This window comes from Mucilaginibacter kameinonensis (assembly GCF_003675385.1).
GTDB lineage: Bacteria > Bacteroidota > Bacteroidia > Sphingobacteriales > Sphingobacteriaceae > Mucilaginibacter > Mucilaginibacter kameinonensis.
In genome coordinates this window covers 115,343-173,013 of the sequence record NZ_RCWZ01000003.1, presented here as the reverse complement: position 1 = coordinate 173,013, position 57,671 = coordinate 115,343, and the positions used below count along the sequence as shown (strand labels likewise).

Annotated in this window: 47 protein-coding genes and 1 tRNA gene (2 of these 48 running past the window's edge); 37 read left to right on the top strand and 11 right to left on the bottom strand. The window is 42.9% G+C overall.

What is annotated here, in order from left to right; translation table 11 throughout:
• Together EAH55_RS13795 and EAH55_RS13790 are read left to right on the top strand one after the other, a co-directional pair.
• Positions 1-43, top strand: the final stretch of a protein-coding gene (locus EAH55_RS13795; protein WP_121810177.1) for an FAD:protein FMN transferase. 962 nt of this gene lie to the left of the window's left edge; the window shows 43 of its 1,005 coding nt (coding positions 963-1,005); the start codon falls outside the window, past its left edge; the stop codon is at positions 41-43.
• A 12-nt stretch (positions 44-55) separates the two neighbouring features.
• Complete coding sequence (locus tag EAH55_RS13790) at positions 56-1,255, top strand: Gfo/Idh/MocA family protein (RefSeq protein ID WP_121810176.1); 1,200 nt, start codon at positions 56-58, stop codon at positions 1,253-1,255.
• Positions 1,256-1,303: 48 nt separating this feature from the next.
• Here EAH55_RS13790 and EAH55_RS13785 read toward each other — a convergent pair whose 3' ends face one another.
• Positions 1,304-2,107, bottom strand: a complete 804-nt coding sequence (locus tag EAH55_RS13785; RefSeq protein WP_121810175.1) for a TPR end-of-group domain-containing protein — start codon at positions 2,105-2,107, stop codon at positions 1,304-1,306.
• Positions 2,108-2,310: 203 nt separating this feature from the next.
• Between EAH55_RS13785 and EAH55_RS13780 the strand changes: the two genes are divergently transcribed.
• From EAH55_RS13780 to EAH55_RS13680, 21 genes are all read left to right on the top strand, one after another.
• On the top strand, positions 2,311-2,691 hold the full coding sequence (locus EAH55_RS13780; RefSeq protein ID WP_112570412.1) for a DoxX family membrane protein: 381 nt from the start codon (positions 2,311-2,313) through the stop codon (positions 2,689-2,691).
• Positions 2,692-2,745: 54 nt separating this feature from the next.
• Positions 2,746-3,066 (top strand): ArsR/SmtB family transcription factor, encoded by a 321-nt coding sequence (locus EAH55_RS13775; protein WP_121810174.1) that lies wholly within the window; start codon positions 2,746-2,748, stop codon positions 3,064-3,066.
• Complete coding sequence (locus tag EAH55_RS13770) at positions 3,063-3,566, top strand: SRPBCC family protein (RefSeq protein ID WP_114938119.1); 504 nt, start codon at positions 3,063-3,065, stop codon at positions 3,564-3,566. Before EAH55_RS13775 ends, EAH55_RS13770 begins: the two co-directional genes overlap by 4 nt.
• Positions 3,567-3,570: 4 nt before the next feature.
• Positions 3,571-3,984: an SRPBCC family protein gene (locus tag EAH55_RS13765; RefSeq protein ID WP_121810173.1), complete on the top strand. Its 414-nt coding sequence runs from the start codon at positions 3,571-3,573 to the stop codon at positions 3,982-3,984.
• A gap of 261 nt (positions 3,985-4,245) precedes the next feature.
• Positions 4,246-6,585, top strand: a complete 2,340-nt coding sequence (locus EAH55_RS13760) for a GH92 family glycosyl hydrolase (RefSeq protein ID WP_121810172.1) — start codon at positions 4,246-4,248, stop codon at positions 6,583-6,585.
• A 126-nt stretch (positions 6,586-6,711) separates the two neighbouring features.
• Positions 6,712-8,406, top strand: a complete 1,695-nt coding sequence (locus EAH55_RS13755; RefSeq protein ID WP_121810171.1) for an RICIN domain-containing protein — start codon at positions 6,712-6,714, stop codon at positions 8,404-8,406.
• Between the two features lie 42 nt (positions 8,407-8,448).
• A complete protein-coding gene (locus EAH55_RS13750) occupies positions 8,449-9,834 on the top strand; it encodes an SGNH/GDSL hydrolase family protein (protein ID WP_121810170.1) in 1,386 nt (461 codons plus the stop codon).
• A 15-nt stretch (positions 9,835-9,849) separates the two neighbouring features.
• Positions 9,850-10,680, top strand: coding sequence for an alpha/beta hydrolase (locus tag EAH55_RS13745; protein ID WP_121810169.1), 831 nt, complete (start codon positions 9,850-9,852; stop codon positions 10,678-10,680).
• 284 nt (positions 10,681-10,964) lie between these two features.
• Positions 10,965-12,716, top strand: coding sequence for a RagB/SusD family nutrient uptake outer membrane protein (locus EAH55_RS13740; protein ID WP_121810168.1), 1,752 nt, complete (start codon positions 10,965-10,967; stop codon positions 12,714-12,716).
• 27 nt (positions 12,717-12,743) lie between these two features.
• Positions 12,744-13,187: a DUF5004 domain-containing protein gene (locus tag EAH55_RS13735; protein ID WP_121810167.1), complete on the top strand. Its 444-nt coding sequence runs from the start codon at positions 12,744-12,746 to the stop codon at positions 13,185-13,187.
• A 25-nt stretch (positions 13,188-13,212) separates the two neighbouring features.
• Positions 13,213-14,220 (top strand): DUF4961 domain-containing protein, encoded by a 1,008-nt coding sequence (locus EAH55_RS13730; protein ID WP_121810166.1) that lies wholly within the window; start codon positions 13,213-13,215, stop codon positions 14,218-14,220.
• A 95-nt stretch (positions 14,221-14,315) separates the two neighbouring features.
• Positions 14,316-17,414: a SusC/RagA family TonB-linked outer membrane protein gene (locus EAH55_RS13725; protein WP_121810900.1), complete on the top strand. Its 3,099-nt coding sequence runs from the start codon at positions 14,316-14,318 to the stop codon at positions 17,412-17,414.
• Positions 17,415-17,442: 28 nt separating this feature from the next.
• Positions 17,443-19,149 (top strand): RagB/SusD family nutrient uptake outer membrane protein, encoded by a 1,707-nt coding sequence (locus EAH55_RS13720; RefSeq protein WP_121810165.1) that lies wholly within the window; start codon positions 17,443-17,445, stop codon positions 19,147-19,149.
• A 40-nt stretch (positions 19,150-19,189) separates the two neighbouring features.
• The gene (locus EAH55_RS13715) at positions 19,190-22,282 is read left to right on the top strand and encodes a SusC/RagA family TonB-linked outer membrane protein (RefSeq protein WP_121810164.1); all 3,093 of its coding nucleotides are present in this window, start codon (positions 19,190-19,192) and stop codon (positions 22,280-22,282) included.
• Between the two features lie 84 nt (positions 22,283-22,366).
• Entirely contained in the window at positions 22,367-23,542 is a 1,176-nt protein-coding gene (locus EAH55_RS13710; RefSeq protein ID WP_121810163.1) for a prolipoprotein diacylglyceryl transferase, read from the top strand.
• An 8-nt stretch (positions 23,543-23,550) separates the two neighbouring features.
• A complete protein-coding gene (locus tag EAH55_RS13705; RefSeq protein ID WP_121810162.1) occupies positions 23,551-24,741 on the top strand; it encodes a DUF4185 domain-containing protein in 1,191 nt (396 codons plus the stop codon).
• A 141-nt stretch (positions 24,742-24,882) separates the two neighbouring features.
• Positions 24,883-27,159 carry a GH92 family glycosyl hydrolase gene (locus EAH55_RS13700; RefSeq protein WP_121810161.1) on the top strand — a complete coding sequence of 759 codons (2,277 nt, stop codon included), beginning with the start codon at positions 24,883-24,885 and terminating at the stop codon, positions 27,157-27,159.
• Between the two features lie 140 nt (positions 27,160-27,299).
• A complete protein-coding gene (locus EAH55_RS13695; RefSeq protein WP_121810160.1) occupies positions 27,300-30,269 on the top strand; it encodes a discoidin domain-containing protein in 2,970 nt (989 codons plus the stop codon).
• 65 nt (positions 30,270-30,334) lie between these two features.
• Entirely contained in the window at positions 30,335-31,570 is a 1,236-nt protein-coding gene (gene fucP, locus EAH55_RS13690; RefSeq protein ID WP_112570445.1) for an L-fucose:H+ symporter permease, read from the top strand.
• 110 nt (positions 31,571-31,680) lie between these two features.
• Entirely contained in the window at positions 31,681-32,703 is a 1,023-nt protein-coding gene (locus EAH55_RS13685; RefSeq protein ID WP_112570447.1) for a LacI family DNA-binding transcriptional regulator, read from the top strand.
• 108 nt (positions 32,704-32,811) lie between these two features.
• Positions 32,812-33,423: an MCP four helix bundle domain-containing protein gene (locus tag EAH55_RS13680; protein ID WP_121810159.1), complete on the top strand. Its 612-nt coding sequence runs from the start codon at positions 32,812-32,814 to the stop codon at positions 33,421-33,423.
• A gap of 128 nt (positions 33,424-33,551) precedes the next feature.
• On the opposite strand, the gene EAH55_RS13675 is transcribed toward EAH55_RS13680, so the two are convergent.
• Positions 33,552-35,915, bottom strand: coding sequence for an alpha-L-rhamnosidase-related protein (locus EAH55_RS13675; protein WP_121810158.1), 2,364 nt, complete (start codon positions 35,913-35,915; stop codon positions 33,552-33,554).
• Between the two features lie 277 nt (positions 35,916-36,192).
• Here EAH55_RS13675 and EAH55_RS13670 point away from each other — a divergent pair, with 277 nt between their 5' ends.
• Positions 36,193-37,638, top strand: a complete 1,446-nt coding sequence (locus tag EAH55_RS13670; RefSeq protein ID WP_121810157.1) for a TlpA family protein disulfide reductase — start codon at positions 36,193-36,195, stop codon at positions 37,636-37,638.
• Between the two features lie 5 nt (positions 37,639-37,643).
• Here the strand turns inward: EAH55_RS13670 and EAH55_RS13665 are convergent, their stop codons facing one another.
• Positions 37,644-38,240, bottom strand: coding sequence for a TetR/AcrR family transcriptional regulator (locus tag EAH55_RS13665; protein WP_121810156.1), 597 nt, complete (start codon positions 38,238-38,240; stop codon positions 37,644-37,646).
• 355 nt (positions 38,241-38,595) lie between these two features.
• Between EAH55_RS13665 and EAH55_RS13660 the strand changes: the two genes are divergently transcribed.
• Complete coding sequence (locus EAH55_RS13660; protein WP_121810155.1) at positions 38,596-39,834, top strand: MFS transporter; 1,239 nt, start codon at positions 38,596-38,598, stop codon at positions 39,832-39,834.
• A gap of 65 nt (positions 39,835-39,899) precedes the next feature.
• On the opposite strand, the gene EAH55_RS13655 is transcribed toward EAH55_RS13660, so the two are convergent.
• The 6 genes from EAH55_RS13655 to EAH55_RS13630 form a co-directional block, all read right to left on the bottom strand.
• Positions 39,900-41,279, bottom strand: a complete 1,380-nt coding sequence (locus EAH55_RS13655) for an MFS transporter (RefSeq protein WP_121810154.1) — start codon at positions 41,277-41,279, stop codon at positions 39,900-39,902.
• A 154-nt stretch (positions 41,280-41,433) separates the two neighbouring features.
• Positions 41,434-41,766, bottom strand: coding sequence for a DUF2185 domain-containing protein (locus EAH55_RS13650; RefSeq protein WP_121810153.1), 333 nt, complete (start codon positions 41,764-41,766; stop codon positions 41,434-41,436).
• A 55-nt stretch (positions 41,767-41,821) separates the two neighbouring features.
• Positions 41,822-42,322 carry an SRPBCC family protein gene (locus tag EAH55_RS13645; RefSeq protein ID WP_121810152.1) on the bottom strand — a complete coding sequence of 167 codons (501 nt, stop codon included), beginning with the start codon at positions 42,320-42,322 and terminating at the stop codon, positions 41,822-41,824.
• A 24-nt stretch (positions 42,323-42,346) separates the two neighbouring features.
• Complete coding sequence (locus EAH55_RS13640; protein ID WP_121810151.1) at positions 42,347-42,835, bottom strand: VOC family protein; 489 nt, start codon at positions 42,833-42,835, stop codon at positions 42,347-42,349.
• Between the two features lie 121 nt (positions 42,836-42,956).
• A complete protein-coding gene (locus EAH55_RS13635; protein ID WP_121810150.1) occupies positions 42,957-43,376 on the bottom strand; it encodes a VOC family protein in 420 nt (139 codons plus the stop codon).
• Positions 43,377-43,382: 6 nt separating this feature from the next.
• Complete coding sequence (locus tag EAH55_RS13630) at positions 43,383-43,712, bottom strand: ArsR/SmtB family transcription factor (protein WP_121810149.1); 330 nt, start codon at positions 43,710-43,712, stop codon at positions 43,383-43,385.
• A 317-nt stretch (positions 43,713-44,029) separates the two neighbouring features.
• Here EAH55_RS13630 and kdsA point away from each other — a divergent pair, with 317 nt between their 5' ends.
• From kdsA to EAH55_RS13605, 5 genes are all read left to right on the top strand, one after another.
• Positions 44,030-44,806, top strand: a complete 777-nt coding sequence (kdsA, locus tag EAH55_RS13625) for a 3-deoxy-8-phosphooctulonate synthase (protein ID WP_114938094.1) — start codon at positions 44,030-44,032, stop codon at positions 44,804-44,806.
• A 23-nt stretch (positions 44,807-44,829) separates the two neighbouring features.
• The gene (locus EAH55_RS13620) at positions 44,830-45,765 is read left to right on the top strand and encodes a KpsF/GutQ family sugar-phosphate isomerase (RefSeq protein WP_121810148.1); all 936 of its coding nucleotides are present in this window, start codon (positions 44,830-44,832) and stop codon (positions 45,763-45,765) included.
• A 109-nt stretch (positions 45,766-45,874) separates the two neighbouring features.
• Complete coding sequence (locus EAH55_RS13615) at positions 45,875-47,206, top strand: nucleotide sugar dehydrogenase (RefSeq protein ID WP_121810147.1); 1,332 nt, start codon at positions 45,875-45,877, stop codon at positions 47,204-47,206.
• Positions 47,207-47,414: 208 nt separating this feature from the next.
• Positions 47,415-48,818, top strand: a complete 1,404-nt coding sequence (locus tag EAH55_RS13610) for an undecaprenyl-phosphate glucose phosphotransferase (RefSeq protein WP_121810146.1) — start codon at positions 47,415-47,417, stop codon at positions 48,816-48,818.
• 343 nt (positions 48,819-49,161) lie between these two features.
• Positions 49,162-49,243: transfer RNA gene (locus tag EAH55_RS13605), tRNA-Leu, on the top strand.
• A gap of 42 nt (positions 49,244-49,285) precedes the next feature.
• Here the strand turns inward: EAH55_RS13605 and EAH55_RS13600 are convergent.
• Positions 49,286-49,738 (bottom strand): hypothetical protein, encoded by a 453-nt coding sequence (locus tag EAH55_RS13600; RefSeq protein ID WP_121810145.1) that lies wholly within the window; start codon positions 49,736-49,738, stop codon positions 49,286-49,288.
• A gap of 281 nt (positions 49,739-50,019) precedes the next feature.
• Between EAH55_RS13600 and EAH55_RS13595 the strand changes: the two genes are divergently transcribed.
• From EAH55_RS13595 to EAH55_RS13575, 5 genes are all read left to right on the top strand, one after another.
• A complete protein-coding gene (locus tag EAH55_RS13595) occupies positions 50,020-50,490 on the top strand; it encodes a (2Fe-2S)-binding protein (protein ID WP_121810144.1) in 471 nt (156 codons plus the stop codon).
• Positions 50,487-51,095 carry a c-type cytochrome gene (locus EAH55_RS13590; protein WP_121810143.1) on the top strand — a complete coding sequence of 203 codons (609 nt, stop codon included), beginning with the start codon at positions 50,487-50,489 and terminating at the stop codon, positions 51,093-51,095. The genes EAH55_RS13595 and EAH55_RS13590 overlap by 4 nt, the downstream gene beginning before the upstream one ends.
• A 27-nt stretch (positions 51,096-51,122) precedes the next feature.
• Positions 51,123-53,279 carry a xanthine dehydrogenase family protein molybdopterin-binding subunit gene (locus tag EAH55_RS13585; protein WP_121810142.1) on the top strand — a complete coding sequence of 719 codons (2,157 nt, stop codon included), beginning with the start codon at positions 51,123-51,125 and terminating at the stop codon, positions 53,277-53,279.
• 18 nt (positions 53,280-53,297) lie between these two features.
• Positions 53,298-54,407, top strand: coding sequence for an XdhC family protein (locus EAH55_RS13580; RefSeq protein WP_121810141.1), 1,110 nt, complete (start codon positions 53,298-53,300; stop codon positions 54,405-54,407).
• Between the two features lie 182 nt (positions 54,408-54,589).
• Positions 54,590-56,329: a thiamine pyrophosphate-dependent enzyme gene (locus tag EAH55_RS13575; protein WP_121810899.1), complete on the top strand. Its 1,740-nt coding sequence runs from the start codon at positions 54,590-54,592 to the stop codon at positions 56,327-56,329.
• A 64-nt stretch (positions 56,330-56,393) separates the two neighbouring features.
• Here EAH55_RS13575 and EAH55_RS13570 read toward each other — a convergent pair whose 3' ends face one another.
• Positions 56,394-56,888, bottom strand: a complete 495-nt coding sequence (locus EAH55_RS13570; protein WP_121810140.1) for a hypothetical protein — start codon at positions 56,886-56,888, stop codon at positions 56,394-56,396.
• 75 nt (positions 56,889-56,963) lie between these two features.
• On the opposite strand from EAH55_RS13570, the gene EAH55_RS13565 reads away from it, so the two are divergent.
• Positions 56,964-57,491, top strand: coding sequence for a hypothetical protein (locus EAH55_RS13565; protein ID WP_121810139.1), 528 nt, complete (start codon positions 56,964-56,966; stop codon positions 57,489-57,491).
• 69 nt (positions 57,492-57,560) lie between these two features.
• A protein-coding gene (locus EAH55_RS13560; RefSeq protein WP_121810138.1) for an MFS transporter crosses the window boundary here: on the top strand, positions 57,561-57,671 show its 5' portion. It continues 1,218 nt past the right edge of the window; only the first 111 of its 1,329 coding nucleotides appear in the window; it begins with the start codon at positions 57,561-57,563; its stop codon lies beyond the right edge, outside the window.

The window sequence follows — 57,671 nt, the reverse complement described above, 5'->3', positions numbered from 1 at the left end:
TGTAGCGGATACGGTTACTGCTTATTTTAAAGGATATAAATAACAAACTGAATAAATGGAGAGAAGAACTTTTTTGAAAAATACAGGTTTGCTGACGGGCGGGATACTGCTCAATCATAATTTAAGCGCGATGGAGCCCGTGAATGATCCTGTTAAAATAGCAGTGATCGGTTGTGGCGACCGCGGTACCGGCATCATGAATATTCTTAACAGTATGCCTGATAAGTACCGTATTACTGCTTTATGCGATGTGCTCGACTTCAGATTGACGGCAGCACAAAAGCTGGCAAAAACAGACGCCGTAAAAACATATACAGACTATCGTAAACTAATTGATGATAAACAGGTAGAGGCCATTATTGTTGCTGTACCGTTGTACCTGCACTACCAGGTGGCTGCCGATGTTATTCGCTCAGGCAAGCATTTATACCTCGAAAAAACAATGACCTATAATATTGAGCAGGCGGTTGAACTTGTTAATCTCATGCATGGGCGTACCGGCCAGGTTTTGCAGGTTGGGCATCAGTACCGCTACTCGCCATTATATTACCGGGTTAAGGAGATGATCAATAAAGGCTACCTGGGTAAGGTAACACAGGTTGATTGCCGCTGGGACCGCAACGGAAACTGGCGTCGCCCGGTGCCTGATCCGTCCCTTGAGCGGGCTATTAACTGGCGTATGTATAAGGAATATTCGGGCGGGTTAATGGCCGAACTGCTTTCGCACCAGATTGATTTTATTAACTGGGTTTTTGATACCCATCCGCAGGAGTTTTTTGCAACCGGCGGCATCGATGTTTTCAAAGATGGCCGTGAAACTTATGATAACGTACAGTTGATGCTCCGCTATCCGGATCTGGGCCTGATCGGTAATTTCGGTGCGATGTGTGGTAACGCGCACGACGGGTACCTGTTTAAAATAAAAGGTACGCTTGGTACCGTATCCCTACTAACCGATCAGGGGATGTTTTACCCCGAGAAAAAGTTGCTGACTGAAAAAGGAACAGTAGACGGCGTAACAGGCGCGACACGTATTGTATGGAACAGGGACGGAGGTACACCTATTTTGCCCGAAGCCACTAAAGATGGTACCTGGTACGCATTCAATGATTTTTATCAGAAAATACAGCGTAAAGAACTGCCGGACAGTAATGTATTTACCGGAGCACGTACCGCTATTAGCGTGCATCTGGGTAATCAGGCTTTATACAGCCAAAAGATTTGTAACTGGGATAGCAGTTATAAAATTGGATAAGTTAAACGCTCCGATATTGCAGATATCGGGGCGTTTTGTTTTAAGGGTTTATGCTATCAATGATAGAAACCTTGGATCTTGCTGCAAGTTTTGAAGTTCAGGGAAGCTTCTTGCATCTTGTTTCAAATCAGGATCAAGTTGGAAAGTTGTAGTTAGGTTGTTTAAACAGAGTTCAGTGTTTCCCAACAGGTTTTGAATTATTGCTGTCTGGTAGTAGTTCCATGCAAAAGGTAATTCTACATTAAGTGCCTCAAAAATATCGAGAGCTTCATTAAAACGCATTTTTGCCTTTAGATAAAGCGCCTTTCTGTATTTGATATTATATGCATCTTGTGGATTGATGGTCACTAATGAATCAAATATTTTTAAAACATGGCTCTGTGGGTTATCAATGTCTGCCAGTTGACTGATGACTTGCACCAATTCTATATCAAAAGGATCTTCTACGTAAGCATTGTAAACTAATTCAAATGCTTTTTCTCTGTAACCATTATTAATTAAAGTTTGGGCTTGGCTAACTAAACTATTAAACCGATCTTTTTTACTTTTAAGATCATTCCAACGTTTAAGTGTTTCTATAACTTTATTTGCCTGTTTTTCGCTCAAATGAAAATCTTCCATTTGCATAAGATATTTGTACGCCGAAGAATAATCCTGCTTGTTCTCATTGTATTTCCATAAAGCAACAGCTAATACTTCCTGTTGAAATTGCCTGGTATTAAACGTTTCATCACTGATTGAGCTACGTTCTTGAGTTGATTTTGGGCCTCTACGTAAAGGGTTTTCTTCGTTTATGGGTTGATTTTCCCGCGCATTTTGGATAGTCTTTTTAAAGAAATTTAATATTCCCATAAGTGTTTAGGCTTGTGTTTTAAAATATATGGAGTAAATCTATACAGAAACTACCTTAAATCAAACCGATAAAACTCGCTGGTATACTAAAACATTCGTTGACGCATTCAAACCGGAAATTTTTTAAAAATAAATTTGCGAAACTGATTGGTTGCGTATATATTTGCAACCAATCAGTTTCATAAACTTAAAATAAACCAATCATGAAAAGTAAAATCCAATTTGTTTTATGCCTGTTAACCGGGCTTATGTTTATTAACGCCGGCCTGAATAAATTCCTGAACTACATGCCGATGCCTAAAGATATGCCCGAAAAAATGATGAAAGTTATGCAGGCATATATGGAAATAGGCTGGCTCATGCCACTGGTAGGGGCTGCGGAGGTTGTGGGTGGCTTGTTATTGATTATCCCAAGAACAAGGGCGCTTGGCGCGGTTGTGCTTGTACCTATTTTAACCGGTATTTTATTATCCAATATTAGTGTGGCTCCGTCTGGTTTGCCTATTGTATTGGTATTGATAGCGATTGTTGCCTGGGTAATCATCGACAATTGGGAAAAATACCTGCCAATGATCAGGAAATAAGTTTTTCAAATAAACCGGTTAATCTTATTTAACCGGTATGTGATTAGCACTTCAATGAGAAGAGACATTTTTCAAGCCGTTGCCGACCCTACCCGTAGGGCTATTATTGCCTTGATTGCATTACAGGCCATGACGCCTAATGCCATTGCCGAGCATTTTGATACTACACGCCAGGCAATTTCAAAGCACCTGAAGGTTTTAACCGAATGCGAACTCGTGAAACAGGAGCACCAGGGTCGGGAGATTTATTATCTATTGGAGATTGACAAAATGAAAGAAATAGACAAATGGCTGGAGCAATTCCGGAAAATCTGGGAAACGCGCTTCCTGCAACTCGATAACCTTTTATCAACCTTAAAAAGACAACAAAAATGAAAAGCAATTTGTATTTCGACTTCGTTGCCGACAAAGTAAAAAACACATTAACTATTAAACGTGAGTTTTTGGCCGACAGGCAATTGGTTTGGGATTGCTACACCAAACAAGAACTGCTTGACCAATGGTTTGCGCCAGCGCCATTAACAACCAAAACAAAGTCGATGGATTTTAGTGAGGGTGGTCACTGGCACTATGCAATGGTTGATCCAAACGGAACAGAATATTGGGGCTGGACAGGCTATCAAAAAATTAAACCCATTGATTACTATACCGCATTGGATGCTTTCTGTAACGCCGAAGGCGAAATAAACGAGGATCTGCCCAGGGCCGAGTGGCTTGTGAATTTTACCGATAGGGGAGAAAACGCTTTGGTAGAAACAGTTGTTACCTATAAGTCGCTTTCTGATCTGGAAACTGTGATCCAGATGGGTATGGAACAGGGCATGATGGCAACACTCGAAAAACTTGACCAACTATTACTAACCTTAAAAAAATAATAAAATGAGCAATAAAATCACAGTTACCACTACGGTAAATGCAGACGTAAAAAAAGCCTGGGACTACTACACCAATCCGGAGCATATTACAAAATGGAACTTTGCCGATCCTTCATGGCAATGCCCATCGGCATCTAACGATATGCGGGTTGGCGGCAAATATTCGGCAAGGATGGAGGCTAAAGACGGAAGTTTCGGTTTCGATTTTGAAGCTACTTATGATGAAGTTATTGACGGCGAAAAGTTTACCTACACTATGCCAAACGGGAGACAAGCTTCTGTAGCTTTTAAAGCAAACGGCAATCAAACTGAAGTTGAGGTAACATTTGATCCGGAAGACCAAAATCCGCTTGAAATGCAAAAAAATGGCTGGCAGGCTATACTCAACAACTTTAAAAAGTATACCGAAGAAAACTAAAAACGGTTACAGCAATATTGAACAGCGACTGTCTCGAAAAGGCAGGCGCTGTTTTAGTAAAAATAAAAATCAACTAAAATTTGCTAAATCGATTTTATTATATAATTTGGTCGTGTAATAACCAATTAATAATACCGGTCAATTTTTTAAACGCTGAATGATTATCTGTCATAAAAAACTTACGCCGATTAGAGTTTTTTTCGATAATAAATCACAGTTTCGGGCTGCCAGATTTTAAACAATAAAACCGGTACTACCATTATGAGCATAACTACTCTACCTGTATTAAAAAAATATTTAGTCGCTGTATTTGCTGTGGGTTTATCTCTCGGGGTAGCTACAGAACTGAAGGCCCAGAATGCGGCTTCGTATGTTAACCCGTTTATTGGTGCCAGTACCAGTGCCGATGGTGCGGGTGTTTATCATGGTTTAGGTAAAACTTTTCCGGGTGTTGCTACGCCTTACGGATTAGTACAGTTAAGCCCTAACACCATAACAGGGGGCGACAATGGTTCTGGTTACAGTTATGAGCATACAAGTATCGAAGGTTTTGCCTTTACCCAAATGAGCGGCATTGGCTGGTATGGCGATCTGGGGAACTTTTTAGTAATGCCGACTACCGGCGCACTCAAAACAAGTGCAGGTAAACCGGGCACTACAGGAGTGGGGTACCGTTCTGCTTACGATAAAAAAAGTGAAAAGGCATCTGCCGGATATTATAGCGTTCAGCTGACAGACTACAATATCAAAGCCGAGGCCACTGCAGCTCCTCACAGCGGTATGCTGCGTTTTACATTCCCTCAAAATAAACAATCGCGCATCCAAATTGATCTGGCCCGGAGGGTAGGGGGAACATCAACATTACAGTATGTAAAAGTAGTTGATGACCATACTATTGAAGGTTTTATGAAATGTACGCCTGATGGTGGTGGCTGGGGTAATGGCGATGGCAAGGCTGATTACACCGTATATTTCTATACGCAGTTCAGCAAGCCGCTGAAGAATTACGGCGTTTGGAGTGCCGATATTCCTGATGACTGGGGCCGGAAACTGGACGATGTAACCAGCGATAAATATCAGGGACGTGTTGCTAAAGCAGAAGTATTAAAAGGTTTAAAAGAAAAACAAGGCAAGCATCTTGGTTTTTATACCGAGTTTGCAACAAACGCCAATGAGCAGGTGATACTCAAATCGGGTATTTCATTTGTAAGCATAGCCGGCGCTAAAGCCAATCTGCAGGCTGAAATAAAGGACTGGAATTTCGATGCCGTACACCAACATACTGTTAACCTATGGAATAACGCCTTATCAAAAGTAAGCATCCAGGGCGGCACTCCAGAGCAAAAAACGGTGTTTTATACAGCATTATATCATACAATGATTGATCCGCGCATTGTAAGTGATGTTACCGGGCAATACATGGGCGGCGACGGTAAGGTACATCATACCGCAACATTTAAAAAGCGAACTATTTTTAGTGGCTGGGACGTTTTCAGGAGCCAGATGCCTTTGCAAACCATTATTAACCCATCACTGGTTAATGATCTGGTTAATTCTCTGGTTACCCTTGCTAACGAAAAAAATAAGGATTACCTCGAGCGCTGGGAGTTGTTGAATGCTTACAGCGGCTGCATGCTCGGTAATCCGGCGGTAGCCGTTATGGCCGATGCGTATGCCAAAGGTATTCGTAACTATAACATACCCGATGCCTATAAATTAGCCGTGAGCACCGTTGAAAAATTTGGCAATGGCGATAAAGGCTTTACTCCGGGTGGCGGCGGCATCAGCTATACGCTTGAGTATGCTTATAGCGATTGGTGTGTTGCGCAGCTTGCAAAAGCGCTCAACAAAACACAGGATGTAAAGAAATATGGCGAAAGGGCAGAAGCCTTTAAAAACATCTTTGATGCGGACAAAGGTTGGTTCCGCCCGAAAGATAGTACCGGTAACTGGCTGCCATGGCCTGCAGAGGGGCGTATTAAACAGTGGTATGGCTGCGTCGAGAGTAATCCTTATCAGCAAGGCTGGTTTGTACCCCAGGATGTTAACGGCATGGCAAAGTTGATGGGCGGCCGCGATAAAGTGATAGCCGATTTGGACAATCTTTTTGAAAAAACGCCCGATAACATGATGTGGAACGATTACTACAACCACTCCAACGAGCCTGTGCACCATGTTCCATTTTTATATAACAGGTTGGGCGCTCCGTGGCTTACCCAGAAATGGACTCGCGAGATCTGTAGCCGGGCATATAAAAACTCTGTAGAAGGCCTGGTAGGTAATGAAGATGTTGGGCAGATGTCGGCATGGTATGTATTGGCAGCCAGTGGCTTGCATCCTGTTTGTCCGGGCGATACCAGGCAGGAGATCACCAGTCCGGTATTTAATAAAGTAACCTTGAGGCTCGATCCTAAATACGCTAAGGGAAAAACGTTCACCATTATCGCCAACAATAATTCGGCGAAAAACATTTACATACAAGGGGCAAAGCTTAACGGTAAAACCTATAACAAGTGCTATATCGACTATAAGGATATTGCTGCCGGAGGCACACTCGAGTTAAGCATGGGGGCAACGCCAAATAAAAACTGGGGGATTTAATAGTTTAAAAAAAGAAAGGTAAAGGTGCGGGTGATTTTTATGTTTAATTGCTAAATCGATTTTATAAATAATTGATTTTACAACGCTAACCAAACATCAAACCAAATTATAAACCAAACCAAAATTATGAAAACAAACCTTTTTACCTCAGCTCTTGCAGCTATGGCCTTGCTGGCATCATGCAGCAAACAGGCTGCTGTTAAGTACCCCAAACCTTTTGTGCGTACGGATTCGGTTCAATTGGCCAGCGGATCGCCGGTAAGCGCTTATGGTACCTTTTTTATCACCAATGTTTTAAGCGGAAAAGCTATTGAAATTAATGGTAGTGGTATGCTTAATGATGGCACTGGTGCGCAGCAAAACCAATATTCAGGCAGCGGTACAGCCACAGCGCCTAATCAAAAATGGATAATTGTACAACAAGGCAGCGGTGCTATAACCAGCACCACTAAGTTCAAGATCATGAATGTTGCCAGTGGCAAGTACCTGGAGGTGCCTTTGGCTACAACTAACCCGGGTACAGGATTATGGCAGGATAAAGCTAATACCAATAACGCACAGCAGTGGTATATTCAATTGGTAAGCACCGGGATATATAAAATTATTAACGTAGGTAATGGCCTGGCAGTTACCAACCATGGTTCATCAACTACAAATGGTACTCCCATAACACAGGAAACTTTTGTTTCCGGTAATACGGCACAAACCTGGCAACTTAACGGGCTTATTGCCGAAGCCTACCGTGATGATGACGTAGTAAACTTTTTTCACCGTACCAATGGCACTGTAGCATTTGATGAGGGAAAAAGTGTTCCGCTTACTTATGGTGCCAATAACGGAAAAGTGCTTTGGATAACCGAAGATGCTTATGAATCATCACAGCTTCAAAGTAACGGGCAGTTATACTGCCAATTTTTTAAATATCATAATTCGGCTTTGTTGCAGCCGGCCAGCCACAGCTGGGACCAATCCCTTACGCCAAATATCACCACTAATAACTCACCGGTTAGCAATATGGAGATCATCGAAAGCCCCGGCGATCATAATTCAACTTATCGCTGGCCCGGAGCAGGTATTGAGGCTGGCAGCCATGTTTACTTATACACGTTTGAATCTGCCAACGGATCTACACCTGAAAATCAGGTACTTTATGATCTTACGCAAAATACCGCAGGGTTAAACTGGGGCACAGCGGCCCGTATCACGCCCGCAGGCATGTCTGGACAAACAGAAACAGGTTTTTCAAACGGCATGGTGAAAAATGCAAGCAATGATTCTGTATATGTTTACGGAAGCAAAAGTGTTTACTTCAATACATCAAACGTGTTTTTGGCCCGGTTTCCTGTAAGTAATCCGGCTAACTGGTCGTTTTGGACGGGCTCTTCATGGTCATCAACCCGCACAACGGCCTCTGCTGCAGCTATAACTGTGGGTGCAAGCAACACTACTCAGCAAAATGTGATCATATCAAAAGTGAATAACAAATACGTGATGATGCAGATGGACCTGGGTTATTTTTGTGATCCGGCGAGTCATAATATTTATATTTCAACAGCCGATAGCCCTAAAGGGCCTTTTACCGCGCCAAAAATGGTTTTTACCATCAATGACGTTTACCAGGGGCATTTGGCTAAGTATTATACTCCGGCCATTCACCCGGAATTTGTTAACGGACATAATGAGCTGCTTGTTACCTACTGTCTTAATTATAATGGCGAAGGTGGCAGCTGCAGTACAACCACCTGCGTAAACAATAACCAGGATCCTAACTTTTACCAGGTGAAAGCTGTTAGGATTCCGTATAGTTTAGTGGGACTATAGTTTGAATTTATTTTTTGCTGAACACATTATAATTAACAGTTAATGAAAAAGTTGATTTTATTATTAGTACTGATAACAGCGCGGGGAGCAGTATTTGCCCAAAATATAGCGCCGTTTCATGCCGGAGACCGGGTGGCCTTTGTTGGCAACAGCATTACCGATGGGGGCCACTACCATTCATACATCTGGCTGTATTACATGACCCGGTTCCCCAACATGCGGATTACCTGTTATAATGCGGGCATCGGGGGCGATGTAGTAGGGCAGATCAACGATCGTTTTGAGGATGATGTGTTCAGCAAAAAGCCTAATGTGATAACCCTAACCTGGGGTATGAATGATACCGGTTATTTTGAATGGTACCGTGCAGATGCGCAGGAGTTTATGGATAAAAAAATCCAGGGCTCATACGATAATTATGCGCTGCTGGAAAACAAACTGAAACAACGCCCTGATATCCGTAAGATCTTTATTTTGGGTTCGCCTTATGATGAAACCAGTAAGTTCACTACCAAGAACATCTACCCTAAAAAAAGCGCCGCGTTTTCGAAAGTGATCGATTTTCAGCGGGATGCTGCTAAAAAGAATAACTGGGGCTATGTTGATTTTTTCCACCCCATGACCGAGATCAACCTGCGTGAACAGGCTAAAGATTCAACATTTAGTTTAACCCCTAATGATAGGGTACATCCCGATAACGATGGGCACCTGGTAATGGCTTACCTGTTTTTAAAAGCGCAGGGATTTAGCAATAAGGTAGTAGCCGATGTAGCTGTTGATGCTAAGAGCAAAAAAGCTACCAAAGCTGTTAATTGCAAGATAACCAATGTTGTATCTGCTGCTGATTCGGTATCGTTCAATTATCTTGCAAATTCATTGCCTTATCCTATAGATACTATTCCACGTGGCTGGGGGAACCGCAAAAAGCAGGCTGATGCCCTTAAGGTTGTGCCATTTATCAAAGAAATGAACCAGGAATTGCTTGCAATCAAAGGATTAAAAACAGCCAATTACGATGTACTTATTGATGGCGAAAAAATGGGCAACTGGTCGGCAGAGCAGTTAGGTGCGGGCATTAACCTGGCCGAGATCACTACCACGCCACAATATCAGCAGGCTATCCAGATCAGGGAGTTAAACGAGGAGCGCTGGGATATTGAAAGGCGTATCCGTATGTATGTTTGGATGCAGTTTGACTTTTTGAAAGGCAAAGGCTTGTTATTTCATGATACTAACGCGGCTATGGATACCATAAGCAAGTATGCTAAAAAAGACATTTTTGTTAACGGCAATAAAGATAACTATACCCGTGCCCGGTACAAAAGTCTGCGCGATGCATGGCAAAGGGAAATGGATGTACTTACCGACCAGATCTATGCTATAAACAAACCGCAAAATCATCGCATTACTGTAATCGCCTCAAAATAAAATCACTATATACAGATGAACTTTAAAAAACTATTATTTATTCCGTTATTTACCTGCCTTGCGGTCTGCAGCTTCAAAGCTAACGCTGCGACGGTTGATACGGTGCTGACCCACAGCGCCGTTATGAACAAGGATATCAAGGCGGTAGTGATTAAGCCCGCCGATTATTCAAACACAAAAAAGTTCCCGGTATTGTACCTGCTGCACGGTTTTAGCGGTAACTACAGCGATTGGATCAAAAAAGTACCGGCAGTTGCCGGTTTGGCCGATACCTATCATTTTATTATAGTTTGTGCCGATGGCGATTTTGCCGGATGGTATTTTGATAGCCCGGCTGTTAAGGAATCGCAATATGAAACCTACGTGGGTACCGAGCTGGTAAACTGGGTTGATAAACATTACTCAACCATAACCGACCGGAAGGGAAGGGCCATAACCGGTTTAAGTATGGGCGGTCATGGCGCTTTGTATTTAGCTTTTAAACACTTAGATAAATTTGGTGCTGCAGGAAGCATGAGCGGCGCGGTTGATATCAGGCCTTTTCCGGATAGCTTTGGCATTGAGCGGGTGCTTGGCAAATACAGCGAACATCCCGACAGATGGGAGCAAAACAGTGTTGTTAATCTGATATACCTGTTAAAACCAAACTCGCTTGCCATTACATTTGACGTAGGTTATGACGATTTTCTTTATCAGGCGAACCAGGAATTGCATAAAAAACTACTGGAGCGCAAGGTGCCTCATGATTATACGGTAAGGCCGGGAGCACACACCTGGGAATATTGGGGCAATTCTATCAATTACCAGGCCCTTTTTTTTAGCCGCTTTTTTAACGGTATTAAATAGAGGAGATAATAACCTTACAATTACAACATTTTCAACCGATTGCTAATGTTGTAATTGTTAAAATCAAGGCAAAGAAGTTACGATTTTGGAAAATATTATAAAATCGAATAAAAAATTTGCTAAATCGTTTTTATGAACTATATTAGTATCAGATTTCAACATCTGAATTATAAACCAATTAACAAACAGTTTTTAAACTTTAGCTCCCGGGGTTAATAATATGAGATTGCTAAAACGATTTTATATTTCCCTCGTCGTTGCTTGATGTTAACTAACCCTATAGTATGAAAAAACTTTACTTCAAGGTTCTTGCTTATTCGGTTTTGGGGGGCTTTATGTTTTTTACCTCATGTAAAAAGGATGGTTTCCTGGGGCAAACTCAAACATCAAACTTAACCGAAGGCACGGTATTCACCGATAGTGCCAATACCGTATCATTTTTAGCCAATATCTATAGTAATGTAGGTTTCAGTGCCGCGGCAGGCAGGTTTACGTACGGGCCGATACTTTCGCCTACACCCAATGGCGGTATCGATGCTGCTTCTGACGAGGCTGAAGTATCGGCATCAGCCGGTTCAACAGCTTTAGCGTTTGAAACCGGTACCATTAATGCCGCTGTAGTTACCGATGATGCGTATAAAACCTGCTATACCAATATCCGGTCGGTAAACCAGTTACTCAAAAATCTGCCCAAAGCGCCTATCAACAATTTTGTTAAAACCCAAATGAAGGCCGAAGCCCGGTTTTTACGTGCCTGGTATTATTCCATACTGGTAAAACACTATGGCGGCGTACATTTATTGGGCGATAGTATTTATACCTACACAGATAAGATCCCGGCGGCCCGCAACACTTACGCGGATTGCGTAAAGTATATTTTAGCCGAATGTGACACAGCGGCTCAAAATTTGCCGACTGTACAATCGGGGGTAAGTTACGGTCGTGCTTCAAAAGGTGCTTGCCTTGCCTTAAAATCACGTGTGTTATTATATGCCGCGAGCCCGCTGTTTAATGGCCAGTCTATAGGCGAAGGTAAGTCAGTTGGTTTGGCAGGGTATCCGGATAGCGACCCGGAACGCTGGCACCTGGCAGAACAGGCAGCCGAAGCAGTTATATCCACCGGAGCTTATAGCTTGAATATAGATAACGCGACCGCTCCCGGTTTTGGCTTCCAGAAGTTGTTTACCAAGCGTGTAAATACCGAGTATATTTTTCAGCTAATGCGCCCGACCGACAATGTCGATCTGGAAACATTGTGGCAGCCACCAAGCCGTACAGGTAAAAACGGTGCATTTCCATTACAAGGCTTAGTGGATGCTTTCCCAATGAGCAATGGTAAACTGATTACCGATCCAGCATCGGGCTACAATCCCAATGATCCGTATGCCAATCGCGATCCCCGCTTAGATTACAGTATTATTCATGACCAAACGCCTTTACAAATCAGGCTGGCTTCGGGCACATCACCTATCAACATCTTTGTAGGTAAATATAACGGAAATACAACCGGGCCCGATGCTGTGCATGTTGGTACCACAACCGGTTATTATACCAATAAGATGCTTGATCCGGCGGCAGTTGCAAATGATTTTGAACACCGTACCGGTCGCTGCCTGCCGCTGATCCGCTATGCGGAGATATTGCTGAATTACGCCGAAGCAGCAAATGAATATGAAGGGCCTACAGGATCCGTTTATTCAGCGGTTGAAGCCATTCGTCAAAGGGCCGGTTTAAATCCGTATCAACTGCCGACAGGCCTAAGCCAGGTTGAAATGCGTGCGGTAATTCAAAATGAACGCCGTATTGAATTGGCTTTTGAAGAGCACCGTTTCTGGGATGTGCGCCGCTGGAAGATTGCTGATCAAACAGATAACATCTTAACTAAAGGAATGGAAGTTGACCGTGATGGCGCTTCTGTTTCATATAAACAGTTTGATGTGCGCAAACGCAATTTTCGCAAAGCAATGTACCTGTGGCCTTTCCCGCAGAGCGAAGTAGCTAAATCGCCCGAATTGATCCAGAACCCAGGATATTAATTACCCGACAGCATAAATAATATTGATATGAAATATAATTACAAAGCAAAACGGATTTACCTGGTGCTTGTGGCCGTCATTATGCTGGCAGTATCATCATGTAAAACCGAAAAAATAGTGCCCGGCAGCGAGGCACCAAAAGATATCGCTGGTAACTGGCGGGTGATCAAAGCTACCCGTAACGGCACCGATTTAACCTCAATTATTGATTTTGGCCAGTTTCGCATCAATTTCACCGATAAAGGTTACACACTGGTAAACAAGCTGCCCTTCCTGGTGAGCAAGGATGGGGCTTTCGCGCTGGATGATCCGCAGTATCCATTTAAGATCACCTTTACTGCTACGGGCGACAAGCCGATTTCAACCGCTTTTACCTATCCTATAGTTAACGGCAAAAGGCAACTCAGTATAACCTTCAGTCCGGGTTGCACCAACAACACCTATGTATACGTGCTTGAAAAAGCCAATTAATTAAACCCAAAGCAACAGATAAATTATGAGATCATATTTACTACATATAAAAGGTAAAAATTTATGGAAGCTGTGCGCTTTGGTAGTACTGTGTATTGCTTTAGCCTGCTGCGGTGAACAGATCACCAGTGTTGATCAGCCAGCCACAGCTACCGTGGGCTCAATAGTGCCCATAACAGTGCATTGTGATATTCCCACAGCCGGTGACGGGGGGCCTGACTACCTGATCTTCGGATTCCTGGTACCTAAAGGGTGGAAAGCTGCGCAGAACACCACCATAACTTATACCAGTAAGCAGGGCAACGGAACGATGTCCCTGATACCCAATAGTACCTTACCTAAAAACGGCGGCGGGCTAACCTGGCCTGCCTATATGAAAAAAATGTTTAGCAATGGTGGCAACCTTATCGATGATGTGGAATGGGTAGCTTATCAAACAGATAAGGCATACAGCCATACCGGTGGGGTAGAGTTCATTGTAGATCTGAACATCAAAACAAAAGTAGGTGCCGATAACAATAACATGATGGTAAAACTGGGCTATACCATAACGGATAGTGGTAATGGTTTTACAAGCGATGGCAACGGTACTTATTACAGCGTACTAACTGGCGCCAACTGTTTTGAAGTAACTGGTGGAAGCGGCGACCTCGTTGACTTTTGTAATCCGCAATTGACCACTATCGATCCACCAAAATCATTGGATAACGATTTTGTGACGCTGACTTTTGACGGGACAGTTACAGATACGCATTTAAAAGGCGAAAGTGAAGTTTACCTGTGCGCGACTGCTTATACCGCTGATGGTAAAACCATTAATGTTTGTGAGCAAACAACTAAAACCATGCTCAAGCAAACTACAGCCACGAGTAAAAAATATCAGCTTACATTTTGGCCACGATCATTCTTTAACGTAGGGGATACGCAAACCATTACCAGAATGGAGTACTTCCTGACCGATAAAACGGGTAAAACTAAAGTTGGCTATGGTAATACAGATGCCCCGTTCACCTACACATTTAAGTGCGGTTAACCGATAGATAAACAAAACAGCAAATGCATTGAACCAATGTGTATTTGCTAAAACGATATTTAAACCTATTGCCAACAATTTTAAACCTGAAAAATATGGCTTATTGCTACATAAAGAGATGCTTAACAGGTATTACACTGTTGTTATTGCTGCTGGCCACGGCCGGTTACGCGGTTGCGCAGCAGGATACTACCGCCGTGGCGCCTGCACGCCCCGGTCAGGCCAGTGGTATCGTACTTGATGAGTACGGCAACCCGTTACAGGGTGTTAAGGTAACCAACAAAGGGAAAAACATTACCCAAACTACCGGTAAGGACGGTACATTCGCTATTAATGCTATTAAAGGCGATATATTGTCATTTACCGCCGCGAATTATAATGCCCGCCAGATTGCTGTGAAAAACACTGCCGGTATCAGGGTAAGACTTTTAGATACTTATATCCAAAAGCCCAAAACTACCAGTGTACTTTACGATACCGTTAGTACAGCAAAAAGTGTAGGTGCCGTATCAACTATTTATACCAATCAACTTACTACAACGCCTTCTACTTTATACACTTACGCATTACCCGGACAATTGCCAGGCTTGTATACCCAGCAATACAGCGGGTTTGCCGCTCCTCAAACAGGTGTACAGACTGTAAACGATTTTATTGGAGCTGTGGTGCAGCACAACAATTATTCGGCTAATGACAATAGCGAGTTTGGTCTTTTTTTAAGGGGACAAGCGCCGATAACTATCATTGATGGCGTTCAGCGGGAGATAGCCTCGCTTGATCCTGAAAGTATCGAATCGGTTTCGGTTTTGAAAGACGCGCTTTCAAATATCATGTTGGGTATCAATAGCTCCCGAGGAACATTACTGATTACCACTAAACGCGGGCAGGTAGGTGCGCCCCATATTTCATTTACGGCGCAAACCGGTATTCAGCAACCTTTAGGGTTGCCAAATCCACTGCCGGCATATCAGTACGCTTATTTATATAACGAAGCCTTACAGAATGATGGTAAGCCCGCTCTTTATAGTGCTGCCGATTTTGACGCTTACCGTAACCATACAGATCCTATCAGGCATCCGGATGTCAACTGGTTCAACACCATATTGCGCGATAACTCACCCATGACCAGCTATAAACTCAACGTTAACGGAGGTACACAGGTAGCGCGGTATAGTGTCTCATTAAACTATTTGGATCAAGCCGGGATGTTCCGCCAGGATCCGTCTGTTGCCTATAATACCAATAATGATCTTAACAGATATATCATCAATTCTGATCTGGCGGTTAACGTAACAAAAAAGTTTACTGTCGATCTGCAACTGTTTGGTCGTGTTCAGCAAAGCACGCAGCCAGGCGCAGGATACGGCAATATACTGAGCACACTTTATAGTTTGCCCAATAATGCTTATGCCTTACGTAATCCTAATGGCTCATTTGCAGGTACAACTACTTACACTAATAACCTGCTTTCGCAAACCGAGTTTTCAGGCTATCAGCGTACCAACAGTAATGATGTACTTGCCAACCTCGATCTGAATTATAATCTGAATAGCATCACGCCGGGTTTATCCGCTAAAGCAAAGGGTAACCTTGCTTTTTCGTCGCAAAGCTTCTTAAACCGCTCGCTGCAAAACAATGCTTATTCGTTTAATGCGGATAGTTCTTACTCGGCAGTAGGTTCATCAATCGCGCAGAGCAATTCATATAGTACTGTATCAAGCGCCCGCTACTCATTTGCGCAGGCGTCGGTTAATTACGACAGAACTTTCGGTAGAAGCAACGTTACCGGTATGGCCTTGTATGATGTTCGTTCGGTAGTATTGAACTATGACCTTTCGCAGGTAACCACAAACCGCGCTTTAAAAGCAGGTTACAATTACGATGGCAAGTACTTTATTGAGGCGGCAGCCAACAGCAGCGGATACAACCGTTATCCGCCAGGAAATCAATATGGTTTGTTTTATGCGGGTGGTATTGGCTGGCAAATGGGCAAAGAATCCTTCATCAAAGATAACTTTAGCTGGATAAACTCATGGAAATGGCGCGCCACCTATGGTAAAACCGGTAATAACAATGTAGACAATTACGGTTATTATAATTTTTTACAAACCTACGGCGCTACTAACGGCTATTCATACAGCACGGGTACCTCAAAAAGCCCGGTACAGGGGTTTTATGAAAATACGCTTGCTAACCCCTACATCCGTTGGGAAAAAGCCCGCAAGCTGGATGTAGGCACAGATATCTCTTTGTTTAATGATCACTTCAATATCACTGCTGATGTTTACCGCGACAGGTATTATGATTTACTGCAAGTTAGAGGAAATAGTATAGCCTTGTTAGGTACAGCTTACCCTTATGAAAACCTGGGCATCAATCTTTATAAAGGTGCGGAGCTCACGTTAACTTATCAGAACCATATCCAAAACTTCAATTACTTTATTTCGGGCAACGCGTCGATCCAGTCGTCAAAAATTATTTTTAGCGATGAGGAACCATATCCATATCCCTGGCTGAAACATACCGGACGTTCAACTACCGCAATTTATGGTTATACCGCAATCGGCTATTTTAAAGATGCCCAGGATGCAGCCACCAGTGCTACAACTACCGGCTACACAGCACAAGCGGGCGATGTAAAATATAAAGACCTTAACGGCGATCATATCATTAATCAGTTTGATGTTTCGGCCATTGGTGGTAACCGCCCGCTGGTTTATTATGGGTTATCAAGTGGCTTTAACTACAAAGGCTTTAGTTTGAGCTTCCTGTTACAGGGTGTAGCCAACCGCGAGTTGATGTTCAATAATTCGCAGGTGAATGGCTTTGCCGGTGTTGGTTTCCTGGGGCTTACCTATAGCGGACAGGCCTACGAAACCATTTTAGGCAGATGGACGCCTGAAACCGCTGCTACAGCTACCGCACCAAGGTTATCGCTGGGCAACGCCAACAACACAGCCAACTCAACCCTGTACTTACGCAAAGGAAATTATGTGAGGCTAAAAAATGCAGAGGTGGGCTATAACCTGCCTTATGAATGGGCACGCAAGCTCAGATTATCAGGTCTTCGGGTATTTGTAAACGGCGAAAACCTGTATACACTGTATGGCTACAAAGATTTTGATCCGGAGGTATATGGCACAGCTTACCCGATTCAAAGGGTGATAAATGCCGGTGTTAACATTAAGCTTTGATTTTGGCCATCATTAAAATATGACGATCATGAAGAATTTCAACAAAATAATTTTAGCGGCCGCCGGCATCATCACCGTAATGGCCGGGTGTAAAAAATATGAGCAATTCCCGGTTGATAAAGTGACCATTAACTACGTATTTGATAAAAAAGATTCGCTGGGAACCAATGCTCAAATGTTCCTGTACGGGATTTACGCGTCATTACAAAATGGCCATAGCAGGATAGGAGGCGATTACCTTGATGCCGCGAGTGATGATGCCATATCATCGGCTGCGGGTGCATCAAATGAAGTTACAGTACTGTCAACGGCGACTTACAACTCTTACACTGTTCCTACAGATGAAAATCTTTGGGCCTACTACTATGCCGGTATCCGCAAGGCAAATGAGTTTGTGAACAATATAGATGTGGTGCCGGTAATGGCTAAATACAATGGCTACTCCATGAAATATGTATGGAAAGACGAAGCCCGTTTTTTAAGGGCGCTGTATTACTTTGAGTTGGTTAAACGTTACGGTGGCGTACCATTATTGGGTAATAAGGTATTTACTATAACCGATGATGTATCCCTGCCCCGCAATTCTTTTGCCGATTGTATCAAATACATTGTAAGCGAATGCGATGCCATTAAGGATACACTGATGGCCGCCCCGCTGAGCAACCCCAATGCCGATTACCATCGCCCAACAAAAGGTGCGGCTATGGCTTTAAAAGCAAAGGTGTTACTATATGCTGCAAGTCCGCTGTTTAACGGGCAAAATATTGATGCTTCCAATCCGGTAACAGGTTACACAGATTTTAGTGCAGATAGATGGGCACAGGCCGCCGCTGCCGAAAAAGCTGTAATGGATTTGAATGTTTATTCATTGCTGCCCAGCTTTAAAGATGTGTTCCTGACTCAGAACAGTTCGGAAAATATATTTATCCGCCAAACGGATAATTCATCATCAATAGAAACCACCAACGGACCGATAGGCTTTACGGGTGCAGTAGGCAAGGGGCAAACAAGCCCAACGCAGCAATTGGTTGATGCTTTTCCAATGAAAAATGGCTTGCCTATCACAGATCCTGCATCTGGCTATAATCCAGACAACCCATATGTAAGTCGCGATCCCCGCTTAACCTACACGGTGCTTTACAACGGTACAAGGTGGCTGAACTCCGATCTGCAATTGTTTGAGGGTGGTATCAGCAAGCCTAATGGCTCATTACAGCAAACCAAAACAGGCTATTACATGCGCAAGTTCATGGGCAATTTTGAAAATACAAATGCCTATGCAGCGCACGTGATCGACTGGCAGATCTTACGTTATGCCGATGTGGTTTTAGGTTACGCCGAAGCACTTAACGAATCGGCGGGGGCTACTGCCGATGTTTATAACGCTGTGATCAGCATCAGGAAGCGTGCAGGTATTGATGCAGGGACCGGCAATTATGGGCTTAAACCGGGCATGACCAAAGATGAAATGCGCGCCATCATTCAAAATGAGCGCCGTTTGGAAATGGCTTTTGAAGAGAATCGCTACTTTGATATCCGCCGCTGGAAAATTGCCGGTACGGTAATGAACCAGCCGCAAAAAGGGATGAGCATTGTGAAGATAGGTTCAAGCCTTACTTACAACGTAGTAAACGCGCTCACCACCAAATTTGAAACGCCAAAGATGTATCTGTACCCGATACCTTATGATGAGGTTTTGAAGAACCCTAATATGAAACAAAATCCAGGATGGTAATCTCAAAACCGATTCAGTTAAACCAAAAAAATTAAGCTTTATGAGAAAAATAATACTTTTCTTCCAGATATTAATGATCCTGCTCCCGGCAGTGTCATTTGCGCAAAGCCGAACCGTAACAGGTACCGTGCGCGATATTACCGGGGTATTACCAGGGGTATCGGTTATTGAAAAGGGTGTTGCCAACAACGGCGCCATTACAGATCAGAGCGGTAAATTCAGGCTTGTTCTTAAAGGAAAATCAAACACCATCATAGTCCGTTTTATCGGTTATATCCCGCGAGAACTTAGGGTTTCGGAATCGGGCAGGATGGATATCATCTTGCAAACCAACACCAACGGTTTAGATGAGGTTGCGGTTGTGGCTTACGGAACAAGAAAACGTATCACCAATACGGGCGCTGTAAGTTCAATTTCCGCCAGTGAAATCCGTACGGTTCCAACGGCCAACGTACAAAATGCTTTAACCGGTAAATTGCCGGGTTTCTTCTCGCAACAGTCTTCGGGCCAACCAGGTAAGGATGCGTCAGATTTCTATATCCGTGGTGTAAGTTCGTTGAACCCATCAGGTAACCAGCCATTGATTATTGTGGATGATATTGAATACAGTTATGACCAGCTGCAACAGATCAACGTAAATGAAATAGAAAGTATCTCCATTTTGAAAGATGCCTCAACTACTGCTATTTACGGTATTAAAGGTGCTAATGGGGTATTGGTGGTCACCACACGTCGTGGAAAGGCCGGTACACCCAAAGTGAACCTGCGTGTTGAAAGCGGAATTCAGCAGCCAACCAAAACACCTCAGTTTTTAGATTCATATAATACAGCCGTACTCATCAACGAGGCACAGCATAATGACGGCATCCCGCTTAGCTTTACCCAGCAAGATCTCGACCTGTTTAAAAACGGATCTGATCCTTATGGACATCCTAATGTGGATTGGTATAATAAGATCTTCAAAAAATACACCTATCAAACCAATGCTAACCTCGACATTTCGGGCGGTACTACCGGAGTGAAATACTTTATCTCCGGAGGGGCGTTAAATCAGAACGGTTTGGTGCGCGACTTTGCCGACCCGCAAAGTTTGGTAAATACTAACTATTATTTCAAACGTTATAATTTCCGCTCAAACCTCGATTTGAAAGCCAATAAAACGCTTGATCTGCGATTGGATATTACCACCCGATTTTCTGACCTGAACCAGCCTTACAACGAGAATGCAGTTAGTGAAGTGTACAATTTTACCAAAGAAACTCCTTTTACCGCGCCATACCTTAACCCTAACGGCAGTTACTCATATGCGTACTCATCTTTTAATCCCGACCACCTGCCAACGCTTAACGCAAGGCTGGCTACGGGAGGTTATCAGCATTCGCGCCGTACCGATTTTAACGTGCTTTTTGGTGCTACGCAAAGGTTAGATGATCTAACTAATGGTCTTTCGGTAACAGGCCGTGTAGCATATTCCAGTATAGAGCAGTTTACCAAGCAGATATTTAACGGCGGGATCCCTGCCTATCATTACGACCCTACAACTAACCAATATTCTTTAAGGCCGGGTGCTACCTATGTATATCAAACTTACGCCTTAACAGGTAGTACAGATATCAGTACTAATAATTATAACCTCCAGCTTTACGCCAATTACGATAGGACATTCCGCGGTTCGCACCATTTTTCGGGATTGCTATTGTTTAATCAAACCTCACAAACTTATTTTACCTATCCGCTGCTGGATGGAGCCCAGGTTGGTGTTCCGCAAAAATTCCGTGGTGTATCGGGCAAAGTTGGATATGATTTTAAGCAGAAATTCCTGTTTGATTTTAACGTAGCCTACAACGGTACAGATCGCTTTGCCGCAAATCACCGCTTTGGTATTTTTCCGGCTGTGAGCTTTGGTTACAACATTGCAAAAGAGTCGTTTTTTGAAAAAGCTATGCCGGTTTTCAGTCTGCTAAAACTGAGGGGAAGCTACGGTTTGGTCGGTTCGGATGCCGCACCGGGTAACCGTTATGTATACAACCAGGTATATAACCAGGGGGGAGGTTACAACTTTGGCGAAACTGCGCAGGGCTACAATACCATATCTGAAGGTTCATTAGGCAACCCGACCGTGGTTTGGGAACGCGCCAAAAAGATCGATATCGGATTAGATGCTAACTTGTTTAATGATAAAATCTCCATCACCGCCGATTATTTCCATGATATTCGTTACAATCAGCTGATTACCCCGGGTAGCGTACCTGAAATATTGGGCGTCGGTTTGCCTGCAGTAAATATCGGTAGAACCCGTAACCAGGGCCTTGATGGGCAGATCAGTTATCATAGCACTCTTGGTAAAGTACAATACAATGTGGGTTTCGTGTTTTCGTATGCCAAAAACAAGATACTGTATGAGGATGAGGCTACACCGGCTTACCCATGGCTGGCGCAAACAGGGCATTCCATCGGTCAGCAATATGGTTACCATTTTACGGGATATTATACTGCTGCTGATATTGCCGCGATTAATTCGGGGAGTAAATCGGTTCCGGTACCTGATAACGGAATCCCGCTGCAGCCGGGCGATCTGAAATACCAGGACTTAAATGGCGACGGTGTCATCAACGTATTTGATAAAAGGCCTATCGGAAACCCCAACTTACCAAATACCATTCTTGGCCTATCATTACAGGCTGTTTACAAAGGTTTCAGCATGAGCGTGCTTTTGCAGGGATCATTCAACTACAGTTTTGCTGTTATCGGTACGGGTATCGAGCCATTCCAGAGCCAGTTTCAACCCATACACCAGGAACGATGGACGCCCGAAAATCCGGTTAACGCGGCTTTCCCGAGGTTAACTACTAATCCAACTTCGGTAAATAGTCCTACAGCTTATTTCTCTGATTACTGGCTGTTGAACGCGCACTATGTTCGTTTAAAAACGGTTGATATCGGTTACCAGCTGCCAACTAAACTGTTGCCGTTCAAGATCAATAACGCCCGTATCTACATGAGCGCGTACAATTTGCTCACGTTTGATAACTACAAGAAATACCAGCAAGACCCGGAGATTGCTACCAATACCGCAGGCGACGCGTACATTAACCAGCGTGTAATTAACCTGGGTATCCAGGCAGGCTTTTAATAACCAATACATAAACCACAAAAGAGGCCGGTGCCCGGGCATCGGTTCTCTTTTTGTTTTGGCAGATAAACTTTAATTTAGGATATGTTTCCAACCATCGGCGATCTGATATTTTACCTCTTCCATATCCGGGTTGGGTTTCCTATCCAAACGCTTGGTTTTTTTATGGCGCTTGCCTTTTTATTTGCCTACATAGTTTTTACCTCCGAATTTAAACGCTATGAAGCTAATGGGAAAATCAGCGCGTTTAAGCGAAAGGTGATTGTAGGAAAGCCTGCTTCGGCCACCGAAATGATCATTAATTTTTTGCCGGGTTTTTTATTCGGATTTAAGCTTTTTGGCGCCGTTTTTAACTACGCTATTTTCGCAGCAAATCCCAGGGCGTACATTCTCTCATTTCAGGGAAACCTGACTGCCGGAATCCTGATCGGCGGCGCTTTTGCTTTCTGGATCTATAACGACCGGAAGAAATTCGCGCTCCCTAAGCCGCAAACAACCGAATACACGGTACATCCTTATCAATTAATGGGACTCATCGTTTTTAGCGTTGGTTTTTTCGGCTTTATTGGGGCTAAGTTGTTTGATATTGTGGAGCATTTCGGCAGGTTAAGATATGATCCGCTGGGTACTATATTTTCGGCCAATGGGTTTGCTTATTACGGAGGGTTGATATTTGGTGCATTAACTTATTTGTATATCGGTCACCGGCATGATATGAAACTGGTGCATCTTGCAGATATCGGCTCGCCGGGCATGATGCTGGCCTATGGTATTGGCCGTATAGGATGCCAGCTTTCCGGTGATGGCGATTGGGGGAAAGTTAATATGTACTTAAAATCGAGTATGTTGAACTGGCTGCCTGATTGGATGTGGTCATTTACATATCCGCATAATGCTATAAATTACGGTATGCCGATATCTGGGTGTATTGGTAATTACTGTAACCAACTGGCTAACCCGGTTTATCCTACGCCGTTTTACGAGGCTACATTGTGTATTGGTATGTTCCTGTTAATGTGGGCCTTTCGTAAACGTATAGTTACACCCGGCTTTATGTTTTTCCTGTACCTTGTGCTTAACGGTACAGAACGCTTTTTGATAGAACAGATCCGCATCAATCCGGTGTATCATTTTTTTGGCTTGCCATTTACACAAGCCGGTTTAATTGGCTTTTTAATGCTGTTGGGTGGGTTAATAGGTTTTGCCACCTTTATTATTAAACACAGAACCCAACAACACAAACATTTACCTGTATTATAAATATCGAAATGAAAAAGAACGCCCTTGCTTGTTTAGCGTTTTTGAGCTTGACCTTAACAAATAAATCCTTTGCTCAAAAGGCAGATACAGTTGATGTAACCAATATTAAATTTAAAGTTGAGGCCGCACCTGAATGGTCGGCTTTGTTAAAACGTGATTCGGGCTGGTTTGGTGGCGATGGTATTTATACGATCCCTTTAAATGGCAGGGAGACCGGGCTGGCAAAACCCAGCGATAAAGTGCTTTTCATTTTTAGTGACAGTATGATTGGCGCGGTACGTGACAATACTACGGCTCCGGGAGCGGTAATGATCCATAATGCAGTAGCTGAGCTAAAAGGCAATGAACCGTTGGATAAACAAATGAAATTTTATTGGGATAAGGATGCGAAAGACAAACCTGAATCGGTTTTTATCCCACATACGCCTAAAACCGGCCCTACAGATTACTACTGGCTTGGGGATGGTTTTGTTAACCAGGCGCTGAACAACAACATCTACATTTTTGGGTACAGGGTTCGTAATGTAAGCAATGAGGCATTCGGTTTCAGAGAAGTTGGTAATACGCTCATCAAGATTCCGGCAAACAGCAAGCCGCCTTATAAAGACCTCAAGCAAATGGATACACCATTTTACCTGATGGATCAAAAAGGCGAAAGCGGCTCGTTTGGTGCAGGCATCTATGTAAACACCAAAGAAGCCGGTGCGCCCAAGCCTGATGGCTATATTTATGTTTACGGAGTGCGCGGCATGGCTAAGCACCTGATGGTTGCGCGTGTTTTACCCAAAGATTTTGAAGATTACAGCAAATGGACTTTCTACAACGGAAAAGCCTGGGTAAGTGATATGGAGCAGGTTGCTAACGTAACAAGCAGCGTATCAAATGAGTTAAGCTTCAGCCCGCTGCCTGATGGTCGTTACGCTTTGATATTCCAGGTAGGGGGAATGACCACATCCGTAGGCATGCGGATAGGGGCCAGCCCGGTTGGTCCCTTCGGCCCGATCATTAAACTGTGGGATTGCAAACCGGATTTAACCGCTAAAACGTTTGTGGTTTATAACGCTAAAGCCCATCCGAGTTTATCAAAACCGGGTGAACTACTGATCAGTTACAATATTAATTCCGTTGATTTTTTAAACGATCTAAAAAAATATCCTAACCTGTACAGGCCAAGGTTTATCAGGGTGAAGTTTGAATAGCCCATATTTTAAATAAGCTTTCAGAATAACTTTGGCTTCTGTAGGCTTATTTAAAATGCTGTTTTGCTAAATCGATTTAATTGTTAATTTTGTTCTGGGACGATTTCTTCAATTATCAAGTCCTGATACCATTATAAACCAATGAAAATACGTTCGCTTATTTGCGCTGCTGCGCTTATTTATACCGGAAACCTGTTTGCACAGGAGGCTAATCTTGTAAAGTATGTGAATACCCGGCAGGGTACCAATACCAAGTATGAGTTTTCGTACGGTAATACTTATCCGGCTACCTCGCTGCCTTTCGGCATGAACACCTGGACGGCACAGACGGGTAAAAATGGTGATGGATGGAAGTATCAGTATTTTGAGCATACCATCCGCGGTTTTCAGCAGTCACATCAATGCAGCTCATGGGTTAATGACTACGCAGTGTTTTCGCTGATGCCGGTCGCCGGTAAATTGGTTGTCAATGAAGATGAAAGAGCGGCATCATTTAATCACGATAACGAGATTGCCCAGCCCAGCTACTACAAGGTAAAGCTTGACAACAACATTTCCACCGAAATGTCGCCTACAGAAAGAGGTGCGCATTTGCGGTTTTCTTTCCCGAAGGGTAAAGCTTCATACCTTGTTTTGGATGGCTACACCAAAATGAGTGAAGTAAAGATCATTCCATCTGAACGGAAAATAACCGGCTACGTGAATAATTGCCGCTGGGCTCCCAAAGATTTCAGGAATTACTTTGTTATTGTTTTTGACAAGCCGTTTACCGGTTATGGCACCTGGGAAAATAAAAAGAACACCATAGCAGCAAAAAGCGAAACAGCGGAGGGAGAGGGTGTTGGGGCTTATATCCAATTTAAAGATGGTGAAACCGTACAGGCCAAAGTAGCCTCGTCCTATATCAGTCCCGAACAAGCTGAACTTACGCTAAATACCGAATTGGGCAAGTTCAAATCATTTGATGATACCCATAAAGCGGCGGATAAAGTATGGAACCAATTGCTTGGCCGTATGGCAGTTGAGGGCGGAGCTGAAGATCAAAAAGCAACTTTTTATTCCTGTATGTACCATGCCAATTTGTTTTCGCACCAGTTTTTTGAGTATGGAAAAGATGGTAAGCCATATTATTATAGCCCTTATGATGGCAAGATACATGATGGTTATATGTATACCGATAATGGTTTTTGGGATACTTTCCGCGCCCAGTTTCCTTTAAATACAGTACTGCATCCTAAAATGGAAGGTCAGTTAGTACAGGCATTACTTGATGCACAACAGCAGTGCGGCTGGCTACCGGCCTGGTCATTCCCGGCCGAAACCGGTGGCATGCTTGGAAATCATGCTATTTCCTTGTTGGCGGATGCATGGGTAAAAGGAATTCGAACTTTTGATCCTAAGAAAGCCCTTGAAGCTTACTACCACGAAGCAACCAACAAAGGCCCATGGGGGAGTGCTAATGGTCGCCCGGGCTGGAAGGAATATTATGCCAATGGCTACGTGCCATTTACCCCACAAACCCTTGGCTCAACCGCCTGGACGTTGGAATTTGCTTACGATGATTTTTGTGGCTATCAGCTGGCAAAGCTCACCGATAATAAATTTTACGAAGATGTTTTTGCAAGGCAGATGTACAATTACAAAAATCTGTTCGACACCAAAACACGGTTTATGCGCTCAAAAGATGTGCAGGGCAATTGGATTGAGCCTTTTGACCCGATGGATTGGGGTGGCCCTTACACCGAAGGCAATGCCTGGCACTGGACCTGGTCGGTTTTTCATGATACGCAGGGATTGATCAACCTGATGGGCGGGGAAAAGAACTTTACTGCAAAGATCGATTCGGTATTTACAGAGCCGGGAACCATCAAAGTAGGAGGATACGGCCAGGTAATTCACGAAATGACGGAGATGGCCGAATTTAAAATGGGACAATATGCGCAGGGCAACGAGCCCATCCATCATTTGCTTTATATGTATAACTATGCTGGCCAGCCATGGAAAGCCCAGCAACATTTACGCGATGTGATGGACAAGATGTACAATGCAAGTGAAAACGGTTACCCCGGCGATGAGGATGAAGGCCAGATGTCGTCATGGTTTGTGTTAAGCGCGGCAGGGTTTTACAGCGTTTGCCCCGGTACCGATCAATATGTGATTGGTAGTCCGCTGTTTAAAAAGATGACCATCGCTTTGGAAAATGGCAAAAAGTTCGTGATTGAGGCTAATAATAACAGCAAAGAGAATGTGTATATCCAATCGGCTACGCTAAATGGCAAGCCATATACGCACAACTGGATCACCCAGACAGATATCATGAATGGTGGCGTATTGCATTTTGAAATGGGCAATAAACCAGCCTTGAACCGCGGGATAGCGCCTGAAGACAGGCCGTTTTCGCTTTCGAAATCTCAGTAGAAAGAAATAAGAAGAATAATGAAAACCGTCATTGCGAGGAACGAAGCAATCCCAAACGATACAGAGCCGATCTGCAAATCGGGGATTGCTTCATGCCTCGCAATGACGCCTTTTAAATATATACTCGCTAAAACGATTTTATGATCAATATTTACAAATTGAAAGAACTATTCTTACTCATAGCCTCCATGCTACTGTTGTTCAACGCAACATCGGCCCAGGAGATATTTTACCTGAACAATACCAACAAACAAATAACCTGGAAAGTAAAGGCGCAGACTGATCTCGGAGCCGATAGTCTTGATATCTATAAAAATGGCTACGCAACTACAGATTGGGTAAAGGCAATTGTTCCGGGTACCGTATTTTCATCGTACGTTGCTGCCGGCTTGGAGAAAGATCCCAATTTTGGTGATAATATTTATAAAGTTGATAAAAAGAAATACGACCGCAATTTCTGGTATCGTACAGAGTTTAATGTCCCCGCCAATTTTACCAGACAAAAGATCTGGCTCAACTTTAAGGGGATAAATCGTAAAGCCGAGATCTACCTTAACGGAAAAAAGATTGGCAGTTTGGATGGTTTTATGCAACGCGGCATGTATGATGTAACTAAACTGGTTAGTAAAACCGGTGCCAATACATTAGCCGTTCTGGTTTATTGTCCGCTAAATCCCTTGGTAAATTACGCAAGCCCAACTTATATCCCCAGCGCCAGCTGGGATTGGATGCCTTATGTGCCCGGCCTCAACAGTGGCATTACCGATGATGTATACCTGACCAATACCGGAAGCCTTACCATTAATGATCCCTGGATCCGCACGGATGTGCCAACTACCGCCCGTGCCGAAGTATCTGTTTCCCTCGGGGTAAAAAATAGTACTGATGCTTTTCAAACGGGCGTGTTAACAGGCGTTATTAATCCGGGGAATATACAGTTTACGCAAAAGGTATTTGTCGGGGCTAATAGTAACGCAGAGATCAGGATCGATCCTAAGCATTTTTCGCAGTTGATAATTAACGGCCCCAAGTTATGGTGGCCAAATGGTTACGGCGATGCCAACCTGTACACTTGTAATTTAAGCCTAAAGCTTGGTGATGATATTTCTGATACTAAACAGATCAAATTTGGTGTTAAAAAGTACAGCTACGATACCGTTGGTCATGTTTTGCATTTATATGTGAACGGTACAAAAGTGTTTTTAAAAGGTGGCAACTGGGGCATGGCCGAATACATGCTGCGTTGCCGTGGCGCTGAGTATGATACTAAAGTGCGCCTCCATAAAGAGATGAACTTTAACATTATCCGTAACTGGATTGGCTCGACAACCGATGAAGAATTTTATGATGCCTGCGATAGATACGGTATTATGGTTTGGGATGATTTCTGGCTTAATTCTATCCCTAACTTACCTAATGATGTAAATACTTTTAACGCCAATGCCATCGAAAAAATAAAACGGTTCAGGAATCACCCTTCAATTGCCATTTGGTGCGGTGATAATGAGGGTGAACCTTTGCCGCCGCTTAATAATTGGCTCCGGGAGGATATCAGCGCTTACGATGGAAATGATAGGTATTATCAGCCGAATTCTCATGCCGGTAACCTGACAGGCAGCGGCCCTTGGACTAACTTTGATCCGCGCTGGTACTTTAGTCGTTTTCCTAACGGTTTTGGTGGTAACCAGGGTTGGGGTTTGCGGACTGAGATAGGTACCGCGGTATTTACCAATCTCGATAGCTTTAAAAAATTTATGCCGAAGGATAAATGGTGGCCTCGAAACGAGATGTGGAATTTGCATTTCTTTGGCCCATCGGCAGGCAATGCCGGGCCCGACAGGTACGATGATGGGATTAAAAACCGCTACGGCGCAGCTTTGGGTATTGAAGATTATTGCCGTAAAGCGCAGTTGCTGAACATCGAAACCAATAAGGCTATGTACGAGGGCTGGGAAGATAACATTTGGGAGGATGCTTCCGGCATCATGACCTGGATGAGCCAATCGGCGTACCCCTCATTAGTGTGGCAAACCTATGATTACTACTACGATTTAACCGGTGCTTACTGGGGAGCAAAAAAAGCTTGCGAGCCATTGCATATTCAATGGAATCCGGTAAATAACGCAATCAAGGTAATAAACACCACCCGTAACGACGGAAATGCTCTGACGGCATACGCCGACGTTTATAACAGTGATGGGCAGATCGTAAAACAATATAGCCTGTCAAAAACTATTGATGCTCCATCAAATACTGCCCTAAACTGCTTTACTATACCTTTTGCAGATAACCGCGAAAACCTGGCATTAAACAAGCCTGCTTTTGCATCATCAACTACAATGGGCGAGGCTGGTTCTGTAACGGATGGTAATTCAGGCAGCAGGTGGGCCAGTAACTCCAACGATGCCGAATGGATTTATATTGATCTTGGCAAGGAGCAGGAGATCAATGGTGCTAAGCTGAACTGGGAAGAGGCTTATGGCAAAGCTTTCAAGATCCAGGTTTCTGATGATACTAAAAGCTGGAAAGATGTTTACGAAAGCGGCGACGGCCATGTTGGCGTGCAGCAAATTACTTTTGATGAAGTAAAAGGCCGATACGTGCGCATGTACGGGCTTCAACGCGGATCGGGCTGGGGATATTCGCTTTGGGATTTTGAGGTGTACGGTGGTGCTCCTAAAAGTAGCGGCCTTACCGATGTTCATTTTATTAAACTGAGATTGATAGATAAAAATAGGAAACTGGTATCGGATAATTTTTACTGGCGAGGTAATAAGCGGACGGATTTCACCGCCCTTAATCAACTGCCAAAAGTTAACCTGAAAGTATCATCAGTCATAAAACAAATTAATGGCAAGTATTATGTAGATGCAAAGATCAGTAACCCATCGTCGTCAAAGGCGGCTGCTTTTGCCATTCGAGTACAGGCTACTAAAGTGAGTACCGGCGAACAGATCTTACCGGCCATTATGAGTGATAATTATTTTTCGCTCATGAAAGGCGAATCAAAGGATATCAGGATAGAATTTGACGCGGCATTGTTGGGTAAGGATCAGCTGAAGTTATTGGTGGAGCCGTATAACAATCCGGTTAGGATAGAAAATAAATAATAAGCCTTTGGTACATTGAAGTTTTAAACTAATTTACCGGTCCAATTAACACACAAACCTGCACAATGGATACCAAACCTAAATTTACCGAACGTAAGTTCCTTGTTGTACTTATTTTTGTTACCTCGTTATTTATGCTCTGGGGGATAGCCATGACCCTCGGCGATACTTTGAACAAGCACTTTCAGAATGTATTGCACGTTTCCAAGTCGCGCTCTGCTTATGTGCAGCTATCATTATTTGGCGCATATGCCGTAATGGGCATCCCGGCTGGTATGTTCATGAAAAAATTCGGCTATAAAAATGGCGTGCTTTTAGGTCTCGGACTTTATGCTGCAGGCGCATTTCTGTTTGTTCCGGCGGCCGATGCTAAATCGTTTGACTTCTTCCGGATCGCGTTATTTGTACTTGCCTGTGGCCTGGCGACACTGGAAACTGTGGCCCATCCCTTTGTTGCCTCGCTTGGTGATCAGCGTACCAGCGATCAGCGTATCAATTTCTCGCAAGCCTTCAATGGCGTGGGCGGTGTGATTGGTCCGCTGTTGGGCGGTTATTTTGTTTTAAAAGGAGGGCAGGAACATTCCAACGACCTGATATCGGTAAAGCATCTGTATATTGTAATAGGCGCGGTGATAGCATTAGTGGGCGTAGCATTTTCATTTTTAAAAGTTCCGCCATTGCAGGATCCGCATGTAGTGGCTACAGATTCATACGCTGTTGCCGGTGAGGGACACGTTCAGGAGAGCCTGTTCAAGAAAAAGCATTTTGTTTTTGCTGCTATAGCTCAGTTGTTTAACGTAGCTGCCCAAGGCGGTACATGGGCATTTTTCATTAACTACGGCCATGAGATCATGCACCTGACAGATGAGCATGCTGGTTATTATTTTTCGTTAAGTATGGTGATGATGATGGTCGGCCGTTTTATTGGCACCTTCCTGATGCGTTACATAGCGCCCAATAAATTGCTGTCGATATTTGCGCTGGGCAATATCCTGATGTGTATCATTGTGGCGCAAGGTTTTGGCGTGGTTTCGTTTGTTGCATTGCTGTTTATCAACTTCTTTTTTAGTATTATGTTCCCGACCATATTCAGTCTTGGGTTGAAAAATTTAGGCGCGCAAACCCAAAACGCATCCTCATTTATTGTAATGGGCGTTGTCGGGGGCGGGTTATTTCCGCCTATTATGGGCTTAATCGCTAATCATAATGTAGCTACAGCTTATTACCTGCCTATCATTTGTTATACGGTGATATTTTTATTCGGTATCAGTTATCCGAAGCTTAACAAGCAAGGTGTATAATCAAAGTAGCTTAATCGATTTATTTTTATATTTTGGCCAATAATAGCTCAATAATCTATGGTTATTGAGCTATTATATTTTATATTTGATTTTAGCCAATTTTTAGCCGAGTGAAAAAACTATCGATTGTTGATATAGCCAATGAATTAAAGGTTTCTAAAACCACGGTATCATTTATACTGAATGGCCGGGCCAAGGAAAAGCGGATAGGTGAGGACCTGGTGGAGCGTGTTACCAAATACGTTGAAGAGGTGGGTTATAAACCCAACTCGCTGGCTAAAAGTTTGCGCACGGGTAAGTCAAATACCATTGGCCTAATGGTTGAAGATATTTCAAACCCATTTTTTGCCAGCATTGCCCGGCTTATTGAGGACAGGGCTTATAAAAACGGCTACAAAATAATTTATTGCAGCACCGATAATGATACCCAAAAAACCAAGGAGCTGATCAATATGTTCCGCGATAGGCATGTGGATGGTTATATTATCGCCCCGCCGGAGGGTATTGAGGACGATGTGGAACAACTGCTGAAAGATGGTTTGCCCGTGGTGATGTTTGACAGGCATTTACCTAAAGTAAATACCGATTATGTTGAAATTGACAACCTTTTCAGTACTTACAACGCCACTCGGCATTTAATACAACAGGGTTATAAAAATATTGCCTTTGTTACGTTTGCCTCTTCGCAAACACAAATGATGGCCCGCGTGCAAGGGTATAAGGATGCCCTGAAGGAGAGCCGTTTTACACCGGTAGTTAAAGAAATAGTTTTTAACCAGGACGAAGAAATGATCATTAAGCCAATGACAGCCTTTTTCAAAAAGCACAAGGACCTCGACGCGGTAGTTTTTGGCACTAACCATGTAGGTACATGCGGGTTAAAGATATTTAGTACGCTGGGTGTAAAAGTACCTGATGATATGGCCGTTATCTCCTTTGATGATTATGACGTTTTTAAGCTGTACTCGCCCCCGGTAACCGCTATTGCTCAGCCGGTTGATGAAATTGCTGATAATGTGATCACAGTTTTGCTCAAAAAGCTTAATACAAAAGGAGTTAGTACAGCTTCGCATTCTATAATTCTTAAAACCAATCTACAGATCAGGGGCTCGTCGTCCGGTTTAAAAGATTGATTAATTTTAAAAGAACCATATATTAGCAGGCGTAAGTGATACACTTGCCGAGGATAGGTTTTCTGTAACCGGGCATCCTTTTATTATCTTTAATAAAAATTTACTGTTATGACACGGGCTTTTATTATAAAAAATAAGGCAAGATTGGTCTTGGCCTTAGCTGTGCTCACAGCCATGCTTTTATTGGCTAACTGGAATGGCCGGGACAATGTAAGGGCGTTAGATAAAACGCTGACTTCCATTATGAATGACCGTTTGCTACCGGCTACCTTTGTACATGAAATAAGCAACAGGCTTTATGAAAATAAACTGACTGCAGCGGCATCGGCCCCGGATGCCCAGGCTAAAATCAGTAGTAATTATGCCGCTATAGAAGCACTGGCGAAAAAATATGAAGCTACTCAATTAACGAAGGAAGAATCGGTAAAGTGGAAGGCTTTCCGCATTCAATTGAATAACCTTAGAAAGCAGGAAGCGGACAAAAATAACGCGGAGTATGTTTTTACCCAGGCGCTTAAATCACTCGATCAGCTGATAGCGATACAGGTTGGTGAGAGTAGCCGTTTGCTGCAAAGCGGACAAAGGAACGTGAGCTCAAGCATACTGACTGCCAACTTTGGTGTTGTAGTTTGCATTTTACTTGGATTGTTTATCATGGTACTGCTAAGTGCCAGGGAACAGATGATATTACGGCAGGATGAACGGCATTTGATGAATTAAAACTTCGTAAGTCTTTGATTACAACTTTTAAAAATCGTCATTGCTGTACGAAGCAATCGCGAACTATACAGGGCGAACCTGCTAATCGGGGATTGCTTCGTTCCTCGCAATGACGATCGGAGATTTTCTTAAATAACCATCACATTCTCACCGCCTTTAAGCATGTATGTTTTTGACCTCCATACAAAAATACCGGATGTGCGCTGCGGTAAATTGATCTTTATTCTCCACTTGTTGTTTTCCAGAGCGTAACTCACTGCAACCTTTCCGTTGGGGTGAGGGATCTCGCCGCTTACCTTGGTTATCAATCCCAGATGTGGTTCAATCTTTATCTTACTAAATCCCGGCGAATAGCTATCGATGCCTAAAACTGTTCTGAAAAATTCGATGTTGGGACTACTGCCCCAGGCATGGCAGTCCGAACGGCTGTATTTAAGATCTGAATATTCGGCCCAGGTGGTTAGCCCCATTTTAATGTTTTCGCGCCAGATATCCAGCCAGTTCATATAGTCATCACCCAAACCGCCTTTTACCAACGCCTGGTGCAGGTAATATTTAAAATAAATGGTGCATTGGGTTAAGGAGGTGTCGCTCAATAATCTTTTAGACAATGCGGGGAGATCTGTATTTTTTACCGTACCGGTAAGTATCGCTAAGGAATTAGCATGTTGTGAAAAATGGTCTTTGTCTTTGGTATCGGCGTAAAGCATTTTCGCCGGGTCCCAATATTTACGTTGAATGGTTTGTTTAAGCTTAGCAGCCTGTTTGTTGTACATAGCGGCATAATCTCGCAGCCCTATTTTCGCTTCCATAGCGGCGGCCCATTGGTAGGCCCACAATAGTTGCAGGTCAATAATTGCCGAACTGCCATCTGTGCCTTTTGGGGGTGATCCAATTTCCCAGTTTTTGCCGCTGGCCCAATCCACAAACGTCCAGTAAGGAGTATTTTTTAATGAGCCATCGGCTTGCTGATATTGACTGAAGAATTTTAATACAGCCCTTTCGCCCTCCAGTTTATCCTTAATAAAAGTGCTGTCGCCGCGGTACATCCAATAGTCATGCAGCATGCCTATGTACCATAACGAAAAAGTTGAAATGATTTGGGTATCATGAGTAGGGTAGCGGCTTTGTGTAACCCCTTCGGCCAAACGCGAATGGTCCATCAGGTTAATGGCGTTGCGGGCTAGGCGGTCGTCGCCACTGTAATAGTAAGAAATCATGGCCTGGATACGGGTATCACCGATGTATTGTAGCTGTTCGTAATACGGGCAATCGGTATAAGTTTCAACGGCGTTTAACCGGGCGGTGCGCCAGCCAATATCAAGGATTTGTTTTATCTCCTTGTTATCGGTATTGAAAACGGCAGTTTGCTTAAAGGGATATCCTGTAAAAGTGCCGTACAGATCGTTGATAACCAAGGGTTCGTTTTGGGTATGCACAATTAAACGGATGTAACGAAAAGTGCGGAAATTGAGCGTAGTGTATGATTGCCCTTTGTCGCCATTGGAGATCAGGCTATCTTTTCTGCCCGAAAAATCTTTCCCTTCCACATCATTGCGGTTACCTTTCCGCATGTTGTATTTGCTTAAATTATCAAAAAGCGATTCTGCATAGCTTAAGGAGATACCGGCATCTTTTCCTCCGCTGAAGTTAATAGTAGGGTAAGCATTTGTAAGATGTACTTGATCAAGCAGCATAGTTACCGTAGTGTTAGCAGGAATGGTTAATGGTGCTTTGGTGCCCGGAAAAGTTGGGGGAATATCCATTCCGGTGGCTTTACGTACGATTGGGATCCGTTCATAGATCAACTCCCGTTGTGGAATTGATGAAGGCACCAATTGCCATCCGAAACCATCCCATTGCCCTTTCAATTGCCCGCCGAAAAGATTAGCTGCTTTAGGCCAGCTACTATCATCAAAGTCTGGCGCATACCAATTCATGATTGATCTATTCAGATCCACCATCTCCCCGGTACTGGCGGCAAAATAGCCCCAGATGGGTTGATACCCTCTGTTCTGTGTGCTTTTCCAGGTGTTGTTGGTATTCAGGATTTCTTCGGCAGCAGTGCTGCCTTGAATAATAAATGCTGTACGTACACTGATTTGGGCTTCCGGACGGTATTGGGCTTCGTTCCATACTAAAGCAGCCACCGTATTTTTACCGGCTACGAGATACGGTGCAAGGTCGACAGTCTCATAGTTCCAATAAAAGGTATCACCGCGGGCCGGTCCGAGCGATACTAATGTGCCATTTACATAAAGCTTATATCGGTTATCGGCCGATACATTGACAATAAACTTTGCCGGTTTATTAGTGAGCTCAATGTTTTTGCGGAAGTAGTAAACACCATATTCGTTCCCGGTTATAGCAGGCATGGAGATCCATTGCGCGTTCCATGTCCGTTCATCCGGTGGCTGAACCGGTCGGGCATTGCTGTTGTGCGCTAAAAGTTGAATTGCAGCTGATAAAATTGAAAGTAGAAAACGTTTCATGCAGATTTAATTGGTTTGTTGGTGATGGCTCAGGTTGGTTTTACCTGTATGTTTAAATCATAAAATTGGTTCGACTAATATAATTAAATCGATTTAGCATTTTGTCATAATTTTTGATTTTTTTATGTTTATAGAGTTGATTCGGATACATTTTTTATTGCGAAACTAATGCAGTAGAACTGCATCATCAGGTTGGGTATTAAGGAAACTAAATCCTTAACTCTTAGTAAAACCACCCGATGAAGTATATATTTGTTTAAACCTGCCAATTACATCTATGAAAAAAATAATCCTGCTCCTGCTTTCATTTTATTGTATTAGTAAGGGAGTGGCCCAAACCACAGCTCAGCCGCTTATTATACAGGGAAAGCTTACCAATTCTGCCGAAAAGATGTTAAAGATCTTTTTTGAGGACATTAACGGAAAACTTGTTATGGATACGATCAGGCTTAATGCCGCGGGCGAATTTTATTTGAAAACTTATAAGATAGCTAAACCGCAGCGTACCAGTATCCAGCAAAATAATACGCAGATCAATCGCATCTATGTGGCTCCGGGCTATTACCTCCGGATAACTGGGGATGCCTCTGATTATACCAGCCTGTCAAAAACTAAAAAGATTACCGGAGTAGGTGCGCGAAGTAGCCAATACCGGGTAAAAATGGATTCGATCATAGCGGTACGGGATGATAAGACCGCATGGTTTGATTTGAAGACAGATGAATTGATACAGTTCCTTAAAAAATCAAAAACGGTGGAAGATTCAGTATTAAATGTAGTATTTAAGGAACCCGCAATGGGAGATAAATATCTCAATACATTTAAGAAAATAATTGAACTGGATAATCAAAGCATGAGCTTTTACATGCTGCTTCAGCATCTTGACCTGGTTAAATACAATGCAACGCAGACGCGTGAACTGGTAACGAAAAATACGCCACCGGCATTTTTAAATGGTGTATCACATGATGAGTATTTAGTATCAGAAGATTATAAATCATGGGTATTGCCGCTTTACTATGCTTATGAACAACGCCTGGATTTGCTGCGCGATTCGGCGTCTGTAAAGAAGCCCGGTTATACCCTTGAAAAAATCAAACAACTTTTTACCGGAAAAGTCAGGGACTTTTATCTTAACCGTTTTGTTGAAAAGAGAATAGGTGGATCTAATTCTATAGAGCAGTTAATTGCAACTCAAAAGGAAATGCAGACATTTATCAATGCAATTAGCAGCCCTGTTTTAAAGAAGAACCTTGCCAATAATTTTATCGAAAAGAAGCAGCAGTTAATGCAGGTACAAATTGGAAAACCCGCTCCGGCCTTTACTTTACCCAGTAACTATGGCAAGATTTTTAACCTGGCCGATTTTAAAGGAAAAGTTATCTATATTGACCTTTGGGCAAGCTGGTGCGGGCCATGCCGCCAGGAGATGCCTGCATATAAAAAACTAAGCGATAAGTTTAAAACTAATCGGCAGGTAGCTTTTGTAAGTATTGCTGTGCACGACGGAGAAAAGGAGTGGAGGAACGCCCTCAAAGAAGAAAAGCCCGACTGGTTGCAACTTTATGATAACGAAGGCACGGTGGCGCAGGCTTACGTGGCTAATGCTATTCCAAAATATATACTCATTGATAAAGAGGGTAAAATGCTCAGCTTTGATGCCCCTAAGCCGGGCAGTGTTCAGGCCGAACAGTTAATCAATGATGCTATAGCAAAGCCATAATGTGTTTATGCTTTAACCAGGGCATATGATGCCAGCTCGGCCTTCAGGCTTTTGATCATGATCTGCATTGGTTTGGTGCTGTTTAACACCCTGCAGATGGCATTGCCTCCCTCTATCGAAAGCATCATCCGTGTAGCAAATTCGCTTGGGTTTATGGCGTTTGAGAGCTCGCCGTTTTTAATCCCTTCTTTAAGAACATTGGTAATAGTAGTTATGGCTGTAGTAACCATTTCTTTTATCTTGCTTTTGATGGCAGGATTGGTATCATCAGTTTCTGTAGAAAAGTTTACGATAGGGCAACCGCCTTCAATATAACTGTTAAGCGGGTTTTTGCTGTTATCCAAAACCGCGCCGATTTTAGCAATCGCAGTTTTGTGTTTATTTATGGTGTTGTTCCTTCGGTCGTTTAACCTGCCTAAAAGGTAGTCGACAGCAGCTTGTGCCAGCTCATCTTTGCTTTCAAAGTGACCGTAAAAACATCCCTTGCTGGTATTAGCAACCTCAAGAACATCATCAACTGATGTTCCGGCAATTCCCCTCTCATTAAACAGAATTGCTGCCTGCTCAATAATGAATTGCCTTTTTTGCTCCCCTTTATTCATTTTTAATTATTTATTATGCAAATATAGACTAAATGGTTTAAAAAAGTAAAGCGGCGTAATCCTTAGCTTAAATGAGGCTGGGAGTTTGTTTTGTTGTAATGTTCTGTAAAATAGTCTGTTGTGTATTAGTTAATTAGAGGGGAATACTGTTGCTGCTTGATTTTTTTACACTGATTTTATTAAAGTTCGTGTTAATACAGCTACTAAATTAATGATTGACATAGCAATGTAATTATCGTTAAAAGTAGACTAAATAGTTTTATTTAATAAACCGTTTAGTCTACTTTTGTTTACCGGTAATAAAGAAACACACAATTAACACTCTTTGATTTTAATCAAATTTTAATACTCAGTTATGAAACTTATAAAGGAACATCACAGGGGCATCAGCACTGTTTTAGCGTTCGCGCTGATCCCGCTTTCGGGCTTTGCCACTGATATCTATATACCGTCCCTGCCATCAATGGCGCGTGAACTGGCTGTAAATAATTCGGCCGTTCAGCTTTCGCTTATCGCTTTTATGATCAGTTCGGGCGTTAGTCAGCTGTTTGTAGGTAGTTTGCTTGATAGCTTTGGCCGCTATCGTATCGGTACAATTTCTCTGTTGGTATTCGCGCTGGCGAGTTTCACCATAGCTGTTTCTCATAACATTAACGTTATTTATGCTATGCGTGTTTTGCAGGGTATTACGGTCGCGCTTATAGTAGTAGGGAAAAGGGCATACTTTGTAGATATGTACTCCGGCGAACAGCTTAAGCATTACACCAGTCTTTTCTCTATCATTTGGGCTACGGCTCCCATTGTAGCGCCATTTATCGGCGGTTATCTTGAAGCTGCTTTTGGCTGGCAATCAAATTTCTTTTTCCTTGGGATAGCTACACTATCGCTCCTGGTTTTGGAACTCATGTACGGTGGCGAATCGCTGAAAAATTATCATCCGTTTAAGGCAAAAAGTATTTTGCAGGTTTATGTTTCTACCATTAAAACCTTTGATTTTTCCTTAGGCCTGATCCTGATCTCCTTAAGTTACGCTATGCTGGTAGTGTACGGCATGAGTAGTCCTTTTATAATCGAGCATGTATTTCATTTTTCGCCTGTGGTAACGGGCTATTGTTCGCTGCTTTCGGGAGTATCACTTATGGCAGGTGGGATCATCTCCAAAACACTCATTAAAAAGCCGCTTGTTAAAAAGGTATCAGTAGCGCTTGCTTTACAGTTAGGCTTTGCCGCTCTAATGGTCTTCACAGCAGGGGTTAAAACAAATTTATTTACGCTGATGGCATTCACTGCTTTAGTTCACCTTTTATCGGGCTTTATATTCAATAATATATTTGCTTACTGTTTAGGGCGTTTCTCTAAAAACGCGGGCATTGCAAGCGGTGTAACCGGTGGGTCGCTTTACATCGTAACTTCATTTTTTAGCTACGGAATCGTGAACCTTATGGCTATTAAAAATCAACAGTTATTAGGAACCGCTTATTTATCCTTTGCGATATTAGCTGTTATTACGCTGGTTCTTTTTATCAGGGCAAGGGCTTCGCACCAAAAACAACAAGAGGCGGCCGTTATTTTAGCAGCAGAAGTTGCGGTATAAGTAGTAGGTTGCGCTAAGAAATATTCAAAGCCGGTAAATATTTTACCGGCTTTTTTATGTTGAGGCTATTTTATCGTATTTGTTTTTCTCAACCCTCTTGTTACCAAAAACATAGCAATGGCTGTTAAGCCGATAGATATCGCAGCGCTTTTGGATACTGCACCTAAAATTGCCGTCGATCCTCTGGCGGCCATGGCGCCAAAAACGGCTACGCCTATAGCCCCGGCTGTTTGCCTTGATGTATTTAATATAGCCGAGGCCGTACCCGACAGGGTTTTATCTACGCTTGATAAGATACCGTTAATCATAGCCGGTACAGCAAGACCCATTCCCATCGGAATGACCAGGAAAGGCAGAAATAATTGTAGATAGGGGGTATGTTCGTGAGCTATGAATAAACCGGCAAATCCGGCTGCAAACATAGTGAGCCCAATAATTATAGGTTTTTGGATACCGTAACGATTAATTACCCGGCTGCTGATAACGTTGGATATAACAAAACCTATGGTAAGCGGCAGGAATGCAAAACCGGCAGTAAGTGAAGGGTAATTAAGTACTTTTTGCAAATACAGGCTCAGGATAAAAACAGTACCGTAATAAGAGCCATTTAAAACGGCGCCCAGCACTAAAAGTGAGTTAAATTTTCCCGACTTAAACAAATGAAACGGTAACATGGGGTGAGCAACTTTGTGCTCGATCCATAAGAAAACACCGAGTAGTACTAAACTTAATATCAATCCGCCCCAGATCATTACATTATTGAATCCAAGTCTTGGTACTTCGATAATTACGCTGATTAATGTGGTTACCGATAGCATCCAGGTAAATTGCCCTGCAAGGTCAAAGCTTTTTTTGTTTGTTTTAGCCGTTTGCTCCATTTTGAAACTCAGGATATAACCAATAATGCAAATGGGAATATTGACGATAAAAATATAGCGCCAGCTGCTAAATGCTATCAGTAAGCCACCAATGGTTGGTCCCGCTGCAAGGGCGGCACTTCCTGCTGCTGTCCATAAGCCTACGGCGCGGGTGCGGAGTTGTGGTGTATGGGCAAACTGATGATTAAGTAGCGCGAGTGAACTTGGGATCATCATGGCCGCGCCGATACCCTGCGCAATTCTGAAAATAATAAGCGTAAGCGCGTCTGGTGCCAACCCGCAACCCGCCGATGCAATACCGAAAATGATCAGGCCTATCTGGAAAATCCTTTTTGATCCTAACAGATCGCTTAGGCTTCCTGCCGATAGCATTAGCACGGCAAAAGCAAGTGTATAGGAATCAATAACCCATTGCAATGTGCTGATGCCGGCGTGATATGCTTTGGCTATTTCTGGTAAGGCAATATTGACGATGGAAACATCAAGCTGAGCTACTACAAAAGCGAGACTGGTAGTTAATACCGCCCAGCCAAAGCCCGGAGGGTTTGTGCGTGTTTTTTGATTCATAAGAAGCCGCCAAAGTTAAGGATCAATTTGCACCGGGAATGGTACTATTCAACGGTTTGTTAGAATAGGATGTTTATTGACCCTTACGTGACTTATGATGAATAGGCTTGAACTTTATGTATTGGAGGCTATAAGAGTGTATTAAATAATATAATTAACGGGGGATTATTCTGAATTCATTGGTTCCTCGTATCCGTTCCAATTCAATGCCCGCAGGAAAATTCAGGTAAGGAATAATAGCTTTATCATAGTTGGCTATAGTATTTACGGCGTAAATCATCGTATTGTTTGGGTCATCAACATAATCCTGATCTTCGGTGCCGGAGAAGAAACGCCAGCCGCTATCGTGCTCGTAATCGGCGTTTTCCCGGTACATATAATCAACAGGTAAGCCGTCTACAGTAATTTTATCAGTGGCAAGGCAGCCGCCCATCGGCCCAATCAATTGCTTTATTTCTTCTGGTTTTAACTTGAAGTTTTTAATCATAACTTATAATAAAACCCATCCCGGTATAAATACGAGGATGGGTTTTAGTGCTAAATTACTTTATTTCTCCCGCTTCAAAAAGCTCATCCAAACGCTGGTGCGAATCATTAACGCCGCGTTCCATGCCCGATTGCAGCATGCCGTCACGATCGGCTACAGATTGAAAAACGGATTGGACGGTTACCCTTGTGCGGTTATCGGGCAAGGCCTCAAACCGGGTTGTTTCAAGGGTTACATGGCCGCTTTCGGGTAAGCCTTCAAACTCAAATGTTTGAATAATGCGCTCCAGAGCTGTTACGTCATGTATCACCCCATGAAAACCATAATCGTTACCGGCCGGGTCGGTGTGAATGTAGCGGTAAGCGCCTCCGCTGCGACAGTCATATTTGTCTATGCGCATTTTAAGGTTGCGCGGGCCCAGCCATCTTACAATAAGGTCAGGATCTGTAAACGCCCTGAAAACAAGTTCGCGTGGAGCTTCAAATTCGCGGGTTATAAAAAGCTCCTGTTTGCCTGGTTCGGCCTTAATGCCGGTTTGATTTTTTGTGGTGATCATGGTGTTTTTTATTTAGGTGATTGGTTAATCATTGTCATAAGCTTCCTGCAAAAGCTTGATATCCATTTTGGTCATCTGCATCATGGCTGCCATAACCCTTTTTGCTTTTTCAGGATTTTCGTTGTTGTAAAGTAATTCGCTCATCACTTCCGGAACAATTTGCCAGGTAACGCCAAATTTATCGTCAAGCCAGCCGCATTGATTGGTTTTGCCGCCGTTGGCAGGCAAAGCCTCCCACAGGTAGTCAATTTCTTCCTGGTTTTTGCAGTTAATGTAAAATGAAGTAGCCGGCGAAAAATTGAACATCGGTCCGCCGTCCAAAGCTAAAAACTCCTGATCTTCTATCCGGAATGTACCTACTAACATTTTACGGCCATTGCCTGGGTCGGTAAGGGAACTTAACTCACTTTCTGAATTTTTAAATACCGAAGTGTAAAATTTCAATGCCTCCTCAAGGTTGCCATTAAACCATAAAAAAGGAGTTACTTTCTGGGTTGCTTTAAATGTTGCCATTGGTTTTTGTTTTTATTGGTTAAAATTTGTTGCTTTTGATATCTCAAAGTTACCGGCATCATCAGGGGTTAATAGGGTGCAAAAACGACGAGATAAGAGGGCGATAGCGACAAATTGATTTTTATCTTCCCGGCATTTTGCTCATATCCATATGCAGTACATTCCAGCTGTGCCCATCAGGATCGGTAAACAGGCATCCGTACATCCAGCCGTCCATCTCGCGGGGTTTGTGGTTGCTTTTGCCGCCAGCATCAACGGCTTTTTGTGCCAGTTGGTCAACCTCCTCCTTGCTTTCCGCATCGATAGAGAGCAGGACTTCAACTCCTTTTGTGGTATCCGCAAGACCGCAATTTTCGACAAAGCCCTTAAAGGTAGCTTCATCAAAAAGCATAACGATAACGTCTTTTTCGCCAACTTGCATAGCTGCAGAATTTGGGCCGTTCCCAAATTGCGAATTAAACCGGAAGCCGAGTTTGCTGAAAAACTCTTTTGATACATTTACATCCTTTACAGGCAGGTTGATCCAGAATTGCTTTGTCATAATTGATTATTTTAAAGGTTTATCATTGTTTTTTAATTCTTCAAGCAGAGTGTCAAGGGCGTCAAATTTTTCTTCCCAAACCTTACGGTAACGTTCAACCCATTGGGCTACTTCATTAAGCTGTTTCAACCGTGGCTCGCAATATCTTTCGCGGCCTCGTTTTTTAATGGCGATGAGGCCGCATTCGGTCAGGATTTTTATATGCTGCGATATGGCCGGACGGCTCACCTCAAAATTATCTGCTATTGCATTCAGGTTCATGGGCTTAAACGCTATCAGGTTAATGATATCTCTGCGGGTTGGATCGGCAATGGCCTGAAAAACGTCTCGTCTCATCTGCGTTAATATTGATATGTAAGTGATTGCTTACAAATTTATATGTAAGCAATCACTTACGCAAGTTTTTCAGAATATTTTTTTCGATAATAATTACATACAGATGGACATGTTTAGTTTCTCAAAAAAACATCAGCTTAATGTTAACCCTGTAAAAAAATAAAATATTGGTTATGAATATCTTATGGGTGTTATATTTGAAAAGTGTTAAGTCGTGTTAACCCTGTTTACATACGTTTGCCAAGGGTGTAAATACCCCTCCTGTATGATTCTCAAAAAAATCATCATCTTTGTAGCAGATAATATATCCTTACAATATGCTGTTTGAACAAATAAGCCAAAAGCCGTTCTTTATTCTGGGTCCTTGTGTAATGGAAAACCAGGAGTTACTATATACCGTTGCCGAAAAGGTTGCCGAAATAGGGCAGAAGTATAATGTGCCGGTGATCTTTAAATCATCATTTGATAAAGCCAATCGTACATCAATTCACTCTTATCGCGGACCGGGTTTAGAAAAAGGTATGGAAATGCTGATGAATGTTAAGCAGCGTTTTGGTTTGCCTGTTACTACAGATATTCACGAGCCATTTCAGGCGGCTATTGTTGCTGAGGTTGCTGATATATTGCAGATTCCCGCATTTTTATGCCGCCAGACAGACCTTTTGGTAGCTGCTGCCGAAACCGGCAAGATAGTTAACGTAAAAAAAGCCCAGTTCCTTTCAGGGCATGATATGTTTTACCCGGCTCAAAAAGTTATTGAAGCAGGTAACAACCAGGTAATATTAACCGAACGCGGTAACATGTACGGTTATAATAATTTAGCTGTCGATTTCAGGAATATTTATGATATGAAGGCATTCGGTCACCCTGTTTGTATGGATTGTACGCACTCGGTACAACGTCCGGGTGGTGCAGGTGGCAAAACCGGTGGCGACCGTACTTTTGTACCGATGATGGCCCTGGCTGCCAAAGCCTTTGGTGCCGACGGATATTTCATGGAAGCCCATCCCGATCCTGATAATGCCCTGAGTGATGGCCCAAACATGGTTAAGCTTCATGACCTGGAGAAAACTATAATTCCGTTGATCGGGTAATTTTTGTTTGAGTATCCGGATCTATGAAAGATATTGCGAAAAGGGTTTTTGATATTGAAATTGAATCGCTGCAGCATGTGGCCGGTTTAATTGACGATACTTTTGCGGCGGCTGTTGATGCAATTCTTCAATCAACCGGTAAGCTTGTAGTTATTGGCATTGGTAAATCCGGTCTTATTGGTAAAAAGATAGCGGCTACATTGGCCAGCACCGGTACGCCAAGTTTCTTTTTGCACCCGGGGGAAGCATTTCATGGAGATTTGGGTATGGTTAGTTCCAATGACGCCGTTTTGCTGATTTCCTATTCGGGTGAAACCGATGAGGTGCTCAAGCTTATACCATATTTAAAGTGGAACAAGAATGTAATGATAGGCATCACCGGTAATCCGGCTTCAACGGTTGCTAAAAACTGCAACTATCATTTAAATATAAAAATTGAGCGGGAGGCTTGCCCGCTCGAGCTGGCACCTACTTCATCAACCACGGCGGCTTTAGTTATGGGCGATGCGCTGGCTATTGCCCTTATGGAATCGCGGAATTTTCAACAGCATGATTTTGCCCGTTTTCACCCCGGAGGTAGTTTGGGGCGTAAATTGCTGGTAAAAGTTAGAGACCTGATGCGCATCGATAAACTACCTTTTATCAATGAAGATGCCTCGTTTATGGATCTGTTATTACGCATGTCGGAAGGCAGGTTGGGCATGGTTATGGTAGGTGACGCGTCCCGGATAAACGGAGTAGTGACAGATGGCGATCTCAGGAGGGCCTTACTTAAGCACCCGGATACTACAACTCTATCTATCCCCGAAATTATGACCGTGAACCCGGTTATAATTGACGAAGAGGAGTTTGTAGGTTACGCCGAACAGCTAATGCTTGAAAAAAAGATTACTACGCTGTTGGTGGGCTCTGCCGAAGAAAAATCAATATCTGGTGTTTACCAGATCTATAACGCATAAACCCGGTTTTAAATAGCTTTGCTTGTTTAGCGTTAGATTGGGAATAACTGATTCTGATAATATTTAGTTAACTTTACCGGTATCTATAATCTTCTACCGTACTAAATAAATGTCTGATCAATCAAACCCGATCACCAATAAATTCCTGGCACCTGCAAATATCCATATTGCAATAATTGGCCTCGGCTACGTTGGGCTGCCTCTTGCAGTTGAATTTGCAAAAAAATATCCCGTAAAAGGTTTTGATATCAAACAAAGCCGGGTTGACGAGCTGAGCAATGCTTTTGACCGTACCCTTGAAACCAGCACTGAAGAACTATCTGCAGTTTTGGCTTTAAAGGAGCAAGGCAAGGGCCTTACTTTTACATCAAATTTAGCGGATATTGCTTCCTGCAATGTTTATATCGTTTCTGTACCTACGCCTACAGACCAGCATAACCGGCCGGATCTGAGCCTGCTTATCAGGGCAAGTAAGTCGATAGCAAGCGTATTGAAAAGGGGAGATGTGGTTATTTATGAATCTACCGTATATCCCGGGGTAACCGAAGAGGTTTGTGTTCCTGTTCTACAAAAAGAATCAGGACTGTTATTCAACAGCGATTTTTTTGCGGGGTACTCGCCAGAACGCATAAATCCGGGCGATAAGGTTCATACCCTTACTAATATTTTAAAAGTAACGTCAGGCTCTACACCAGAAGCTGCCGATTTTATCGATAGTCTGTATCAAACCATCGTAATGGCCGGAACACACAAGGCTCCCGCTATTAAGGTTGCCGAAGCTTGTAAAGTAATAGAAAACTCGCAGCGCGATATCAATATCGCTTTCGTAAACGAGCTGGCTAAAATATTCAATATCATGGATATTGATACCCATGCGGTACTGGCTGCAGCGGGTACAAAATGGAATTTCCTGAATTTTAAACCCGGTCTTGTAGGCGGGCATTGCACAGGTGTTGATCCTTATTACCTTGCGGCAAAAGCGCAGCAAATGGGCTATCACCCTGAAATTATATTGGCGGGCCGAAGACTTAATGACGGTATGGGTACCTACGTAGCGCTTGAGGTTATTAAGCTGATGGTTAAGAATGATATTTCGGTTAAAAACTCAAAGATCTTGGTGCTTGGATTTACCTTTAAGGAAAATTGCCCCGATGTACGTAATACCAGGGTAATTGATATTATTAAAGGCTTTGATGGTTTTGATGCAACCTGCGAAATATATGACCCCTGGGCCGATCCTGAAGAAGTAAAAAGGGAATACGGGATCTCTACATTGAAAAACTACGATGAGTTAACCGGTGCTTATGACGCTATAGTTATGGCTGTGGCGCACCAGGAGTTTTATGATATCGACTATCTGGCTTTAAAACATACTTCGTCATCAATAATTTACGATATAAAAGGCATTTTAAACAAAGATGTTGTAAACGGACGGTTGTAAATGTTTTTTATACAATTATTTTTTCATATAAAATTTCACTTTTTCTCACTCTTAACAGAGAATTCATTTTGAATAAATTTCTTAATTTCTAATTTTGTGGCTGTCAAAATAATACATTCGTAACTGTGTCTCCATTTAATTATGACATTGTTATTTATGAATAATTATAGTAATTTTAACAGGTTGCATACTACATAAGCCCATATACATGATTCACAGATACGCTACTTTTATTAAAGCAGTGAACCTTACCATCGATTATATTATACTTAATATGAGCATGGTAATTTCTTACTTCATCGAAGACCGCTCATACATTTTTTGGATTAACAACAGGAAATATCTACCTATTGTGCTGGTTTTCAATTTGATTTGGCTCCTGTCTGCAAACATTACCGGCTTGTATGAACATGTACTCAATAAAGATTCAATTAAAACTTATCGGGGCGTAATTAAAACTTACCTGTTGTTTGTAAGCTTTATCTGCTTCACTATCATTATATTAATTGGAACCAACGCTTATTTTATAACACGCGAATACCTCTTTTATTCGCTGGCGTTATTTGGTTTCCTTCTCGGCTTGTGGAAGTTAATATTCCTGAGTATCCGTAAAAGCGACCGTGCAACCCTTATTGATACACGTACCGTTATTATTATAGGTGGCGGCCGCATCGGGTCGGATTTGTACAGCTTTTTCAAGCAAAACCCAGAGCGTGGCTATAACCTTCTCGGATTTTTTGATGATGGTTCGAGTAGTGTTTTGGATAAAAGCCTTTATTTGGGCGGCACCAATGATTGTATAAGCTACGTGCTGAATAACAAGGTTGACGAAATATTTTGTACGCTTCCTAACTCTGAGGCTACAAAAATTGAGCAACTCATGCTTGACGCCGACAAAAACCTCATCAGGTTTAAGTTTGTACCCGAGTATTATGATTACGCAAAAAAGCCAACCTTTATACAGAGCTTTGGGCACATTCCCATCATTTCGGTAAGGCCCGAACCTTTGGAGAATATGCTGAACCGCTCTATCAAACGCTTGTTTGATATCTGCTTTTCGATATTTGTTATCCTGTTTATTTTTAGTTGGCTATTCCCGATCCTGGCTATTATTATTAAGCTCGAATCAAAAGGGCCTATCTTCTTTGTACAGGAACGTTCAGGAAGGGATAATAAGCCGTTTAAGTGCTATAAATTCCGTAGTATGCGGGTTAACCATGATTCGGATAAAAAACAGGCCACACGCGGCGATTCGCGCATAACCAAGTCCGGGGCTTTCATCCGTAAAACAAGTATCGACGAATTACCTCAATTCTTTAACGTGATATTGGGTAACATGTCTATAGTTGGTCCAAGGCCGCACATGATCAGCCATACCCAGCAATATTCACAGCTGATTGATACTTTCATGGTAAGACATTTCCTTAAACCAGGTATTACCGGTTGGGCGCAGGTTTCGGGCCTAAGGGGCGAAACACAAACTACCCAGGCTATGCTTGAGCGTGTTGAGGCCGATGTTTGGTATCTTGAAAACTGGTCGTTCCTATTGGATATGAAGATCATATTCTTAACCGTCTGGAACGTGTTTAAAGGCGAGAAGAACGCGTTTTAATATTATTTCCTGATTGGGGAGCCGGAAAGGCTTCTTATAGTCAAAATGCCGTGTCAGTTAAGCTTAATAGCTAATGATTGACACGGCATTTTAATTATTTTCATCTGATAGCAGGGATTGATGTTAGGCGAGGCTTTTTTTAGTTAATTGTGCTTAGTAGGGATTATTAACGGCTGACGAGGTTTATGCTCGTTTTTGCATACGATTAATTAGCGTCGAGTAGCCGATAAAAGTAGCGCTGAAAAATTAATTCCTACTAAATGAGGATGATAGCAAAAAAATGAAAATTATGTTTTTAAGTTTATAATTAAACGCTATCTTTGCAGCCTGTTAAATCAGAAACGCGGAAGTGGCGTAATTGGTAGCCGCACCAGACTTAGGATCTGGCGCTTCACGGCGTGGGGGTTCGAGTCCCTTCTTCCGCACAGCATGCAAAAACCCGGTCAATTCTGATCGGGTTTTTTTGTTTATAGTTCAGATCGCGTTTTCTTAAAAATGGCCAGAACAGAATCCAATATGACATCAGGATTCTGCATTTGCTTTATATGATCGATTACCGCATCATAGGCGATATGACTTTTTAGAAATTCCTCACCCAAATTGGTGACAGCGTATTGGATAGGGTGCCCGAAGCCATTAATTATTGAAAAATATACTAATTTACTATCGACTAAATTAGACACACTTTTCCCCTCATTTCCTGGGAAATCACACCGGTCTAATCGAAGCCCTAAATTTCTGGGATTATTCATACCTGTTTTAGCTATCAGTAATAGAACCAATTGATCTCTGATAGATGGTGTATTTAAATCAGCAAGAGAGCATTTGTCTTCAAATTCAGGAGGAGGGCAACTGGTAACAATATTTGCTTTGTTTTCATTGCCGGAGTTTTTACCTTTTAGAAAATCGAATATTCCCATCTTTTACTGTAGGCATAATAAATTTAGATAAAGCTAATACTTCATCTGTAATAGTTATATCACCCGATAATAAATCACATCCTTTTGAGTCTGATAACATAGTAATAAACGTCTGCCGACAAGGGCTTACATGGTTGTTAGAGTATTTGAATGATATTCAAAACATTCACCTGTTTGAAAAACGTAAGTTTTGGTTTGAATATCGTAATTGAAAAAGTATCAGATGCGCGATATTCATATTGGATTTTTTAAGCTAAATTTACTGTACCAATTATTGCATCATGATCAATATTACTGTAAACGGGCAACACCACGAGGTAGATGCTGACCCCAATATGCCGCTGCTGTGGGTTATTAGGGATATTCTTGGTTTAACAGGCACCAAGTACGGGTGTGGGGCTGCGCAATGCGGTGCTTGTACAATTCACCTTAATGGTGAGGCGGTACGGTCATGCGTAACCAAGTTAAACCGCGCCGCCGGCCAGCGTATTGTAACTATCGAAGGGCTTTCGGCAAACAATGATCATCCGTTACAATTGGCCTGGAATGAACTGAATGTTCCGCAGTGTGGGTACTGCCAGTCCGGGCAGATCATGTCTGGCGCGATATTACTGCGCGAAAACTCAAACCCATCCGATCAGGATATCGATGATGCTATGTCTGGTAATATCTGTCGTTGTGGTACATACCAACGTATCAGGGCTGCGATCCATAAGGCTGCCGCAATGCAGACGGAAGGAGCCAAGCTATGAAAAAACTGATCGTCATTATCCTGCTTGCATCAGTCACAGGTATGGTCACGTTATCATTTCGGCCCGAAACTGTAAAAACTGATAAATATCTGATTTCACCAAAAGACAGTGTTGGCTCAGTAAAGGCCTTTATGTCTGTTTATACCGTATTAAAAAGTGCTCGCTGTATGAATTGTCATCCCGCCGGCGATTCACCATTACAGGGTGATGATAGCCATATCCATACCATGAATGTAAAACGCGGTGCGGATGGGAAGGGGCTTTATTCGGTACGTTGCAGTAATTGCCACCAGGCCGAAAATACAGCAGGCTTACACATGCCTCCCGGAAATCCAAAATGGGGGTTGCCACCGGCCAATATGCGTATGGTATTCCAGGGGCGTACACCTCGTCAATTGGCCTTGCAATTGTTGGATCCCAAACAAAACGGTGGCCGTACAAAAGCACAACTGATTGAGCATATGGCTCATGATGACCTTGTTGGCTGGGCCTGGCATCCGGGTGACGGCCGTACCTTGCCGCCAATGAGCAGACCGGCTTTTGCAGCCCAGGTGCGTTTATGGATAGCCAAGGGTGGATATGCCCCTTCGGCTAAAGCAAAATAAAATTTTGAACGAATTAGAGTAGCCATTATGGAAACCAACTCAATATCAAGAAGGAATTTTCTGCGGGTGTCTGGCCTGGCAGGAACTGCGCTGTGCTTAGGCTTTTATTTTCCGGCCAATGCAAAAAAAGAAGAACTGATCGCCGCCTTGGCCGAAGGTCAGTCAAGCTTTGAATTTAACGCCTGGATGCGGATAGATACCGATGGCAAAGTTACCCTGACCGATCACCGTGCAGAAATGGGGCAGGGCTCTTACCAGTCGGTTCCGCAGATTATTGCCGAAGAACTGGAGGTAGATCTGAAGGATATTAATGTCATATTCGCCATAGGCGATCCTGATAAATACGGTAGCCAGATCACCGGTGGCAGTTCTACCATCAGGGGATCGTATAAAAAACTGCTTAATTTGAGCGCTACCGCGCGTGAAATGCTTATTACCGCGGCAGCCAACAAGTGGGGTGTTCCGGCAAGTGAGTGTTATGCGCAATCCGGTCATGTGATCCATAAACCATCTGGTAAAAAGTTCAATTACGGCGAACTGGTAACGGATGCCTCAAAGCTTTCACCGCCAAAAGATGTAAAACTTAAAAATATTTCGGAATACAAATTGATCCGTAAGCCACTTAATCGGCTCGATACGCCAATGAAAACCAATGGCGAGGCTATTTTTGGCCTGGATAAAAAACTGCCAGGTATGTTGCACGCGGCGGTTGAACGTAGCCCAAGGTTGCGCGGAAAGATAAAGAGCTTTGATGACTCAGCTGCACTTAAAGTTCCGGGTGTCAAGAAGGTATTTAAAATACAAATGATGGTTTTTAATACCACGCGTGATGGAGTGGTTGTTATTGCCGATTCGACCTGGGCTGCCATGCAAGGTAGGAAAGCTTTGCGGGTTGAATGGGATGATAGCGGTTTTGAACACGTAAATACCATTGATATCTACAAAGCCCATGAAGAGTTGCTCAAAAAGGAAGAAGGGATATCGCATAAAAAACAAGGAGATACTGACGGCGCGTTAGCTAAGGCTACACAGCAGATCGACGTCATTTATCAAACCCCATATCAATCGCATGCTGCTATGGAGCCTTTAAATTGTGCGGCATATTATCAGCCGGATAAAATTGAGATCTGGGGGCCTATACAGGCGCCGGATTGGGTGTTGAATGATATCAGTACCAAATTCAAAATGCCGAAAGATAAGGTGATAGTTAATATGACTTTTTTAGGCGGCGGTTTTGGTCGAAAAGCCTTTTTAGATTATACCCATGAAGTTGTTGCAATCTCGAAAGAGATTGGCGCACCGGTTCAGGTAGTATGGTCGCGTGAAGATGATATTAAACAGGGGCCATATCGTGCCGGTATTTCTTACCGGGGGCAGGGGGCAATTGAAAATGGTGATATAAGCGCCCTGAAATTCAAAATGGCCGGTCAAAATATCGATCATTGGAACGGCCCTGCGCGTGGCAAAGCAAATGGAAGCACATCAGAAGGGTTTTTAAAGCCTTACTATGATAGCATAAAAAATATCAGTTTTGCTGATGTGCCTTATGAAATGCCTTTGCCCAATATGTGGTGGCGCTCGGTTTATGCCTCAACCAATGGTTTTGCTTACGAAAGTTTCATGAATGAGATGGCCGTTTTAGCCGGACAGGATCAGTTGGATTTCAGGAGGAAATACCTGAAAGACGAGCGTTGCCAGCGATTGATAGACCGGATGGAAGAGGTTTCGGGATGGAAATCAAGGCAAAAAAATCAGGGTTACGGCGTAGCAATCACAGAATGCTTTGAAACCACCGTGGGCCAGGTAGTAAAAGTTTCAAGGAATGCTGAGGGCAAAGTGAAGATAGATAAAGTTTGGGCTGTAATGGACTGTGGATGGTACGTTAACCCCGATATCATCAAAGCACAGGTAGAAGGCTCGGTTGTAATGGCCCTGGGGGCAGCTACTATACACGAGATCACTTTTAAAAACGGCCTGGTTGAACAAAATAACTTTTACGATTACCTGATGCCGCGAATGAGTGATGCACCGCCGGTGGAAGTACATATTATGGAAAATACGGCGGATGCCGGTGGTGTAGGTGAGCCTGGCTTACCACCATTTGCCCCCGCACTTACCGACGCCATTTATGACCTAACGGGAAAGCGAATCAGAAAGCTGCCATTTAATATGAATGCTGTTTAATAAAGTATTCTTGATTGCATGAAAGAAATCATTGACATCGTAGCGGCTTATGAGCAGGCGGTAAAATCGGGCAAAAAAACGGCGTTGGCTACGGTGGTGCTCGTTGAAGGTTCGGCTTATCGTAGGGCGGGGGCACGGATGCTGATCACCGAAGATGGTCAGCTAACAGGTGCTATAAGCGGCGGTTGCCTGGAAGGGGATGCCTTGCGCAAAGCCCGCATGGTTATTTTACAGCAGGAGGCGCTTCTGGTTACCTATGATACGATGGATGACGACGATGCCAAACTTGGCGTGGGCCTCGGTTGCAATGGTATCATACATATCCTCATAGAACCTATTAATGACAGGCAACCTAACCCGATAACCCTGCTGAAAGCAGTAATAGCCTCACGCGGATACACAGTTTTAGTTACGGTATTCTCTATGACCGACCGTAAGGCTCCGCAACCGGGATCGCGTTTATGCCTGACTGGACATGAAACTTTGTTGAACGGATTAGAAACATTGCCATATCAGAATGAGTTGCTGGAGGATGCCAGAAATGCACTGGATAATCAGCGTTCGTCCGTTACTGCCTATAATGACTATACCGCATTTATTGAATGCGTTAAGCCTTTAATCTCTTTGGTCATTATCGGCGCGGGAAATGATGCTATGCCCTTAACAAAAATAGCTTCGGTATTAGGCTGGAATATTACTTTGGTTGACGGCAGGCCGAATTATGCTACAGCAGAACGCTTCCCATCAGTAAATAAAATAGTAATTGCAAAACCCGATCAGGTTCTGCATAACCTTGAAATAAACGAATGGACAGCCTTTGTGTTGATGACGCATAATTACAATTACGAGATTGCTTTTCTGAAATCTATTTTACCCTTACAAACTTCTTATATCGGAATTTTAGGTCCCCGGAAAAAACTGGAACGCATGCTGGATGAATTGGAGACAGGGGGGACATTCGTTAGCCCAGCAAATCTGGAAGCCATTTACGGGCCGGTTGGTCTGGATATAGGTTCCGAAACGTCGGAAGAGATCGCGTTATCAATTGTAGCAGAAGTAAAAGCGGTATTTGCAGCACGAAATGGAAACTCGTTGAAGTATAAAACAAGCCTGATTCACAGCGCTTAAAAGAGAGAGAATATTAAAATGTCCCGATCAGGTATTTGCGATATTTCAGACTGTTATCGCAAAATCACGATATATCAAGAAGGCTTCTTATTACAAATATTTGACTTTTAATGTTTTAACAATGGCATGTGTTTGGTGTTATCTTTAGAAATCACTACATCACTAACGTTAAACAAAAAAACATGTCAAAAAAAGTAGCTGAACAGCTTGTAGATATGCTGATACAAGCGGGCATAAAGCGCATTTACGCTATTACGGGCGATAGTTTGAACGAACTTAACGATGCCGTCCGCAGAACTCCCGAATTAAAATGGATCCACGTACGTAATGAAGAAGCCGGCGCTTTCGCGGCTTCGGCAGATGCGCAATTAAGCGGTCTCGCCTGCTGTGCAGGCAGTAGCGGTCCGGGGCATGTGCATTTGGTAAACGGTCTTTACGATGCTCACCGTTCGGGAGCCCCTGTTCTGGCTATAGCATCAACCTGCGCCACCAAGGAGTTTGGCAGCAATTACTTCCAGGAAACCAATGTTATTAAGCTTTTTGACGATTGCAGTTACTATAACCAGGTAGCCGCCAATAATAAACAGGTACCACGTATGGTACAGGCTGCTCTTCAAACCGCAATTCAACGTAAAGGGGTTGGCGTATTGGGCTTTCCGGGCGATGTGGCCGGGGAAGATGCTATAGAAATTGACTCATCTGTAAACAACTTTTTTTGCAAAGCCAATATTACCCCGGTATGGGAAGAGTTGGTACAACTATCTGATTTGATCAATCGTCACAATAAGGTTTGCATTTTTGGTGGTATTGGTTGTGCCGATGCACACGATGAAGTTGTTGAACTTGCCTCATTGATCAAAGCCCCGGTTGGTTATTCCTTCCGCGGGAAAATGTTTTTGGAGCATGATAATCCTTACGAGGTTGGTATGACCGGTCTACTTGGCCTCCCTGCCGCTTATCATAGCATGCATGAAAGCGATCTGGTTATCCTTTTGGGGACCGATTTTCCTTATACGCCTTTCTATCCGCAGGATAAAAAGATAGTGCAGATTGATATAAAGCCTGAAAATCTGGGCCGCCGTGCTAAATTGCATATGGGGCTTTATGGCGATATTAAATCTACTTTAAAAGCTTTAATTCCCTTACTTAAAGAAAAAACCGACAGGAGCTTTTTAGATGCCCAGTTGCATGTACATGCCAAAGTGAAAGAACAGCAGCAAGCTTATATTAAGGATTATGGCAAACATGACGCTATTCACCCGGAAGCTCTGGCGGCTTTGGTGGACGAGTACGCTTCTGACGATGCTATTTTTACCTGTGATACCGGTATGTGTAATGTATGGAGCGCCCGGCATATCAGCGCTAATGGTCGCCGCTCTATGATTGGGTCTTTTGTTCATGGCTCTATGGCTAATGCTATGCCGCATGCCATTGGAGCCGCGTTAGCCTGCCCTGAAAGGCAGGTAGTAGCTATGTGTGGTGACGGAGGCATATCTATGTTATTGGGCGATTTGGCTACCATCAAACAATATAACCTGCCTATAAAAATCATTGTGTTTAATAACCGGGCGCTCGGTATGGTGAAGCTTGAGATGGAGGTAATGGGTTTACCCGATTTCGAGGTCGACATGCACAACCCTGATTTTACGCTGGTGGCCGAATCAATGGGCATAAAAGGGATCACGATAAATGATCCGCAGGATCTTGAACAGGGCATAGCTGAAGCTTTCGCGCACAAGGGGCCTGTGTTGGTGAATGTTTATACCGATGGAACCGCTCTTGCCTTACCGCCGCATATCGAACTTAAAATGGTTGCGGGTATGGCTGTTTCTATGACCAAAATGATGCTTGGTGGTAAATTTGATGAGGTTTTAGCCACAGTAAAAGGCAACTACAAGCATTTGCCCGAGATATTTGATTAGTAGCGGTAATCTCACAGTAGCTATATGAACCGGGAGGAGAGTTGGTTTAAACTTATTTTCCCGGTTATAGTTTTAAATGCGCTACAATATTATTATCCCTGATCTGGATGAAATTGATATGTTCATCATCTGGATCATAATCTATGCTTAATACAAGATCGCCTATTTTATAGTGGTCTATCAGAAAATGTTTATCCAATATAGGTGAAACTTCGTGATTGGTTTGTGTCGGTTCGCCAGCTTTTTTGAATACATTATTACGTGTATCGCTAAAGGAGATTTCAAAAGGCAGCAAATATTGAAGATCTGGGTTCGGGTAAATATTCAAGTGGGAAAATACCGGTTGCCCGGGCTCTAACACTATCAGTTCATCCTCATCAATAACTGCATCATCGTTGGTGAAGCCTAAAGCAATATGTAGTAACTCAGACTGTATATAGTCGCTCTCCAAAACATTGTATCTACTCAGATCGGTAAAAGTTTCAGCTAAAAACGCCTGAAAGTCATCGCTGTAAAGATAAGAGCCGAACTGATCTGTAAAATGAAGATAATTGAACATATTTACTGTTTTTGATTGTCTGATAAAACTACAACAAATCAAAATAAAGCTAAACTATGTTTTTACATTAGCTGTATGATTACTCGGTTTGCAGGCTTGTATTTAAGAGAGGAAGACCCGGACACTATTTATATTACTTCTTACGTCTCAAGACATGATTTTGAAAAGAAACTGCAATTGAATTCATTCGATGTGATTTCTACCGATTATGAAACTTCAAAGACGGTCGCCATTGATAAAAATAGTAGGATATTGATCACGACAGACCAAAATGGGGCCGGACGAGGGATGAATACCAGCGCTGAAATTTATATTAAAAATGGAGAAGAAATTCTGTTGTTATGCAATTTCTGCGCGAACGAAGAAGTAAATGACCTTCGTAAAACAGAATGTTATAAGCTTGCAGAATATATTGCAAATAGGATGAAGGTTAAATATGGGATTGAATGGGAATACAAAATTTCTGTAGACACACCGGAAAAAGAAAAAGAATTTAATAAGAATGTTTTCATCGTAATCCTAACGCTGATAGTGACCTTTATTTTAATTTACTACAGGTTAAAGTATGATATCGATCATCCTAAAATAAATTACGGCCGTTGATGATATAAAGCAATTTATTTTTCCTCTGTAAATTGGGCTTCCTCTAAAATTCATACTTTTAAGGCCGCAATGGAAGCAAAAAATAATAAAAAAACCATCTGGGCCTGGTGTATGTTTGATTGGGCCAATCAGTCATACAATATCGTTATTACCTCTACTATTTTCCCTGCATACTTTGTA

Bases quoted from the DNA above. Each gene is read 5' to 3' on its own strand.
- fucP (WP_112570445.1), top strand. From the start codon at position 30,335: ATGGATACCAAACCTAAATTTACCGAACGTAAGTTCCTTGTTGTACTT.
- EAH55_RS13590 (WP_121810143.1), top strand. From the start codon at position 50,487: ATGAAAAAACTGATCGTCATTATCCTGCTTGCATCAGTCACAGGTATG.
- EAH55_RS13630 (WP_121810149.1), bottom strand. From the start codon at position 43,712: ATGAGACGAGACGTTTTTCAGGCCATTGCCGATCCAACCCGCAGAGAT.
- EAH55_RS13680 (WP_121810159.1), top strand. From the start codon at position 32,812: ATGACACGGGCTTTTATTATAAAAAATAAGGCAAGATTGGTCTTGGCC.
- EAH55_RS13770 (WP_114938119.1), top strand. From the start codon at position 3,063: ATGAAAAGCAATTTGTATTTCGACTTCGTTGCCGACAAAGTAAAAAAC.
- EAH55_RS13750 (WP_121810170.1), top strand. From the start codon at position 8,449: ATGAAAAAGTTGATTTTATTATTAGTACTGATAACAGCGCGGGGAGCA.
- EAH55_RS13620 (WP_121810148.1), top strand. From the start codon at position 44,830: ATGAAAGATATTGCGAAAAGGGTTTTTGATATTGAAATTGAATCGCTG.
- EAH55_RS13715 (WP_121810164.1), top strand. From the start codon at position 19,190: ATGAGAAAAATAATACTTTTCTTCCAGATATTAATGATCCTGCTCCCG.
- EAH55_RS13730 (WP_121810166.1), top strand. From the start codon at position 13,213: ATGAGATCATATTTACTACATATAAAAGGTAAAAATTTATGGAAGCTG.
- EAH55_RS13710 (WP_121810163.1), top strand. From the start codon at position 22,367: ATGTTTCCAACCATCGGCGATCTGATATTTTACCTCTTCCATATCCGG.
- EAH55_RS13655 (WP_121810154.1), bottom strand. From the start codon at position 41,279: ATGAATCAAAAAACACGCACAAACCCTCCGGGCTTTGGCTGGGCGGTA.
- EAH55_RS13645 (WP_121810152.1), bottom strand. From the start codon at position 42,322: ATGATCACCACAAAAAATCAAACCGGCATTAAGGCCGAACCAGGCAAA.
- EAH55_RS13575 (WP_121810899.1), top strand. From the start codon at position 54,590: ATGTCAAAAAAAGTAGCTGAACAGCTTGTAGATATGCTGATACAAGCG.
- EAH55_RS13705 (WP_121810162.1), top strand. From the start codon at position 23,551: ATGAAAAAGAACGCCCTTGCTTGTTTAGCGTTTTTGAGCTTGACCTTA.
- EAH55_RS13565 (WP_121810139.1), top strand. From the start codon at position 56,964: ATGATTACTCGGTTTGCAGGCTTGTATTTAAGAGAGGAAGACCCGGAC.
- EAH55_RS13640 (WP_121810151.1), bottom strand. From the start codon at position 42,835: ATGGCAACATTTAAAGCAACCCAGAAAGTAACTCCTTTTTTATGGTTT.
- EAH55_RS13755 (WP_121810171.1), top strand. From the start codon at position 6,712: ATGAAAACAAACCTTTTTACCTCAGCTCTTGCAGCTATGGCCTTGCTG.
- EAH55_RS13665 (WP_121810156.1), bottom strand. From the start codon at position 38,240: ATGAATAAAGGGGAGCAAAAAAGGCAATTCATTATTGAGCAGGCAGCA.
- EAH55_RS13580 (WP_121810141.1), top strand. From the start codon at position 53,298: ATGAAAGAAATCATTGACATCGTAGCGGCTTATGAGCAGGCGGTAAAA.
- EAH55_RS13735 (WP_121810167.1), top strand. From the start codon at position 12,744: ATGAAATATAATTACAAAGCAAAACGGATTTACCTGGTGCTTGTGGCC.
- EAH55_RS13595 (WP_121810144.1), top strand. From the start codon at position 50,020: ATGATCAATATTACTGTAAACGGGCAACACCACGAGGTAGATGCTGAC.
- EAH55_RS13725 (WP_121810900.1), top strand. From the start codon at position 14,316: ATGGCTTATTGCTACATAAAGAGATGCTTAACAGGTATTACACTGTTG.
- EAH55_RS13585 (WP_121810142.1), top strand. From the start codon at position 51,123: ATGGAAACCAACTCAATATCAAGAAGGAATTTTCTGCGGGTGTCTGGC.
- EAH55_RS13790 (WP_121810176.1), top strand. From the start codon at position 56: ATGGAGAGAAGAACTTTTTTGAAAAATACAGGTTTGCTGACGGGCGGG.
- EAH55_RS13785 (WP_121810175.1), bottom strand. From the start codon at position 2,107: ATGGGAATATTAAATTTCTTTAAAAAGACTATCCAAAATGCGCGGGAA.
- EAH55_RS13740 (WP_121810168.1), top strand. From the start codon at position 10,965: ATGAAAAAACTTTACTTCAAGGTTCTTGCTTATTCGGTTTTGGGGGGC.
- kdsA (WP_114938094.1), top strand. From the start codon at position 44,030: ATGCTGTTTGAACAAATAAGCCAAAAGCCGTTCTTTATTCTGGGTCCT.
- EAH55_RS13635 (WP_121810150.1), bottom strand. From the start codon at position 43,376: ATGACAAAGCAATTCTGGATCAACCTGCCTGTAAAGGATGTAAATGTA.
- EAH55_RS13675 (WP_121810158.1), bottom strand. From the start codon at position 35,915: ATGAAACGTTTTCTACTTTCAATTTTATCAGCTGCAATTCAACTTTTA.
- EAH55_RS13610 (WP_121810146.1), top strand. From the start codon at position 47,415: ATGATTCACAGATACGCTACTTTTATTAAAGCAGTGAACCTTACCATC.
- EAH55_RS13745 (WP_121810169.1), top strand. From the start codon at position 9,850: ATGAACTTTAAAAAACTATTATTTATTCCGTTATTTACCTGCCTTGCG.
- EAH55_RS13570 (WP_121810140.1), bottom strand. From the start codon at position 56,888: ATGTTCAATTATCTTCATTTTACAGATCAGTTCGGCTCTTATCTTTAC.
- EAH55_RS13670 (WP_121810157.1), top strand. From the start codon at position 36,193: ATGAAAAAAATAATCCTGCTCCTGCTTTCATTTTATTGTATTAGTAAG.
- EAH55_RS13720 (WP_121810165.1), top strand. From the start codon at position 17,443: ATGAAGAATTTCAACAAAATAATTTTAGCGGCCGCCGGCATCATCACC.
- EAH55_RS13700 (WP_121810161.1), top strand. From the start codon at position 24,883: ATGAAAATACGTTCGCTTATTTGCGCTGCTGCGCTTATTTATACCGGA.
- EAH55_RS13780 (WP_112570412.1), top strand. From the start codon at position 2,311: ATGAAAAGTAAAATCCAATTTGTTTTATGCCTGTTAACCGGGCTTATG.
- EAH55_RS13760 (WP_121810172.1), top strand. From the start codon at position 4,246: ATGAGCATAACTACTCTACCTGTATTAAAAAAATATTTAGTCGCTGTA.
- EAH55_RS13775 (WP_121810174.1), top strand. From the start codon at position 2,746: ATGAGAAGAGACATTTTTCAAGCCGTTGCCGACCCTACCCGTAGGGCT.
- EAH55_RS13650 (WP_121810153.1), bottom strand. From the start codon at position 41,766: ATGATTAAAAACTTCAAGTTAAAACCAGAAGAAATAAAGCAATTGATT.
- EAH55_RS13615 (WP_121810147.1), top strand. From the start codon at position 45,875: ATGTCTGATCAATCAAACCCGATCACCAATAAATTCCTGGCACCTGCA.
- EAH55_RS13765 (WP_121810173.1), top strand. From the start codon at position 3,571: ATGAGCAATAAAATCACAGTTACCACTACGGTAAATGCAGACGTAAAA.
- EAH55_RS13695 (WP_121810160.1), top strand. From the start codon at position 27,300: ATGATCAATATTTACAAATTGAAAGAACTATTCTTACTCATAGCCTCC.
- EAH55_RS13660 (WP_121810155.1), top strand. From the start codon at position 38,596: ATGAAACTTATAAAGGAACATCACAGGGGCATCAGCACTGTTTTAGCG.
- EAH55_RS13600 (WP_121810145.1), bottom strand. From the start codon at position 49,738: ATGGGAATATTCGATTTTCTAAAAGGTAAAAACTCCGGCAATGAAAAC.